General features: G+C 72.3%; 51 protein-coding genes (1 of these 51 running past the window's edge). 13 read left to right on the plus strand and 38 right to left on the minus strand.

Going from position 1 to position 57379, the window contains the following annotated elements:
- The first annotated feature begins 14 nt into the window (after positions 1-14).
- Positions 15-455, plus strand: coding sequence for a type II toxin-antitoxin system PemK/MazF family toxin (locus ACZ7G3_RS07315; protein WP_470923994.1), 441 nt, complete (start codon positions 15-17; stop codon positions 453-455).
- Between the two features lie 43 nt (positions 456-498).
- On the opposite strand, the gene ACZ7G3_RS07320 is transcribed toward ACZ7G3_RS07315, so the two are convergent.
- The 7 genes from ACZ7G3_RS07320 to clpS form a co-directional block, all read right to left on the minus strand.
- Positions 499-1449, minus strand: coding sequence for a PLP-dependent cysteine synthase family protein (locus ACZ7G3_RS07320; protein WP_470923855.1), 951 nt, complete (start codon positions 1447-1449; stop codon positions 499-501).
- Between the two features lie 6 nt (positions 1450-1455).
- Positions 1456-1743: a MoaD/ThiS family protein gene (locus tag ACZ7G3_RS07325; protein WP_426601238.1), complete on the minus strand. Its 288-nt coding sequence runs from the start codon at positions 1741-1743 to the stop codon at positions 1456-1458.
- A gap of 99 nt (positions 1744-1842) precedes the next feature.
- Positions 1843-1938, minus strand: coding sequence for a putative leader peptide (locus ACZ7G3_RS07330; protein ID WP_310873142.1), 96 nt, complete (start codon positions 1936-1938; stop codon positions 1843-1845).
- 79 nt (positions 1939-2017) lie between these two features.
- Positions 2018-2440 carry a M67 family metallopeptidase gene (locus tag ACZ7G3_RS07335; RefSeq protein ID WP_470923857.1) on the minus strand — a complete coding sequence of 141 codons (423 nt, stop codon included), beginning with the start codon at positions 2438-2440 and terminating at the stop codon, positions 2018-2020.
- Between the two features lie 144 nt (positions 2441-2584).
- Positions 2585-4012, minus strand: coding sequence for an amino acid permease (locus tag ACZ7G3_RS07340; protein WP_470923859.1), 1428 nt, complete (start codon positions 4010-4012; stop codon positions 2585-2587).
- Between the two features lie 382 nt (positions 4013-4394).
- A complete protein-coding gene (locus ACZ7G3_RS07345) occupies positions 4395-5003 on the minus strand; it encodes a DUF2017 domain-containing protein (protein ID WP_426601241.1) in 609 nt (202 codons plus the stop codon).
- Positions 5004-5044: 41 nt separating this feature from the next.
- A complete protein-coding gene (gene clpS, locus ACZ7G3_RS07350; protein WP_073723603.1) occupies positions 5045-5362 on the minus strand; it encodes an ATP-dependent Clp protease adapter ClpS in 318 nt (105 codons plus the stop codon).
- Between the two features lie 178 nt (positions 5363-5540).
- On the opposite strand from clpS, the gene ACZ7G3_RS07355 reads away from it, so the two are divergent.
- Entirely contained in the window at positions 5541-6896 is a 1356-nt protein-coding gene (locus ACZ7G3_RS07355; RefSeq protein ID WP_426601242.1) for a nicotinate phosphoribosyltransferase, read from the plus strand.
- A gap of 137 nt (positions 6897-7033) precedes the next feature.
- Positions 7034-7621, plus strand: coding sequence for a nicotinamidase (locus ACZ7G3_RS07360; protein WP_426601243.1), 588 nt, complete (start codon positions 7034-7036; stop codon positions 7619-7621).
- Positions 7622-7694: 73 nt separating this feature from the next.
- Here the strand turns inward: ACZ7G3_RS07360 and ACZ7G3_RS07365 are convergent, their stop codons facing one another.
- A complete protein-coding gene (locus ACZ7G3_RS07365) occupies positions 7695-8036 on the minus strand; it encodes a hypothetical protein (RefSeq protein ID WP_470923862.1) in 342 nt (113 codons plus the stop codon).
- 133 nt (positions 8037-8169) lie between these two features.
- Positions 8170-10521, minus strand: coding sequence for an immune inhibitor A domain-containing protein (locus ACZ7G3_RS07370; protein WP_470923864.1), 2352 nt, complete (start codon positions 10519-10521; stop codon positions 8170-8172).
- A gap of 457 nt (positions 10522-10978) precedes the next feature.
- On the opposite strand from ACZ7G3_RS07370, the gene ACZ7G3_RS07375 reads away from it, so the two are divergent.
- Positions 10979-11263, plus strand: a complete 285-nt coding sequence (locus ACZ7G3_RS07375) for a hypothetical protein (protein ID WP_426601246.1) — start codon at positions 10979-10981, stop codon at positions 11261-11263.
- Positions 11264-11279: 16 nt separating this feature from the next.
- Here ACZ7G3_RS07375 and ACZ7G3_RS07380 read toward each other — a convergent pair whose 3' ends face one another.
- Both ACZ7G3_RS07380 and ACZ7G3_RS07385 read right to left on the minus strand, forming a co-directional pair.
- A complete protein-coding gene (locus ACZ7G3_RS07380; RefSeq protein ID WP_470923866.1) occupies positions 11280-12050 on the minus strand; it encodes an RDD family protein in 771 nt (256 codons plus the stop codon).
- A 312-nt stretch (positions 12051-12362) separates the two neighbouring features.
- Positions 12363-14090 (minus strand): RDD family protein, encoded by a 1728-nt coding sequence (locus ACZ7G3_RS07385; RefSeq protein WP_470923868.1) that lies wholly within the window; start codon positions 14088-14090, stop codon positions 12363-12365.
- 253 nt (positions 14091-14343) lie between these two features.
- Here ACZ7G3_RS07385 and ACZ7G3_RS07390 point away from each other — a divergent pair, with 253 nt between their 5' ends.
- Positions 14344-14763, plus strand: coding sequence for an SsgA family sporulation/cell division regulator (locus tag ACZ7G3_RS07390; RefSeq protein ID WP_470923870.1), 420 nt, complete (start codon positions 14344-14346; stop codon positions 14761-14763).
- 48 nt (positions 14764-14811) lie between these two features.
- Here ACZ7G3_RS07390 and ACZ7G3_RS07395 read toward each other — a convergent pair whose 3' ends face one another.
- The gene (locus ACZ7G3_RS07395) at positions 14812-16320 is read right to left on the minus strand and encodes an FAD-binding oxidoreductase (protein WP_470923871.1); all 1509 of its coding nucleotides are present in this window, start codon (positions 16318-16320) and stop codon (positions 14812-14814) included.
- Positions 16321-16418: 98 nt separating this feature from the next.
- Here ACZ7G3_RS07395 and ACZ7G3_RS07400 point away from each other — a divergent pair, with 98 nt between their 5' ends.
- Positions 16419-17813, plus strand: coding sequence for a tetratricopeptide repeat protein (locus tag ACZ7G3_RS07400; RefSeq protein WP_470923873.1), 1395 nt, complete (start codon positions 16419-16421; stop codon positions 17811-17813).
- A 23-nt stretch (positions 17814-17836) separates the two neighbouring features.
- Here ACZ7G3_RS07400 and hppD read toward each other — a convergent pair whose 3' ends face one another.
- Positions 17837-18982, minus strand: coding sequence for a 4-hydroxyphenylpyruvate dioxygenase (gene hppD, locus ACZ7G3_RS07405; protein WP_470923875.1), 1146 nt, complete (start codon positions 18980-18982; stop codon positions 17837-17839).
- Between the two features lie 124 nt (positions 18983-19106).
- Here hppD and ACZ7G3_RS07410 point away from each other — a divergent pair, with 124 nt between their 5' ends.
- The 5 genes from ACZ7G3_RS07410 to ACZ7G3_RS07430 all read left to right on the plus strand — a co-directional run bounded on the left by ACZ7G3_RS07410 (position 19107) and on the right by ACZ7G3_RS07430 (position 23473).
- Positions 19107-19589 carry an Lrp/AsnC family transcriptional regulator gene (locus ACZ7G3_RS07410; protein ID WP_426602361.1) on the plus strand — a complete coding sequence of 161 codons (483 nt, stop codon included), beginning with the start codon at positions 19107-19109 and terminating at the stop codon, positions 19587-19589.
- A 27-nt stretch (positions 19590-19616) separates the two neighbouring features.
- Entirely contained in the window at positions 19617-20264 is a 648-nt protein-coding gene (locus tag ACZ7G3_RS07415) for an ABC transporter permease (RefSeq protein ID WP_470923877.1), read from the plus strand.
- Positions 20265-20319: 55 nt separating this feature from the next.
- Positions 20320-21570: a betaine/proline/choline family ABC transporter ATP-binding protein gene (locus ACZ7G3_RS07420; RefSeq protein WP_426602359.1), complete on the plus strand. Its 1251-nt coding sequence runs from the start codon at positions 20320-20322 to the stop codon at positions 21568-21570.
- A 131-nt stretch (positions 21571-21701) separates the two neighbouring features.
- Entirely contained in the window at positions 21702-22505 is an 804-nt protein-coding gene (locus ACZ7G3_RS07425) for an ABC transporter permease (RefSeq protein WP_470923996.1), read from the plus strand.
- Complete coding sequence (locus tag ACZ7G3_RS07430) at positions 22502-23473, plus strand: glycine betaine ABC transporter substrate-binding protein (protein ID WP_470923879.1); 972 nt, start codon at positions 22502-22504, stop codon at positions 23471-23473. The genes ACZ7G3_RS07425 and ACZ7G3_RS07430 overlap by 4 nt, the downstream gene beginning before the upstream one ends.
- A 12-nt stretch (positions 23474-23485) precedes the next feature.
- On the opposite strand, the gene ACZ7G3_RS07435 is transcribed toward ACZ7G3_RS07430, so the two are convergent.
- The 3 genes from ACZ7G3_RS07435 to ACZ7G3_RS07445 all read right to left on the minus strand — a co-directional run bounded on the left by ACZ7G3_RS07435 (position 23486) and on the right by ACZ7G3_RS07445 (position 27201).
- Positions 23486-24265: a S16 family serine protease gene (locus ACZ7G3_RS07435; protein ID WP_426602357.1), complete on the minus strand. Its 780-nt coding sequence runs from the start codon at positions 24263-24265 to the stop codon at positions 23486-23488.
- Between the two features lie 174 nt (positions 24266-24439).
- Positions 24440-25105: an IclR family transcriptional regulator gene (locus tag ACZ7G3_RS07440; RefSeq protein WP_426602356.1), complete on the minus strand. Its 666-nt coding sequence runs from the start codon at positions 25103-25105 to the stop codon at positions 24440-24442.
- A 302-nt stretch (positions 25106-25407) separates the two neighbouring features.
- On the minus strand, positions 25408-27201 hold the full coding sequence (locus ACZ7G3_RS07445) for a DEAD/DEAH box helicase (protein WP_470923882.1): 1794 nt from the start codon (positions 27199-27201) through the stop codon (positions 25408-25410).
- Positions 27202-27635: 434 nt separating this feature from the next.
- On the opposite strand from ACZ7G3_RS07445, the gene ACZ7G3_RS07450 reads away from it, so the two are divergent.
- Positions 27636-27902, plus strand: coding sequence for a hypothetical protein (locus ACZ7G3_RS07450; RefSeq protein WP_426602354.1), 267 nt, complete (start codon positions 27636-27638; stop codon positions 27900-27902).
- Between the two features lie 112 nt (positions 27903-28014).
- On the opposite strand, the gene ACZ7G3_RS07455 is transcribed toward ACZ7G3_RS07450, so the two are convergent.
- The 10 genes from ACZ7G3_RS07455 to ACZ7G3_RS07500 form a co-directional block, all read right to left on the minus strand.
- On the minus strand, positions 28015-29037 hold the full coding sequence (locus ACZ7G3_RS07455) for an SUKH-4 family immunity protein (protein WP_470923884.1): 1023 nt from the start codon (positions 29035-29037) through the stop codon (positions 28015-28017).
- 222 nt (positions 29038-29259) lie between these two features.
- On the minus strand, positions 29260-31575 hold the full coding sequence (locus ACZ7G3_RS07460) for a xanthine dehydrogenase family protein molybdopterin-binding subunit (RefSeq protein ID WP_426602352.1): 2316 nt from the start codon (positions 31573-31575) through the stop codon (positions 29260-29262).
- On the minus strand, positions 31572-33527 hold the full coding sequence (locus tag ACZ7G3_RS07465; RefSeq protein WP_470923886.1) for a (2Fe-2S)-binding protein: 1956 nt from the start codon (positions 33525-33527) through the stop codon (positions 31572-31574). The genes ACZ7G3_RS07460 and ACZ7G3_RS07465 overlap by 4 nt, the downstream gene beginning before the upstream one ends.
- Entirely contained in the window at positions 33524-34417 is an 894-nt protein-coding gene (locus tag ACZ7G3_RS07470; protein ID WP_426516660.1) for an FAD binding domain-containing protein, read from the minus strand. Before ACZ7G3_RS07470 ends, ACZ7G3_RS07465 begins: the two co-directional genes overlap by 4 nt.
- Positions 34418-34680: 263 nt before the next feature.
- Positions 34681-36312 carry a beta-N-acetylhexosaminidase gene (locus ACZ7G3_RS07475; RefSeq protein ID WP_470923888.1) on the minus strand — a complete coding sequence of 544 codons (1632 nt, stop codon included), beginning with the start codon at positions 36310-36312 and terminating at the stop codon, positions 34681-34683.
- Positions 36313-36320: 8 nt separating this feature from the next.
- Positions 36321-37166, minus strand: coding sequence for a carbohydrate ABC transporter permease (locus tag ACZ7G3_RS07480; RefSeq protein WP_426602349.1), 846 nt, complete (start codon positions 37164-37166; stop codon positions 36321-36323).
- Positions 37163-38155: a carbohydrate ABC transporter permease gene (locus tag ACZ7G3_RS07485; protein WP_470923890.1), complete on the minus strand. Its 993-nt coding sequence runs from the start codon at positions 38153-38155 to the stop codon at positions 37163-37165. Before ACZ7G3_RS07485 ends, ACZ7G3_RS07480 begins: the two co-directional genes overlap by 4 nt.
- Complete coding sequence (locus ACZ7G3_RS07490; RefSeq protein WP_470923891.1) at positions 38152-39450, minus strand: extracellular solute-binding protein; 1299 nt, start codon at positions 39448-39450, stop codon at positions 38152-38154. The genes ACZ7G3_RS07485 and ACZ7G3_RS07490 overlap by 4 nt, the downstream gene beginning before the upstream one ends.
- Before the next feature lie 186 nt (positions 39451-39636).
- Positions 39637-39924 (minus strand): DUF3039 domain-containing protein, encoded by a 288-nt coding sequence (locus ACZ7G3_RS07495; RefSeq protein ID WP_398130873.1) that lies wholly within the window; start codon positions 39922-39924, stop codon positions 39637-39639.
- Between the two features lie 30 nt (positions 39925-39954).
- A complete protein-coding gene (locus tag ACZ7G3_RS07500) occupies positions 39955-40527 on the minus strand; it encodes a YqgE/AlgH family protein (RefSeq protein ID WP_426602347.1) in 573 nt (190 codons plus the stop codon).
- A gap of 235 nt (positions 40528-40762) precedes the next feature.
- Between ACZ7G3_RS07500 and murA the strand changes: the two genes are divergently transcribed.
- Positions 40763-42109, plus strand: coding sequence for a UDP-N-acetylglucosamine 1-carboxyvinyltransferase (gene murA, locus ACZ7G3_RS07505; protein WP_470923894.1), 1347 nt, complete (start codon positions 40763-40765; stop codon positions 42107-42109).
- Between the two features lie 78 nt (positions 42110-42187).
- Here murA and ACZ7G3_RS07510 read toward each other — a convergent pair whose 3' ends face one another.
- The 12 genes from ACZ7G3_RS07510 to ACZ7G3_RS07565 form a co-directional block, all read right to left on the minus strand.
- Positions 42188-42469: an HU family DNA-binding protein gene (locus ACZ7G3_RS07510; RefSeq protein ID WP_004987462.1), complete on the minus strand. Its 282-nt coding sequence runs from the start codon at positions 42467-42469 to the stop codon at positions 42188-42190.
- Between the two features lie 351 nt (positions 42470-42820).
- A complete protein-coding gene (locus ACZ7G3_RS07515; protein ID WP_426602345.1) occupies positions 42821-44236 on the minus strand; it encodes an NAD-dependent malic enzyme in 1416 nt (471 codons plus the stop codon).
- 417 nt (positions 44237-44653) lie between these two features.
- Positions 44654-46990, minus strand: a complete 2337-nt coding sequence (locus ACZ7G3_RS07520; RefSeq protein ID WP_470923896.1) for a HelD family protein — start codon at positions 46988-46990, stop codon at positions 44654-44656.
- An 81-nt stretch (positions 46991-47071) separates the two neighbouring features.
- Positions 47072-47851, minus strand: a complete 780-nt coding sequence (locus ACZ7G3_RS07525; RefSeq protein WP_426602343.1) for an anti-sigma factor family protein — start codon at positions 47849-47851, stop codon at positions 47072-47074.
- Positions 47852-47922: 71 nt separating this feature from the next.
- Entirely contained in the window at positions 47923-48447 is a 525-nt protein-coding gene (locus tag ACZ7G3_RS07530) for a sigma-70 family RNA polymerase sigma factor (protein WP_052412023.1), read from the minus strand.
- 184 nt (positions 48448-48631) lie between these two features.
- Positions 48632-49222, minus strand: a complete 591-nt coding sequence (locus ACZ7G3_RS07535) for a CGNR zinc finger domain-containing protein (protein WP_470923898.1) — start codon at positions 49220-49222, stop codon at positions 48632-48634.
- Positions 49223-49395: 173 nt separating this feature from the next.
- Complete coding sequence (locus ACZ7G3_RS07540) at positions 49396-50547, minus strand: uroporphyrinogen-III synthase (protein ID WP_470923900.1); 1152 nt, start codon at positions 50545-50547, stop codon at positions 49396-49398.
- A gap of 104 nt (positions 50548-50651) precedes the next feature.
- Positions 50652-52013, minus strand: a complete 1362-nt coding sequence (locus tag ACZ7G3_RS07545) for a nitrate/nitrite transporter (RefSeq protein WP_470923902.1) — start codon at positions 52011-52013, stop codon at positions 50652-50654.
- A gap of 260 nt (positions 52014-52273) precedes the next feature.
- Positions 52274-52981 carry a hypothetical protein gene (locus ACZ7G3_RS07550; RefSeq protein WP_470923903.1) on the minus strand — a complete coding sequence of 236 codons (708 nt, stop codon included), beginning with the start codon at positions 52979-52981 and terminating at the stop codon, positions 52274-52276.
- 106 nt (positions 52982-53087) lie between these two features.
- Positions 53088-54485: an acyltransferase family protein gene (locus ACZ7G3_RS07555; RefSeq protein ID WP_470923904.1), complete on the minus strand. Its 1398-nt coding sequence runs from the start codon at positions 54483-54485 to the stop codon at positions 53088-53090.
- On the minus strand, positions 54482-56680 hold the full coding sequence (locus ACZ7G3_RS07560; RefSeq protein WP_470923906.1) for a polysaccharide deacetylase family protein: 2199 nt from the start codon (positions 56678-56680) through the stop codon (positions 54482-54484). The genes ACZ7G3_RS07555 and ACZ7G3_RS07560 overlap by 4 nt, the downstream gene beginning before the upstream one ends.
- Positions 56680-57379: the 3' portion of a hypothetical protein gene (locus ACZ7G3_RS07565; RefSeq protein WP_470923908.1), read on the minus strand. Its footprint extends 272 nt past the window's final position; only the last 700 of its 972 coding nucleotides appear in the window; its start codon lies off the right edge, out of view — the gene reads right to left on this strand; its stop codon occupies positions 56680-56682. The genes ACZ7G3_RS07560 and ACZ7G3_RS07565 overlap by 1 nt, the downstream gene beginning before the upstream one ends.

Consider the following 57379-nt stretch of genomic DNA (forward strand, 5'->3'; position numbering starts at 1 on the left):
GTGTGTTCTTCTCCCTGGCTTGGTTCGGATCTCCCTCTCTCTCCCCTTTCTCGCGGGGCTGTTGGGCGGGCCCCCGCCCCCCCCCCCTCATGGCAACCCCCCCCCCCCCCCCCGCCCCCCCCCCGGGGCCGAGGGGGCGGGCGGCGCGGCCGCGGCCGGCGGAGATCTGGTGGGCGAACGTGCCGTACGAGGACCGTGACGGTGCGAAGGACCGGCCGTGTCTGGTGCTTTCGGTGCGCGGGCGGCGGGTGCTGGTCGCGAAGATCACCAGCCGGTACCGGGACGAGCGGGCCGGGGTGGTCACGCTGCCGCCGGGCTCGGTCGGAGACGCGCGGGGGCGGACGAGCTTCCTGGAGACGGACGAGTTGCGGGAGGTTCCCCTGGGGGACTTCCGGCGCCGGGTGGGTGTGGTGGACCCGGCCCTGTGGGACCAGGTCCGTCACCTCGCGTCGTAGGGAACGTCGTGCGGAACGTCGTGGGGAATCCCGGCGAGCCCCGTCAGGCCCAGAGCTGGCCCTGGAGGGTGTCGATGGCTTCCTCGGTGGTGGCTGCCGTGTAGACGCCGGTGGAGAGGTACTTCCAGCCGCCGTCGGCGACGACGAACACGATGTCCGCGCTCTCGCCGGCCTTCACCGCCTTGTTGCCGACGCCGATCGCGGCGTGCAGGGCGGCGCCGGTGGAGACGCCCGCGAAGATGCCCTCCTGCTGGAGGAGCTCGCGGGTGCGGGTGACCGCGTCGGCGGAGCCGACCGAGAAGCGGGTGGTGAGCACGGAGGCGTCGTACAGCTCGGGTACGAAGCCCTCGTCGAGGTTGCGCAGGCCGTAGACCAGGTCGTCGTAGCGCGGTTCGGCGGCGACGATCTTCACGTCCGGCTTGTTCTCGCGCAGGTAGCGGCCGACGCCCATGAGGGTGCCGGTGGTGCCGAGGCCGGCCACGAAGTGGGTGACGGAGGGCAGGTCGGCGAGGATCTCCGGGCCGGTGCCGGCGTAGTGGGCGCCGGCGTTGTCGGGGTTGCCGTACTGGTAGAGCATCACCCAGTCGGGGTGCTCGGCGGAGAGTTCCTTGGCGACCCGTACGGCGGTGTTGGAGCCGCCCGCGGCCGGCGAGGAGATGATCTCCGCGCCCCACATGGCGAGCAGGTCGCGACGCTCCTGCGAGGTGTTCTCGGGCATGACGCAGACGATGCGGTAGCCCTTGAGCTTGGCGGCCATGGCGAGCGAGATGCCGGTGTTGCCGCTGGTCGGTTCGAGGATCGTGCAGCCCTTGGTGAGGCGGCCGTCCTTCTCGGCCTGCTCGATCATGTGGAGCGCGGGGCGGTCCTTGATCGAGCCGGTCGGGTTGCGGTCCTCCAGCTTGGCCCATACGCGGACGTCGTCGGACGGCGAGAGCCGCGGCAGGCGCACCAGGGGGGTGTTGCCCACCGCGGCCAGCGGGGAGTCGTAGCGCATCGCCGATCAGGCCATACCGCCGGCGACGGCCGGCAGGATCGTGATGCTGTCGCCGTCGGTCAGCTTGGTGTCGATGCCGTCGAGGAAGCGGACGTCCTCGTCGTTCAGGTAGACGTTGACGAAGCGGCGGAGCTGGTCCCCGTTCGCCTTGTCGATGAGTCGGTCCTGGATGCCCGTGTGCCGGGTCTCGAGGTCGGCGAAGAGCTGGGCGAGGGTGTCCCCGGTGCCCTCCACGGCCTTCTGGCCGTCGGTGTACTGGCGGAGGATGGTCGGGATGCGGACCTCGATGGCCATGGCTGAGGGCTCCTGTCGGAAGGTGTCGTGGGTTCGGTGGGGCGCGCGGTGGCGCGCGGCAGCCCGCCGCGGCTCACGGCCGTACGGCGGCAGCGGAGATCAACAGATGGCGCTGTTCAGCCTGCACAGGTCGACGTGCAGGCGTGCCACGAGCAGCGTGCCCGGCGCCTTTTCGCTCACGTCGAGAAGAACCATGGGCTCATCGTATCGATTCCCGGTCCGGCTTTCGGAGTGTGATCTCACGTGATGGACTCATTCCGTCCGCCATGCGGTATCAGTAGGCGTTCACGACCTTGACCTCCTCCTCCGTCACCTCTCCGTCCAGGATCCGGAACGACCGGAACTGGAATTCGCCGGCGCTGTCGGTGTCCGCCGTGGAGACCAGGACGTAGTGGGCTCCGGGCTCGTTGGCGTAGGTGATGTCGGTGCGGGAGGGGTGGGCCTCGGTTGCGGTGTGGGAGTGGTAGATGATCACCGGCTCCTCGTCGCGGTCGTCCATCTCCCGGTAGAGCTTGAGCAGGTCCTGCGAGTCGAACTCGTAGAAGGTCGGCGAGCGGGCGGCGTTGAGCATCGGGATGAACCGCTCGGGGCGGCCCTCGCCCACGGGACCGGCCACCACGCCGCACGCCTCGTCGGGGTGGTCCTCGCGCGCGTGGGCGACGATCTGGTCGTACAGGGCCTGTGTGATGGTCAGCATGCGGCCAGCATAAGCAGAAGGACCGGTCCGTACCGGTGGGTGGTACGGACCGGTCCATATGCCGGACGTCTTGAGCGGTGGCGGTCGGGGACACCGCGAGGGTTCCCGGTTGCCGGACGTCCTGGGTGCGCGTGAACGCGCTGGTCAGCCGATCTTTTCGAGCTCCGGCTCGCCGGGCCGGTCGGTGATCTCCGGGTTGCGGGCCTTGAGCACCGCCCAGCCGATGCCGAGGGCGGCGGCCCAGCCGGCCATCACGTACAGGCAGACGCGGGCGTCGGCGTCGTAGGCGATGAGGCAGGTGACGAAGAGGAGGAAGGCGATGGCGATGTAGGAGCAGACCGAGCCGCCCGGGGCGGGGAAGGAGGAGGCGGGCAGGCGGCCCGCGACGACCTTGCGGCGGTAGAGGACGTGGCTGATCAGGATCATCAGCCACGTCCAGATGCCGGCGGCGGTGGCGATGGAGGTGACGTAGCCGAAGGCCTTCTCGGGGACGACGTAGTTCAGTACGACGCCGATGCCCATGAAGACCACCGAGACGCCGATGCCGATGGCCGGGGTCTTGGTCGACGACAGTTTGTTGAAGATCCTCGGGGCCTCGCCGTTGTCCGCGAGGGTGCGCAGCATGCGGCCCGTGGAGTACATACCGGAGTTGCAGGACGACAGGGCGGCGGTGAGGACGACGAAGTTGACGATGCCGGCGCCGGCCGGGATGCCGATGACGGTGAAGGCCTCCACGAAGGGGCTGACGCCCTCGGCGAACTCGGTCCACTTGACCACGGCCAGGATGACGGTGAGGGCGCCGACGTAGAAGAGGGCGATGCGCCAGGGCAGGGTGTTGATCGCCTTGGGGAGGGTCTTCTCCGGGTTCTCCGACTCGCCGGCGGTGACGCCGACCAGTTCGACGGCGAGGTAGGCGAACATGACGCCCTGGAGGGTCATCAGGGAGGAGCCGATGCCCTTGGGGAAGAAGCCGTCGAAGGCCCACAGGTTGGAGACGGCGGCGGTGTCGCCGGCCTGGCTGAAGCCGAGGGTGAGCACGCCGATGCCGATCACGATCATGCCGATGATGGCGGTGACCTTGACCATCGAGAACCAGAACTCGATCTCGCCGAACAGCTTCACCGAGATCAGGTTGGCCACGAACAGCAGGACCAGGAAGACGAGGGCGGACACCCACTGCGGGATGTCGGGGAACCAGTAGTGGATGTAGATGGCGGCGGCGGTGAGTTCCGCCATGCCGGTGACCACCCACATCAGCCAGTACGTCCAGCCGGTGAAGTACCCGAAGAAGGGACCGAGGAACTCGCGCGAGTACTCGGCGAAGGAGCCGGAGACGGGGCGGTAGAGCAGGAGCTCGCCGAGGGCCCGCATGATGAAGAAGATGATCACGCCCGCGAGGGCGTACATGAGGATGATGCTGGGGCCGGCCTTGGCGATGTTCGCCCCGGCGCCGAGGAAGAGGCCGACGCCGATGGCGCCGCCGATCGCGATCATCTGGACCTGGCGGCTGTTGAGTCCGCGCTCGTAGCCCTCTTCGGGGGCCTTCTCCGTGTCGACCTGCGCAGAGGTCATGTGTGATGCGCCTTTCTCCATGCCGACCCGGGCCTCGACTCGGCCTCGGATCGGGTCTCGATCCCCCCGGATGATGGAGCTGAGCGGGCCTCACGTCCCGCTCGGTGCCTGGCCGGCGGTCCGCCGGCTCGGTGGCGCACCCGGTCGAACATTCGGGTGGTGTTCGCCGGGCGGTCGTGAAGATTTACCACGGTGGCGTCACTGATCACAGGGGCGGACTGTGACGTGTCACACGGACAGAAGCAGACAAAGGGCGCCCCTGCGGTGCAAAAAAGGGCGCCGGTTCGACGGGATCGTTATCCGGATTTGAATCTCCGCTGAGCGGTGTCGTCCCCGCGTGCGCGGAACGCGGACGTACCGTCCCGTTCAGGGCATCAGGGCATCAGGGCATCAGGGTCGCGACGAGCGTCTCCTGGAGTCCGCCGAGCCACAGGTAGGCCATCACCATCGGCTTGCGGGGGTCCTCGTCCGGGAGCCGGTAGAGCAGGTCGGTGTCGTGCTCGTCGGCGATCTCCAGCCGGGAGCCGATCGCGAGGCGCAGGTCGTTCAGGGCGCTCAGCCACTGCCGGGACTCCTCGGCCGACAGCTTCAGCACCGCCCCTTCCTCGCCCGCGGCCGCCGAGGAGAGGGCGTCCAGGGTGCGGATCACCGCGAGCGCGTTCTCCCGCTTGCCGGCCCTGAGGTCGTTCTCGGTGTAGCGGCGGAACTCGGCGGAGTGCGCCCGCTGCTCCTCGGCCTCCCTGGCCTGCGGGGTGCCCTCGGGGTCGCCGTAGGCGTCCGGGAACAGGCGCCGCAGCACCGGGTCGGAGGGCGGCTCGCTCGGGCCCTCGGCGAAGAGCTCGGCGAGCGGGTCGTCGGAGGCGTCCTCGGCGGGGCCGGGGCCGATCAGCTCCAGGAGCTGCACGGCCAGGGACCGGATGATGGAGATCTCGACGTCGTCGAGGGCGACGGCCGCGCCGCCGCCGGGGAGCGGTTCGAACTGTCCTGGCATGGAGGTGATTCAGCTACTTCCGTCCTGCGGGCGGGCGTGGGTCATTTCCGGTCCTGCTGGAGGGTGGCCCACAGGCCGTAGCCGTGCATGGCCTGCACATCCCGTTCCATCTCCTCGCGGGAGCCACTGGAGACGACCGCCCGGCCCTTGTGATGGACGTCCATCATGAGCTTGGTGGCCTTGTCCTTCGAGTAGCCGAAGTACGACTGGAAGACGTACGTCACGTAGCTCATGAGGTTGACGGGATCGTTGTGGACGATCGTCACCCAGGGCACGTCGGGCTCGGGTACGGCGAAGACCTCCTCCGCCGACTCGGTCTTCTCGATCTCCATGGGTGCGGCTGCCGTCACATGGCCCATGCTGCCACCACAGGGGGGCACTCGCACAAACGGGCCTGTGGCCGGCACCACGCTCCCACAAATCGTCAGACTGACGAAATGGGGGTACGATCCCGGTCATGCTGCACACGCCGGGGGACAGCCCCCGGGCCCCCGGCCTGCTCGGGGGTGCCCGGAAAGCCATAGCTAGGAGAGTTCGGTGGACGTAGCGGACCTTGGGCTGCCGGTGGACGTTCCCTCGACGGCGCTCTTCACGGACCAGTACGAGCTGACCATGCTCCGAGCCGCCCTGCGGGCGGGTACGGCCGAGCGGCGGAGCGTCTTCGAGGTGTTCACCCGCCGGCTTCCCGACGGGCGCCGTTACGGCGTCGTGGCGGGCACCGGGCGGGTGCTGGACGCGGTGGAGAACTTCCGCTTCGACGCGGGCGTCCTGCGCTTCCTGCGCGAGCGGGGCATCGTCGACGAGCAGACCCTGGACTGGCTCGCCGGGTACCGCTTCAGCGGCGACATCTGGGGCTACCCCGAGGGCGAGGTGTACTTCCCGGGCTCGCCGATCATGCGGGTAGAGGGGACCTTCGGCGAGTGCGTGCTGCTGGAGACGGTGATCCTCTCCATCCTCAACCACGACTCGGCGATCGCCGCCGCCGCCTCCCGGATGTCCTCGGCCGCCGGGGACCGCCCGCTGATCGAGATGGGCGCCCGCCGCACCCACGAGCTGGCCGCGGTGGCCGCCGCCCGCGCCGCCTACGTCGGCGGCTTCGCGACCACCTCCGACCTGGCCGCCGGCTTCCGCTACAACATCCCCACCGTCGGCACCTCCGCCCACGCCTTCACCCTGCTCCACGACAACGAGCGCGACGCCTTCCGGGCCCAGGTGGACGCGCTCGGCCGGGACACCACGCTGCTGGTGGACACCTACGACGTCGCCGAGGCCGTCCGTACGGCCGTGGAGATCGCCGGGCCCGAGCTGGGCGCCGTGCGCATCGACTCCGGCGACCTGCTGCTGGTCGCCCACCGGGTGCGGCAGCAGCTGGACGAGCTCGGCGCCACGGAGACGAAGATAGTCGTCACCTCGGACCTGGACGAGTACGCCATCGCCTCGCTGGCGGCGGCGCCCGTGGACGCGTACGGCGTCGGCACCCAGCTGGTGACCGGGTCCGGGCACCCGACGGCCTCGATGGTCTACAAGCTGGTCGCCCGCGCCGAGTCCGGCGGTTCCACCGGCGAGGGAGCGCCGCTGGTGCCGGTGGCGAAGAAGTCCAGCGGCGGCAAGACCTCGGTCGGCGGACGCAAGTGGGCCGCCCGGCGGCTGGACGCCCACGGCTACGCCGAGGCCGAGGTGGTCGGCACCGGACCGGTGCCCGCCGACCTCGCCGGCCGGCAGCTTCTCGTCGAGCTGGTCAAGGGCGGTGAGGTCGTGGCCCGTGAGCCGCTGGACGCCGCCCGGGACCGGCACGCGGCCGCCCGCGCCAACCTCCCGCTGTCCGCCACCCAGCTCTCCCGAGGGGAACCCGTCATTCCGACGGAGTACGTGCACGGGGGCTCGGGTAGCTAAAGCTGGTGCCCCCGATACGGGGCGCGCCCGCTGTCCCCCGATCCCCGGCATCTCCCCCGTCCCTCCCCCTTCCTCCACATCCCCTCCACACGACCTCTCCCCCGCCCCACAGTCGCCCCAGCCGAAGGACACCGACCATGCGCCGCGCCTTGATCGTCGTAGACGTGCAGAACGACTTCTGCGAGGGAGGCAGCCTCGCGGTGTCCGGCGGTGCCGACGTGGCCGCCGCCATCACCGAGCTGATCGGGCAGGCGCCCGCCGGCTACCGCCACGTCGTGGCCACCCGCGACCACCACGTCGCACCGGGCGGCCACTTCGCCGACAACCCCGACTACGTCCACTCCTGGCCGGCGCACTGCGTCGCCGGCACCGAGGGCGTCGGCTTCCACCCGAACTTCGCCCCCGCCGTGGCCTCCGGCGCGATAGACGCCGTCTTCGACAAGGGGGCGTACGCGGCGGCCTACAGCGGCTTCGAGGGCACCGACGAGAACGGCACGTCCCTCGGCGACTGGCTGCGGACCCGGAAGATCGACGAGGTCGACGTCGTGGGCATCGCCACCGACCACTGCGTACGGGCCACCGCCCTGGACGCCGCGCGCGAGGGCTTCCGTACGCAGGTGCTGCTCGACCTGACCGCCGGGGTGGCCGCGGAGACCACCGAGCGGGCGCTGGAGGAACTGCGGGAGGCGGGAGTGGAGCTGTCCGGGAAGCCGGTCGTCCAGTAGCGGGCGCCGCCGGGCGTCCGCCGCCGCGCGTGCGCTGCCCCGGCGCCCGTCCCGCGCCCTGGGGCGGTTCGCCTCACTTCTGGGCCGTCGGGCGTCTGATCAGGGCCCGGATGGGGTGCCACAGCTCCTGGACCAGGTCCGGACCGCCCAAGGCGCCGGCCACCGGCGCCGTGCGCCATATGAGGCCGTCCGGATGGTGCAGGACCGCCGTGACCTCGTCCGGGGTCGGCGGTGCGGCGTTGCCCCGCAGGTAGACCGCGCGCAGGCCCAGGTTGCGCAGCCTGGTCAGGGCGCGCGCCCGGTTGAGCGCGTGGACGAGGACGCGCACGCTGCCCTCGGGGGCGGCGGGGCTCGGCAGGTTCAGTGCCACCACCACCGTGCCGTTCGGCAGCTTGCAGAAGCCTCCTGCGGCCATGCGGTCATACCCCCGTGTCAGCCGGCGTCGGTGCGGGTGTCAGTAAGAGAACCACAGGACGCACCTAAACACGGATCGGCGGCGACCCGCCAGGGGCCACCGCCGATCATGCCTTGACCTGGGCAGATGCTATTTACCTGCCCGCAGGACCGACCTCGAGCTCGATCGTCGAGCCGTTCTTGGCCTCCTTGAGGATCTCGATCTTCGTGTTGGTGTCAGTGATCCTGACACCGCCGGTCGGGTTCGACTCGTCGTAGTAGTCGTTGGTGCGGTCGTTGAAGACCGGCACTCCCTTGGAGCCGGGGATCCAGGTCGCCACGTCGCCCTTGTGCAGGGTCATGCCGTCCGTGCGGTAGCGGCTGAACGGCGCGTCGTACGTCTGGACGCGGTTGCGCATCAGCGTGCCGTCGGAGTACTTCAGCGCGGTCGGGTGGGAGTCGACCGGGAGGAGCAGGCCGGTGCCCGGGTGCTGGCTGGTGTTGTTGTCCGCCTGGGAGGTGTCCCACTTCCAGATCAGCAGGCCGTTCTGGTACGCGTAGTGCTCCACCCAGTTCGGGCGCGACGTGAAGCCGAAGTTGTACGGGCCGGTCTTCAGCGTCTTGTCGTACGACACGTACTGCCGGTTCTCGGCGATGTAGTACTGCGCGTAGTCCTTGGTGAAGGACGCGCCGACGCGGGTGAAGCCGTCGGCCGTCCAGGCGGCGTCCGCGCTCTCGGCGTTGTCGGAGAAGAGCGTCTCGCCGTCGGCCGTCACCGTGATCGCGTCGGCCGCGAAGCCCTTCTGGGCCACGCCGCCGTCGGTCTGGTAGCGGAAGCGCAGGTCGATCTTCTTCCCGGCGTACGCGTCCAGCGGGTAGGCGAGCTTGCCGTAGGCCTCGACGGTGGCGCTCAGGGCCGGCTTGCCGCTGCCGTCGCGCTCGATCGGCCGGCCGTCGAAGGTGCCGTCCAGGGCGGCCCAGTTGGCGCCGCCGTCGGTGGACACCTCGGCGTAGAGGTAGTCGTAGTTGGCCTCGATGTCGTACCAGCCGTCGAGGGTGAGGGAGGCCGACGTCCTTCCGGTCAGGTCGACGCCGCGGGCGAGCGTGTTCTTCAGGTTGTCACCGCTGCCGCTCCACCACTGGGTCTGGCCCTCGGCGGGGGTGACGATCTCGGTGGTGACCGCCTTCTTCGGCAGCTCGACGACCAGCGCCTGCTTGTGCTTGGTGTTGTACTCGGCGACGCCCAGCTTGTGCCAGGAGTTGACGCCCGCCTTGGCGGTGTCGTAGTTCAGCCAGCCCAGCTGGAGCTTGTCCCAGGCGGTCATGTCGCCGGGGAGGTCGCCGATCTCGTTGCGTCCGGTGCCCAGCCACGAGCCGGACGACATCAGCGTCCAGAAGCCGGTGGAGTTGTCGCCGCCGGCCGTGTCGTAGTGGTCCGGCAGGCCGAGGTCGTGGCCGTACTCGTGGGCGTAGACGCCGAGTCCGCCGTTCTCCGGCTGGATGGTGTAGTCGCCGACCCAGACGCCGGTGGAGCCGATCTGCGCGCCGCCGAGCTTGTTGTCGCCCGGGCCGGTGGCACCGGCGTCGGTGCCGAAGGCGTACCAGCGGTGGGCCCAGATCGCGTCGGTGCCCTGGGCGCCGCCGCCCGCGGACTCGTCCTCGCCGGCGTGCACGATCTGGAAGTGGTCGATGTAGCCGTCGGGCTCGTTGAAGTCGCCGTCGCCGTCGAAGTCGTAGCGGTCCCACTCGTCGAAGCGGGCGACGTCCGCCTTGATCTGGGCGTCGGTGCGGCCGGCCGCCTTCTGCTGCTCGACCCAGGCGGTCAGGCCGTCGCTGACGACGTTCCACACACTCGGGCAGTTGGTGTCGCCGCAGTCGTTGTTGCCGTAGCGGGCCTCGTTGTAGGGGACCTTGACCCAGTCGGAGACCTCGCCCTCGACCGAGTAGCGACCGGAGGACTGCTTCTCGTAGTACGTCTTGACCGAGTTGACGCCCTTGCCGGAACCGAAGTACAGGTCCTGGAAGTGCTGCTGGTCGTAGTCGGCCTTCCAGGCCGTGGAGTTGTCCGTCGTGCGGTCCGGCTTGGCTATCCGGTTGTGCAGCGGGCCCGGGTCGCCGCCGTAGCGGCTGTCCACCTTGTCGCCGAACTCGACCAGGATGGTGAAGATCTTGTCGGTCTTCTCCCGGCCCAGCTCGACGTACTTGGCGTCGCCCTTTTTGCTCTTGAGCTGGACGACGTTGGAGCCGTCCTTCTTCTTCACCGAGGCCTTGCCGGATATGACCTGGTTCAGCGCCTCCTCGCGCTGGGCCTCCTGAGTGTCACTCATGGGGCCCTTGAGGTCATGGGAGTGCATGCCCTTCGCGGGATGCGGGTCGTGGCGGTCCACGGCCTCCGGCCGGGCGGGCGAGTCCGCCTGCGCCACGCCGGCCGCGGAGAGCGTGGCGGTGGCGGCGGCGAGTGCGACGGTGGTCGCCGCCGTTCTGAACGTCCAGGATCTGCTGGTCACTTGAGTTCCTCCCCCGCGTGCACGCGCGCGGATGGGGGGACAAGGACAGGGCAGGTCCGCGCACACGTGATCAACGCGTGTAGTCAAGTGACGACATTTGACTAGAGGTTCACCGGAAAAGACAGCCCTTGACTTGCGCAGGACAAGTGCACTATGCGGAGTCGGCGTTCGCTTTACGGACACCGAACCGTGACCGACATGGCCGTCGTGGCCGCCTCGGACCGTCGGCGTGGCCGTCGTGGCGTCCCCCGACGGGCGCGCGAGACCGTCCACTTCCCGGACGCCATGAATCCGTGCGCCCCCTGTGCATCGGCCCTGTCGGTTAGGTCACGCTTACTGCCGGTTCCACTCGGGCACACAGCGGGTTAGAGTCGCTTGGCGGAATGCCCGGGAGCCGGCGGAATGCCAGGCCGACGACCCGTCACACCCCAGATTGTCTTCCGAGGACACGATGGCCATGCCCCGTCCGACTGCCTCACAGTTCGCCTACGGTTCGTGCACGGTGATCATCTCGACGCTCGCCATGCTGCTGCTGTCACAGACGAGTTCGGGCCCCGGAATCGCCGTCATCGCCGTCGCGGCGCTGGCCCTCGGGCTGTTGGTCGCCATGACGGTGCCCCGGCCCGGGACGCGGAGGGTGACCACCGTGCCGGCGAGCAGGCCGGCCGCTGCCCAGGAACCGGTGCCGGCGGCACGGGTCTCCGCGGGCGCGGGCGAGCCGGCCCGAGGCCGCGCCGCCTGACACCTTTACCGGGACCTCAACGGGCACTGACCACCACCGTCTTGGCAGCCTTGTCGTGCAGGCCCTGCTTGTAGGGCCGGTCGAAGAAGCTCCAGCCACCGGCGATGACCGTCCAGACACAGGCGCAGCAGAAGGCGAACGGGACCCACAGCACCAAGGCGCGGATCAGTGACGTCTGCACCGAGGGTGTGGCGCCGTCGTCCAGGTTGGCCACCCGCAGTCCGAGCCACTTCTTGCCGAGGGTCTGACCCGTCTTGGCGGTCATGTAAGTGTCGTAGGCGATGTAGAGCACCGCGGCGATCAGGGACTGCCAGAAGGAGTTGCCGACCGAGATGTTCTCGCCGTCCACCTGGTACTCCTGGACGTTGAAGGCCCAGCTGAGCAACCAGACCACGATGCCCACGAGGATCATGTCGATGATCCGGGCGAGTGTGCGCTTCGCGCTGTCGGCGAGCGGAGCCATGCCGGCCAGCGGATCGGTGGGGTAGGAACCGCCACCGTACGGATCACCGCCGTAGGGGCCGCCGCCGGGAGGCGGAGCACCGTAGGGACCGCCGCCGCCAGGAGGCGGAGCACCGTAGGGACCGCCGCTCCCGGGAGGCGGGGGCGCGCTGCCGCCGTACGGCGGGGGCTGGCCGGCGCCGCCGTGCGGGGGCGGGTTGTCGTACGGCGATCCCGTCCCGCCCCCGCCGGGGCCGGGGTCCGGCCCGGGGGACGAGGGGCGCTTCCTGAACGGGTCGTCTTCCGGCGGCTGCCCGCCGGAGCCGGGGGGCGGTTCGCTGCTCATGGCCCGAGTCGACCGCGAACCCCCGGGCGGCGCACCCGGCGAGCCGCCGTCCGGAGTACGGGCGCCTCCGGCGGCGGCGCCGGGACGGGCGGCGGCACGGGCCGCGTGACACGGGCTGGAGGGCGCGGGCCGGGGCAGGGTGAGCCGCGGGCCGCAGGCGGCGCGTGTCTGCGGCGGTGACGCGTCGGGGCGGGCGGCCGAGACGGGCGTTCGCCGCCGGGCCCACCACTGCCGCGCCGGCCGAGCGGCAGTGCGGGCCGCCGCACGGCCGGTGCGTGCCATGCGCGGCCGGGGGCGGCGTCGGCCCCCGGGTCAGCCGGCTACGAAGGTGCGGGCCGCCTTGTCGTGCCAGCACTGGTGCCACGGGCGGTCGAACAGGCACCAGGCGACGCCGACCACACCGACGGCCAGGAGGCCGGGGACGCTGTAGACCAGCCAGCGGCGCAGGGCCGCGCCGAAGGACGGGGGCTCGTGGGCCTCGATGTCCCGTACCTCCAGGCCGAGCAGCTTCTTGCCCAGGGTCCGGCCCCACTTGGCGGTGGGCAGCGCCTCGTAGACGACGCCGAAGAGCAGCAGGACGGCGAGCACGATGCCCAGGTACACGGACGTCGTGCCGTCGAGCAGCCACACCGTGACGGTCTCGCCGGAGAGCTTCGCCTCGTCGATCTTGTCGTTGACGTGGTCGATCCCCTTGACACCGAGGGGTACGGCGGCCGCCGCGGTGACGCACGCGAGGACGACGGTGTCGATCAGCCGGGCGGCCAGGCGCTTGCCGAGCCCGGCGGGGCGGGCCGCCGCCTGGCGCCGGGCGGCAGCCTGGAACACGTCCTCGACCGGCGGTTTCCAGGGCGCGACGGGCTGCTCGTCACCACCGGCGCCCGCGAGCCGGTGCACCTGCTGCGCCCAGGAGGACTGCCCTCCACCGGGTCCGGACGCGACCGGGGCGGAGGCGGCGGGCTGCTGGGGCGAGGCGGCCGGCTGCGGCACGGCGGCGGCCTGGTGCGGGAGGGCCGAGCCGACCGGCCCGACCGGACTGCCCTGGCCGGTCGGGCCGGTGGGGCCGGTGGGGCCGGTGGGGCCTCCAGTCTGCTGCGGGCCGGAGAGGGCCGTGGGGGTGGCGGCCGCCGGGGGTTGCGCGGCGGCTCGGCCGGCGGCGGCCTTCCCGGCACCGAAGCCGGGGCCGGAACCGCGGCCGGAGCCGGAGCCGCCCGCGGCGTCGGCGCGCGAGGAGAGCGCGCGGAAGGTCATGGTGCCGTCGTCGCCTGCGCCGTCCGGGGCCGGGGCGCCCTGGCCCCCTGCCGTCGGGCGCCGGAAGACGAAGGTACTGCCCGACCCGGCCTCCTCCGCCCCGCCCGCGGACGCGGCCCCCGCCGAGGCGTCCGCCCGCGCGGCACGGGCGTCCTCGACCCGCGCGGGCCGGCCCTCGGCGGATCCGGCGTCGGCAGGCCGGTCACCGCCCGCGGGACCCGCGGCGCCGGACCGGGCGCCGCTCGGCGCCTGCGCACCGGCACCGGAACCGTTGCCGGCGTCGGCACCGGCGTGCCGCCCCCCGGGGGCCTGTCCGTCCCGAGCGCCGCCGCCGGTCCTCGCACCGGGGATGCCGCCCGCGGCGGCGGGACCGGCCTCGGCCGCCGCTCCCCCGGCCGTTCCCGCACCCCGGGCGTGCGGGACCCTCGGGTCCGTGCCCTGGGCGGGGCCCGGCCAGGCGACGCGCTGGTTCGGGTCACCGGCGAAGCCGGACTGGTGGGAGCGGTCGGCGCCCCAGGCCGTCGCGGGTTCCGGGCGGCTGCCGTGCGGGGACGCGGCGGCGGGCGGGTCCCTGACCGGGTCCTCGTCGAAGAAGTGCGGGCCGGTCTCCTCGACGGAGTGCCGCACGCCGGGCGGAGGCGCGAGCGGCTCGCCGTCCTTGGGGGCGGGCCGGCTCGTGCCCGGCACCCAGGAGGCGCCGTTCCAGTACCGGACATATCCAGGAATGGACGGGTCCGGGTAATACCCTTCGCGGGGCCTGTCGTCGCCGGGGGCCGGGGTTGGGGCGCTCATGTCCGTCGTCCCGTATCTGCTCGGGGGTTGATATGGGGGCTCAACATCTATCAGACGGGCGCAATCCGCACCGCCGGTCCCGCAGGACCCACCCCTTTCCGGGCAACCTCGTGCATGGATCTTCACTCCGGGGACAGAGGTGGGAGAAAAGTTCCGCGAACCCGCGTAACGCTCGCGGCCCCCGCCGCTCTCACTCGTGCGGGCCCGCTCCAGGCGGCCCGTGCGGACCCGTACGAGAGAGGACACCCCGGCCATGCGCCCCCACCCGACCGTCGTGGAACGCGAGCTGGAGCTGCGGCTCATCCTGTCGCCCGAGCGCGGCGTCCCGGTACCGGCCCTGCTCGGCTACCACACCGACGACCCGTACGCCGTCCACATCACCTTCCACCTCGGCTCGGTGCGGCCGGTGCGCTGGACGTTCGCCCGCGACCTGCTGGTGGAGGGGGTGTTCCGGCCGTGCGGGCACGGGGACGTGCGGGTGTGGCCGTCCAAGGCTCAGGGCCGCGGCGTCGTGCTGATCGCGCTGAGCAGCCCCGACGGGGACGCCCTCCTGGAGGCGCCCACGGCACAGGTGTCGGCCTGGCTGGAGCGGACCCTGCGGGCGGTGCCGCCGGGCACCGAGGACGGGCAGTCCGGCATCGACGACGGGCTGGCCGAGCTGCTCGCCCGGTGAGGGGCGGCACGGCACACGGAACACCGCGCCGGAGCGGCTCGCCGCGTCTCAGAAGAGCTTGCCGGGGTTGAGGATGCCCAGCGGGTCGAAGGCCTGCTTGACCGACCGCTGCATCTCCAGGCCCACCGGGCCGATCTCCCGTGCCAGCCACTCCTTCTTCAGGACGCCCACGCCGTGCTCGCCGGTGATGGTGCCGCCGAGTTCCAGGCCGAGGGCCATGATCTCGTCGAAGGACTCGCGGGCGCGCCGGGACTCGTCGGGGTCCGCGGCGTCGAAGCAGACGGTGGGGTGGGTGTTGCCGTCGCCCGCGTGGGCGCAGACGCCGATGGTGAGGCCGTACTTCGCCGCGACGCGTTCGATGCCCTCCAGCATGTCGCCGAGCCGCGAGCGGGGCACGCACACGTCGTCGATCATCGTCGTGCCCTTGACGGCTTCGAGGGCGGTGAGGGACAGGCGGCGGGCCTGGAGGAGGAGTTCGGACTCGGCCGCGTCGTCGGCGGGGACCACCTGCGTGGCACCGGCGGCCTCGCACAGCGCGCCGACGGCGGCGAGGTCGGCGGCCGGGTCGGCGGTGTCGAAGGCGGCCAGCAGCAGCGCCTCGGTGGTCTCCGGCAGACCCATGTGGGCGAGGTCGTTGACCGCCTTGACGGTCGTACGGTCCATCAGTTCGAGGAGGGACGGCACGTGCCCGCCCTCCATGATCCGGCAGATCGCGTCGCAGGCGTCGGACGCGGAGGCGAACTCGGCGGCCAGCACCAGCTGCTCGGGCGGCTTGGGGCGCAGGGCGAGGACGGCCCGCACGACGATGCCGAGGGAGCCCTCGGAGCCGACGAACAGGCGGGTGAGGTCGTACCCGGCGACGCCCTTGGCGGTGCGGCGGCCGGTGGACATCAGGCGGCCGTCGGCGAGGACGACGTCGAGGCCGAGGACGTACTCGGCGGTCACCCCGTACTTGACGCAGCACAGGCCGCCGGAGGCGGTGCCGATGTTGCCGCCGATGGTGCACGTCTCCCAGCTGGAGGGGTCGGGAGGGTAGTACAGGCCGTGTTCGTTCACCGCGCGGGAGAGGGTGGCGTTGACGACGCCCGGTTCGACGACGGCGACGCGGTCGACCGGGTTGATCTCCAGGATGCGGTCCATCCTGGTCAGGGAGAGCACGACGCAGCCGTCGGTGGCGTTGGCCGCGCCGGACAGGCCGGTGCGGGCGCCCTGCGGGACGACGGGGACGCGCAGCTCGGTGGCGGTGCGCATGACGTGCTGGACGTCCTCCACGGTGCGCGGCAGGACGACCACGGCGGGGGCGCCGGCCGGGCAGAAGCTCGCCATGTCGTTGGCGTAGGAGGCGGTGACGTCGGGGTCGGTGAGGACGGCCTCCGCGGGGAGGCCGGCGAGCAGCCGGTCGACGAGCGTGCCGGAGACCACGGCGGCCTGATCCGCCGTCGCCGGGTCTACCGTCGCCGGGTCCACCGTCGCCGGGTCCGTCGCGGCCGGTTCCGCCGTGGCCGGTTCCGCCGTGGCTGCGTCGTCTTCGTCGCGAGGCGCTTCGATACGGCTCATGATCACAGGTTGGCACTCGGGGCCATCGGTGTGAACCCCGTCGACGGCATCCTCCGCAAGCCCGAGTGTGCTTGTCGTATGGGCGCACAGTAGGCGTCATGCAGATCGAACACGGGCGGCGAGCCCGCCGCCGCCGGGTGCTGATCGCCTCCGGCGCCGGGGCGGCCGTACTCGGCGGGGTCCTGGTGCTGCTGCCCCGGGGCGCGGGTGACGCGCCCCCGCCCGCGCCGGGGCCGGCGGCGCTGGCGCGGGGCGCGGTGACCACGGGCGCGCCGGCCGCGCTGGGGGACCTGGCGGTGCTGATCGGCGACCGGGAGAAGCATCTGCGGGCGCATCCGCTGGACGGGTCGTCGTGGGCGGTGCTGGGAGCGGCGTACGTCGAGCGGGGCCGCCGGACGGCGGACACCGCGAACTGGCCGAAGGCCGAGAAGGCGCTGCGCACCTCGCTGAAGGTCGGGGCGGAGCGCAATCCGCAGGCCCTGGAGGGGCTGGCGGCGCTGGCGGTGGCGCGGCGGGACTTCCCGGCGGCGAAGAAGTGGGGGGAGAGCGCGGTGAAGGCGGCGCCGAAGCGGTGGACGGCGCACGCGGTGCTGATCGACGCGTACACGGGGCTCGGCGACCAGGAGGGCGTGGGGCGGGCCCTGGACAAGGTGCTGGAGCTGCGTCCGGACACGCCCGCCGTGGGCGCGCGGGCCGCGGCGGTCTACCGGGACCGGGGCTGGCGGGAGGACGCGGCGGCCCGGATCTCGGACGCGGCGGCGGCCGCCGGGACACCGGCCGAGCGGGCGGCGTATCTGGAGCAGGCGGGGCGGCTGGCTTTCGAGCGCGGGGACCGCCAGGAGGCGCTGCGGTTCTTCCAGGAGGCGCTGCGCACCGACCCCGACCAGCGGGCCGCGCAGGCCGGGCAGGGGCGGGCGCTGGCGGCGCTGGGCCGGACGACGGACGCGCTGTCGGCGTACCAGGCGGCGCTCGTCAAGCGTCCCGGTCCGGAGTACGCCCTGGAGCTGGGCGAGCTGTACGAGTCGCTGGGCCTCGGGCAGGCCGCGCGGGTCCAGTACGACCTGCTGCGGGAGCGGGTGCGGGCGGCCGAGGCGGCCGGGGGCGACGAGCAGCTGGTGCTGGGCCGGTTCGAGGCGGACCACGGGGACCCGGCGTCGGCGGTGCGGAGGCTGCGGACCGAGTGGGGGCGGCAGCCGGGGACCGCGGTGGCCGACGCGCTGGGCTGGGCGCTGCACCGGGCCGGTGAGCACGGGGAGGCGCTGGAGTTCGCGACGATCGCGACGGACGGCGACAAGGGCGGCGGGGTGCGCAGCGCGCTGTACGTGTTCCACCGGGGGGTGATCGAGAAGGAGCTGGGGCGGTACGGGCCCGCGCGGCGGCATCTGCGGGAGGCGCTGATGATCAACCCGTACTTCTCGCCGCTGTGGGCGCCCGAGGCGGAGCGGGCGCTGGCGGAGCTGGGCGAGCCCTCCGTGGAGGACCCGCCCGCCTGAGCTCTGCCTTCGCAGAGCTGATGTCAGAGGTTGCCGCGCTTGGCCTGCTCGCGTTCGATCGCCTCGAACAGGGCCTTGAAGTTGCCCTTGCCGAAGCCCATCGAGCCGTGCCGTTCGATGAGCTCGAAGAAGACGGTCGGGCGGTCCTGGACCGGCTTGGTGAAGATCTGCAGCAGGTAGCCGTCCTCGTCGCGGTCGACGAGGATCTTCAGCTCGCGCAGCGTCTCGACGGGGACGCGCGTCTCGCCCGCCCACTCGCCGAGCGTGTCGTAGTACGAGTCGGGCGTGTCCAGGAACCGGACGCCGTTCGCCTTCATCGTGCGCACGGTCTGGACGATGTCGTTGGTGTTCAGCGCGATGTGCTGGACGCCCGCGCCGCCGTAGAACTCCAGGTACTCGTCGATCTGGGACTTCTTCTTGGCGACGGCGGGCTCGTTGATCGGGAACTTGACCTTGAGGGTGCCGTCGGCGACGACCTTGGACATCAGCGCGCTGTACTCGGTGGCGATGTCGTCGCCCACGAACTCCTTCATGTTCGTGAAGCCCATGACCTTGTTGTAGAAGCCGACCCATTCGTTCATGCGGCCGAGTTCGACGTTGCCGACGCAGTGGTCCACGGCCTGGAAGGTGCGGTGCGCGGGCGGCTCGACCATCGGCTCGGCGGCGGCGTAGCCGGGCAGGTAGGGGCCGTCGTAGCCGGTGCGCTCGACGAGGGTGTGGCGGGTCTCGCCGTACGTGGCGATGGCGGCGAGGACGACGGTGCCGTGCTCGTCCTTGACCTCGTACGGCTCGGCGAGCGAGCGGGCGCCGTGCTCGACGGCGTAGGCGTGGGCGGCGCGCGCGTCCGGGACCTCGATGGCGAGGTCGACGACGCCGTCGCCGTGCTCGGCCACGTGCCGGGTGAGGAACTCGCCCCACTCGGTGGCCGGCTTGATGACGGAGGTGAGGACGAAGCGGGCGGAGCCGTTCTCCAGGACGTAGCTCGCGGTCTCGCGGCTGCCGTTCTCCGGTCCGGAGTAGGCGACCAGCCGCATGCCGAAGGCGGTGGAGTAGTAGTGCGCCGCCTGCTTGGCGTTGCCCACGGCGAAGACGACCGCGTCCATTCCCTTGACCGGGAAGGGGTCGGCCTGCCGGGCGGTGTCGGGAGTGTGGTGTGTGGTCTGCGTCATAGCCGCAGCGTCCCCCGCGTCTGCAAGGTGCGCAATAGTTCGCGCGTTCACTGGGCAACCTGCCCAGTGACACGCCGGTGAGGGCGGGCGATCTGTACAGGATGACCAGCCGAGGGGGACGGGAATGGCGATCGACCGACTGGACGGGCGGATCATCGGGCTGCTGGCGCGGGAACCGCGGATCGGGGTACTGGAGATGTCCCGGCGACTCGGGGTGGCGCGCGGCACCGCGCAGGCGCGCCTCGACCGGCTTCAGTCGAACGGAGTCATCCGCGGATTCGGTCCCGAGGTGGACCCGGCGGCGCTCGGCTACCCGGTGACCGCGTTCGCGACGCTGGAGATCCGGCAGGGCCAAGGGGCCGACGTACGGGCCCACTTGGCGACCGTGCCGGAGGTGCTGGAGCTGCACACCACCACCGGCACGGGGGACATGCTGTGCCGGCTGGTGGCCCGCTCGAACGCCGATCTCCAGCGGGTGATCGACCGGGTCGTCGGTTTTGATGGCATCGTCCGGGCCGCCACGGCGATCGTCATGGAGAACCCCGTTCCGCTGCGGATCATCCCGCTGGTGGAGCAGGCGGCCCGCGACAACGGCAGCAACGACTGAGACCGGCCGACCCGGAGGTGAGCGCACGTGAACTTCTGGGAGTTCCTGGGCAGCCGCCACCAGCAGCTGCTCACCGACGCCTACCAGCACGCCAGCGCGGTGTTCCAGTGCATGGTCGTCGCGACGCTGCTCGGAGTGCTGATCGGCGTCGCCACCTACCGCAGCGAGTGGGCGGGGAACCTGGCGACCCTGACCACGTCGACCATCCTGACCATCCCGTCGCTGGCCATGATCGGCCTGCTCATCCCGGTGGTGGGCCTCGGTGTGCCGCCGACGGTGACCGCGCTGGTCCTGTACGGGCTGCTGCCCATCGTGCGCAACGCGATCGTCGGTCTGCGCGGGGTCGACCCGGCGCTGGTGGACGCGGCCAAGGGCATCGGGATGTCGCGTCCGGCCCGGCTGCTGAAGGTGGAGCTGCCGCTGGCCTGGCCGCCGATCCTCACCGGGATCCGGGTCTCGACGCAGATGCTGATGGGCATCGCCGCGATCGCCGCCTACGCCTCCGGCCCGGGGCTCGGCAACGAGATCTTCCGCGGGATCGCCTCGCTGGGCAGCAAGAACGCGCTCAACCAGGTCCTCGCGGGCACGCTCGGGATCATCGTCCTGGCGCTGCTGTTCGACGCCGCGTACGTCCTGCTCGGACGGCTGACCATTCCCAGGGGGATCCGTGTCTGAGACAGGAGGGTCCATGTCCGGGACAGGGGGATCCAGGCCCGAGGCAGGAGGATCCATGTCCGGGAACAGTCAGGGCGCCACCACCGGGGCGACCATCGAGCTGGACTGCCTCACCAAGCGCTACCCCGGCAACCCGCAGCCGGCCGTCGACAACGTGTCGATGGAGATCGGGGCGGGCGAGACGGTGATCTTCGTCGGCCCCTCGGGGTGCGGGAAGTCCACCACCCTGAAGATGATCAACCGGCTGATCGAGCCCAGCGGAGGACGCATCCGCATCAACGGCGAGGACGTCACCGACATCGACCCGGTGAAGCTGCGCCGCAAGGTCGGCTACGCGATCCAGGCGTCCGGTCTCTTCCCGCACATGACCGTCGCCCAGAACATCGCGCTGGTGCCGAAGATGATCGGCTGGTCGAAGGCGCGGATCCGGTCGCGGGTGGAGGAGATGCTCGACCTGGTGGGGCTGGACGCCGGGGAGTTCCACGGCCGCTATCCGCGCCAGCTGTCCGGCGGCCAGCAGCAGCGGGTGGGCGTGGCGCGGGCGCTGGCGGCCGATCCGCCGGTGCTGCTGATGGACGAGCCGTTCGGCGCGGTGGACCCGATCACCCGGGACCACCTCCAGGACGAGCTGATCCGGCTCCAGCGCGAGCTGCACAAGACGATCGTGTTCGTCACCCACGACTTCGACGAGGCGATCAAACTGGGCGACCGGATCGCCGTACTGCGCGAGCGCTCCCACATCGCGCAGTTCGACACCCCGGAGGCCATCCTCACCAACCCGGCGGACGACTTCGTCTCCGGTTTCGTGGGCGCCGGGGCGGCGCTGAAGCGGCTGAACCTGACCCGCGTGCGGGACGTGGGGGTCACCGACTACCCGACGGTGACCGTGGAGGACCCGCTCCAGCACATCTTCGACCGGCTCCGGGCGGCCGGCACCAACGAGATCCTGCTCCTCGACCGACGCGGGCGGCCGTACAAGTGGCTCAGGCGCGGTGACCTGATGCGGGCCAAGGGTTCGCTGGCGCGGGCCGGGACGCTGGTGCACGACACGGTGACCGGGGACGCGACGCTGCGGGACGCGCTGGAGGCGGTGCTCACCGACAACGCGGGGCGGGTCGCGGTCACCGGGCGGCGCGGCCAGTACGAGGGTGTCGTCGACATGGAGACGCTGATGAACTCCGTGCACGAGCTGCTGGAGGCCGACCGGCTGGACGCGCTGGAGCACCAGCACGACCTGGAGGAGGCCCGGGCCGACCAGACCCATGCCGAGCAGGAGGGCTTCGGAGGGGACGGGACCAAGGCGTGAGCACCTCTTCTTCCGGACCCTCCGGTCCCTCCGGATCCTCCGGCCCCTCCGGCCCCTCCGGCCCCTCCCGGGGCTCGTCCCGCGGCCCGTCGTCCGGCCGGCGGCCCGAGGGCGAGCTCGAGGTCAGGGGGATCGCCTACCGGGACGAGGGCGAGGCGGAGTACGAGCCGCGCCCGCCGTCACCGGCCGCGACGAGGCGGCGGGTCGGCTGGCGGAAGCTGACCTTCCTGCCCGCGGTCCTGGTCGCCCTGCTGCTGGCCACCTGGCTGTGGTTCCGGCAGGCCGACCTGGACGCGCTGAGCGAGAACGCCCTGTCGGACGGCCAGGTCACCAAGGCCCTGTGGCAGCACGTCCAGCTGACCGTGATCTCCACCTTCTTCGTGCTGGTCATCGCCATCCCGCTGGGCGTCCTGCTCACCCGCCGGGCGTTCCGGAAGGCCACGCCGGTGGCGATGGCCTTCGCCAACATGGGGCAGGCGACCCCGGCGATCGGCCTGCTGGCGCTGCTGGTGATCTGGCTGGGCATCGGCCGCCGCGCCGCCCTGATCGGCATCATCATCTACGCCGTCCTGCCCGTGCTCTCCAACACGATCGCGGGCCTGAAGGCGAACGACCCCACGCTGCTGGAGGCGGCCCGCGGCATCGGCATGTCCCCGCTGGGCGTGCTCACCCGGGTGGAACTGCCGCTGGCCGTGCCGCTGATCCTGGCCGGCGTGCGCACGGCCCTCGTGCTGAACGTCGGTACGGCGACCCTGGCGACCTTCGGCGGGGGCGGCGGCCTCGGGGTGCTGATCACCACCGGTATCACCAGCCAGCGCATGCCGGTGCTGGTGCTGGGCTCGGTCCTCACCGTGGCCCTGGCGCTGCTGGTGGACTGGCTGGCCTCGCTCGCCGAACTGCTGCTGCGCCCGCGCGGGCTGGAGGCGGGGACATGAGACGGCGTACGTGTGTGCTGCTGGCCGCCTCGATCCTGGTCGGGGCCGCCGCGGGCTGCGGCCTGACCAGCGGCTCCCCCATGGTCGACGACGTCGGGCCCGGCACCATCGGCAAGGGCCGGCCGCTGGAGGGCGCCGACCTCACCGTCACCTCCAAGGAGTTCACCGAGCAGCTGATCCTCGGCGCGATCATGGGCATCGCCTTCGAGGCGGCCGGCGCGGAGGTGCTCGACCGCACCGGCATCCAGGGCTCCGTCGGCACCCGCGCGGCGGTCGAGAACGGCGACGCCGACGCCACGTACGAGTACACGGGCACCGCCTGGATCACGTACCTGGGCCACACCAGGCCGATTCCCGACCCGCGGCGGCAGTGGGAGGCGGTCCGCGACGCCGACGCGGAGAACGGGCTGACGTGGCTGCCGCCGGCGCCGATGAACAACACCTACGCGCTGGCGATGAACCGGGCCAACCACGGGAAGTACGGCACGAACACGCTGTCGGAGGTCGCCGAGCTGTCGGAGTCCGACCCCGGCGCGGTGACGCTGTGCGTGGAGGGCGAGTTCGCCAACCGCGCGGACGGGCTGCCGGGGCTGGAGAAGGCGTACGGCATGGACGTCCCGGCCGGGAACATCACGCAGATGGACACCGGCATCATCTACACGCAGACCGCGAAGGGCGCCTGCACCTACGGCGAGGTGTTCACCACCGACGGGCGGATCAAGTCCATGAACCTGGTGGTGATGGAGGACGACAAGAAGTTCTTCCCGAACTACAACGCGGCGCCCATGGTCAGGACCGAGACCCTGGAGAAGTGGCCGGCGATCCGGTCCGTCCTGGACCCGGTCACCGAGGCGCTGACCAACGACGTCGCGCAGACCCTGAACGCGAGGGTCGACGTGGACGGCGAGGACCCGCACCACGTGGCGCTGGACTGGATGACCGAGAAGGGCTTCGTGAAGGAGAACTGAGCGGCGCCCGCCTCAGCAGGCCGGGACCTCGCCCCTGCCCGTCCGCAGGGCCTCGAGCGAGTCGACCGCCCCCTTCAGGGTGGTGACCGGGATCAGGCGGAGCCCCTTCGGCAGCTCGGCCTGCGCGTCGGAGCACTCCGCCTTCGGCACCAGGAAGACGGTGGCCCCGTCCCGCCGCGCGGCCTGCGTCTTCAGCGGCACGCCGCCCACGGCGCCGACCTTGCCGCCGGTGGTGATCGTGCCGGTCCCGGCGATGACCTTGCCGCCGGTGAGGTCGCCGGCGCGCAGCTTGTCGACGATGCCGAGGGAGAACAGCAGGCCGGCGCTGGGACCGCCGACGTCCTCGAGGCGCAGCTCGACGTCGACGTCCGACGCGTCGAGCTTCAGGTAGGCCAACGCGGCCGTGGTCGCCGCGTCCTGGGACTCCTTCATCTGCTCCTCGTTGTACTCCTCGATCTCCTGGACATCGTCGCCGCTCGGGTAGACGGCGTCGCGCGGCATGACCGCGCGCTCGGTGCCGAACCAGCTGTCGACCACGTCGCCGAGGCGGACGTCGGCGTCGGGGCCGGTCGCCTCGATCGTCGTCATCCTCAGCTGGCCGCTCGTGTCGTGCGTCGGCGCGCCCTTGATCGTGATCACGGGCGCGCCCTGGTTCTTCCCCAGCACGTCGGCCGTCAGGCCCGGCTGTGCCACGGAGAACGGCAACGGCGCGAACACGGCGACGGCGAGCACTGCCACGACGGGCAGCGCACAGACGGCGAGGGCCTGGGGACGCGTGAGACGAGAGAGCACGGAGTCAATCTAACGCGACGCTTCTGCCGCCCCGGGTGCGGGCACCGTGCGTCGGCGCCGAGGACGGGTCGGGCGCGCCCGTGGGCCGGGCACGCGGGCCGGGCACGCAGACCGTTCCAGGCGGACCGGGCGACCCGGCTGGAACCGGGGTACCACCGCGCGCGACGGGCGCTGCTAGCGCAACGCCTCCGCCACCTCGCGCGCCGCGTCCATCACCCGCGCCCCCACCCGCTCCGGCACCACGTCGGACAGCATCACCACGCCCACGCTGCCCTCCACTCCCGTCACCCCGAGGAGCGGTGCGGCGGCCCCGCAGGCGCCCGCCTCCAGCTCTCCGTGGGTGAGGGTGAACCCGGGTCCGTCCACCGCCTCGCCGGTACCGGCCCCCTGCGTCCGCTGCCGGGCGGAGAGGATCGCCTTGCCCGCGGCCCCCCGCTCCAGTGGATGCCGGAAGCCCGCCCGGTAGGCCACGTGGTAGTCCGTCCAGGTCGGCTCGACGACGGCCACGGCCAGCGCCTCGGCCCCGTCGACCAGCGTCAGATGGGCCGTCGCCCCGATGTCCTCGGCCAGTGAGCGCAGCGCGGGCATCGCCGCCTCGCGCACCAGCGGGTGCACCTGGCGGCCGAGTCCCAGCACGCCGAGCCCGACCCGGGCGCGTCCGCCCAGGTCACGGCGTACGAGTGCGTGCTGCTCCAGCGTGGCGAGCAACCGGTACACAACGGTCCGGTTCACGCCCAGTTTGTGGGATAGCTCGGTGACGGTCAGCCCGTGGTCCGTATCGGCGAGCAGTTTGAGGACGCGCAGTCCCCGGTCGAGCGTCTGAGAGGTCTCCGCGGTCACGACGCCCACTCCTTAGTGGTGAGGTCGGCGGCCCCCTCGCGGTAGGTGCGTCACCGAGTCCCGTCAGTGACGCGCTTCAGAGGCCGCCGATCGGCTGACGGCCCGGCCTTGTGCCCGGGCCCAGTCGCTTCACGGCTGCGCTCCGCGGCGGCGCTGCCACGGGGCGTGTGCGTAGCGGGACAGTAGCGACCAGGTTCGCTCAGCGGAAGGCTCCGTCCAGAATCCGGGCGGTGACCGGTAGGGACTACCTGTGTTTGTCCCGATACGTACAGCACACGCCGGTGCTGCGCGCGCCCCGCCCGTCACTTCATGCGGGTGGCCCACTCCTGCACCTTGGCGATGCGCTGGCGCAGCTGTCCGGCGGTGGCCTCGGCGCTGGGCGGGCCGCCGCACACCCGGCGCAGTTCGGTGTGGATCACGCCGTGCGGTTTGCCGCTCTGGTGGACGTAGGCGCCGACCATGGTGTTGAGCTGCTTGCGCAGCTCCATCAGCTCCTTGTGCGAGACGACCGGGCGCCGCTCGGCGGGCAGTTCGATCAGGTCGGCCTCTTCGTCGGGCTTCTTGCGGCTGTGCGCGATCTGCCGGGCCTGCCGCTTCTGGAGCAGCAGCTGCACCTGGTCGGGTTCGAGGAGCCCGGGGATGCCGAGGTAGTCCTGCTCCTCCTCGCTGCCGGGGTGGGCCTGCATGCCGAACTCGGCGCCGTTGTACATGACCCGGTCGAAGACGGCGTCGGACTCCAGCGCCTCGAAGGGCAGCATGTCCTCGCCGGTGTCCTCGTCCTGCTCCCGGTTCGCCTCGTCCATCTCCTTCTCGGACTCGGCGTACGGGTCCTCCTCGCCCTCCTTCTTGGGCTTGTCGAGGACGTGGTCGCGCTCGCGCTCCATCTCGTTGGCGAAGGTGAGCAGGTCGGGCACGGTCGGCAGGAAGACGGAGGCGGTCTCGCCGCGCCGCCTGGACCGCACGAAACGGCCGACGGCCTGGGCGAAGAAGAGGGGGGTGGAGATGGTGGTGGCGTAGACGCCGACCGCGAGGCGGGGCACGTCGACGCCCTCGGACACCATGCGGACGGCGACCATCCACCGGTCGGTGTTCGCGCTGAAGTCGTCGATGTTCTTCGACGCGCCGGTGTCGTCGGACAGGACGACGGTGGCCTTGCTGCCGGTGATCTCGCGGATCAGCTTGGCGTAGGCGCGGGCGGAGTCCTGGTCGGCGGCGATGACGAGGGCGCCGGCGTCCGGGATGGCCTTCCTGACCTCGGTGAGCCGCTGGTCGGCGGCGCGCAGCACGGCGGGCATCCACTCGCCGCGCGGGTCCAGCGCGGTGCGCCAGGCCTGGCTGACGGCGTCCTTGGTCATGGGTTCGCCGAGCCGGGCGGCGATCTCGTCGCCCGCCTTGGTGCGCCAGCGCATGTTGCCGCTGTAGCTCATGAAGATGACCGGGCGCACGACGCCGTCGGCGAGCGCGGAGCCGTACCCGTAGGTGTAGTCGGCGGCGGAGCGCCGGATGCCGTCGTTGCCCTCCTCGTACGTCACGAAGGGGATCGGGTTGGTGTCCGACCGGAACGGCGTACCGGTCAGCGCGAGGCGGCGGGTGGCCGGCTCGAACGCCTCCAGGCAGGCCTCGCCCCAGGACTTGGAGTCACCGGCGTGGTGGATCTCGTCGAGGATGACGAGGGTCTTGCGCTGCTCGACGCGGTTGCGGTGCAGCATGGGGCGCACGCCGACGCCGGCGTAGGTGATGGCGATGCCGTGGTACTCGCGGCTGAGCGGGCCGGCGCTGTACTCGGGGTCGAGTCTGATGCCTATCCGGGCCGCGGCCTCCGCCCACTGCTTCTTCAGGTGCTCGGTCGGCGCGACGACGGTCACCTGCTGCACGACGTGGTGGTGCAGCAGCCAGGACGCCAGCGTCAGGGCGAAGGTGGTCTTCCCGGCTCCGGGGGTGGCGACCGCCAGGAAGTCCCGGGGCTGCTCCTGGAGGTACTTCTCCATCGCCCCTTCCTGCCAGGCCCGCAGCTTGCTGGCGGTGCCCCACGGGGCACGGCCGGGGAAGGCCGGGGACAGGTGGTGCGAGGTGCTGGAGCTGGCGGTGGTAGTCACGGTCTCCGAAGGGGGTAGAGCGGTCGGCCACGTATGACAACCGGGCCACCCTACCGGCGCCCGGACGCGATCGACGCGCCCACCGGGGCGGGTCACCCCCGGGTGGGACCGACGTCACAATCGCTCGTTCCCGTAGACGAGAGCCTCGTCGCGGGCGGGGGACTCCCTCGCCGCCGCGGCCTCTGCCGGACACCCGACAGGCGTCCTGACCGGACACGCCGGCCCGGGATCGAGCCGGCGCCGGCACCACCCGCTCGGAGCAATACCACCCCGAGTGACGCTTCGTTCACCACTCGGTGACGAGCACGGACCGGGCGCCTTGCGGACATCGGCTTCCGCACGGACAGGGAGTCCCGTGAACGCGTACGGGCGGCCGGCTGTGCGGCCCTCCATCGAGGCACCGACACGGAAAACCCCCGGAAGGCAAGACAACCATGAAGTTCAGGAACGCCATCGCCTGCACGTTCGCCGCCCTGGCCGTCGCCGGCGGTACCGCCGGGACCGCTCAGGCGGCCGACGACGACACGGCGAAGTTCGACAACAGTGAGCAGGTCGTCAGCTGCGACGTCATCGAGGTCCTCGACCAGCCGAACCTCGGGCCCGCGGACAACAACATCGACTGCTCCGAGAACGACGAGGAGGAGACCACGTTGGCGCACATGGTGGGCGAGGTGCTCCTCCCCCAGCATCAGCAGCGCTGATCACGCGGCTCGCCCGAGCACGCGGCTCGTCCGTCCTTTCCGCCGGGGTCGTCTGCCCGCCCGTTCCCGGCTGTGAGCTCCGCCGCGCCGGACGGCCCCCGGGCAGCGTCCGCTACGCGCACAGCCCGCCGCCCGCGCGGCCCTCGAACATGCCCGGCCAGGAGCACCGGTCGTCGTCCGTCGGTGTCGCGCGCACGACCGGGTCGCGGGTGAGGGTGTCCACGGCGGCCCAGGTGCGGATCATGGTGTCGGCCAGCCGCCCGTAGGCGTCGGTCAGCTCGTGTTCCACGTCTCGTGCCTTCTCGCGCTGGAGCAGCCACAGCGTGAACGCGAGCGTGGAGACGTCGGTGTTGAGCGGGCGCGGGACGGACTCGCCCTCGCTCCAGGACAGGACCGCGCCCGTGGCGCCGTCGACGACGAGGCCGGCGCCCCCGGCCAGGCGGCCGAGGCGTACCAGGCGGTCCGCTCCGCGCGGCAGGGGCGCGGAGCGGGGGGCGTCGTCGGCCCGGTACTCCTCCAGCGTCGGCAGCGGCACGTCCGTGTCCGGGGAGAACCACGGGCCGCCCTCCGGCAGGCCCGCCCCCCGCAGGAAGCGGCGGGTCGGCTCGTGCGTGAGCGCGGCCGGGAAGTCGATCTCCTCGAAACGGACGATCGCCGCCGCGCCGAACGCCTCGTCCAGGAAGCGGGGCGGCAGGTCCAGCGTCAGCCCGGACCGCCCGCCCGGACCCGCGCCCGGGGCCAGCGGACGGATGAGGGCCGCCGTCCTCCGCGGCGGGGCCGGTTCGGCGCCCGCGTCCCCCTCCTCGAAGACCGCGAGCAGCCGGCGGGACGCCTCCGCCGCGGCCTGCGGCCCGTGACGGTCCACGTAGGAGGCGAACTGACCGCGCAGGTCCGCCAGCTCGTCCACGGCCGCGGCGCAGCCGGCCAGTGCTCGCAGCGAGGGTGAAAGGGGCGCGCGGTCCCTCGGGGCCGGGCCGTCGCAGCGGACGTACGGCGTCGGGATGTCGCCCGCCGCGTCGCCCGGCAGGACCCGGCCGGCAGCCGTGCCGCCGTGTCCCGGCAGCTCCCCCGTCCGCAGCCGGTCGCGCGGCCCCCCGCCAGGCCGGCCGCCGGGGGCGCCCATCGCGTCGGCCACGCTCAGCAGGCCGTCCCGGTGCGGCGCAGGCCGGCACCCCGCTCGCGGCGGGCAGTCCGGGCCCCGTCGGCCGGCGGGGCGACAGCCCGTGCGTGACGTACGGGTCGAGCTGAACCTCGGCCAGTGTGATCATCATTCCCCCGTGCGTGCCGTCCGTCCCACCACCGACGACACTACGGCCCACCACTGACAACGCCGCGGCCCGCGAAGGCGCTCACGGGCTCAGACGTTCACCACCGCGGCCTGCGGCCGGATCGGCAGCCTGTTCACCGGGCGTCCCGTGGCCGCGCGCACGGCGGAGGCGACGGCCGCCGGGGAGGCCACCACCGGCGCCGCGCTGACCGCCTTCGCGCCGAAGGGGGCGACCACGTCGCGTTCCTCGACGAGTTTCACGATCCGGATGTCCGGGGCGTCGAGCGCGGTCGGGAGGGCGTAGCCGGTCAGGTCGGGGTGGCGGATGAGGCCGCGCGGGGTGCGCAGGTTCTCCGTCAGCGCGATGCCGACGCCCTGGGTCACGCCCGCCTCGATCCGGGCGGTCAGCTGGGCCGGGTTCAGCACCCGGCCCACGTCCTGCGCGACGGCCAGTTCCACGACCCGCACCGAGCCGATCTCGACGTCGACGTCCACCACCGCGCGGATCGCGCAGAAGGCCATGCCGACGAAGGCGTCGCCCTGGCCGGCCTCGTCCAGCGGCTCGGTCGGGTGCGGGCGGCACTGGGCGGTGGCCCACAGCTCCTTGCCGTCCAGCGCCTCGGCGACCGTGGTCGACAGCACGCCGTCGTACGAGGTGATCTTGCCGTCGGCGATCTGGAGCAGCTCGGTCGACATCCCGAACTGGTGCGCCAGGGGCTGGAGGAGCTGGGTGCGGACCATCTTGGCCGCCCGTTCCACCGCGCCGCCCGACACCCACGTGTGGCGGCCCCGGCAGCCCGCGCCGGCCGGGGGCTGGTCGGTGTCGACGGGCGCCACCTGCACCTCGTCGACGCCGAGGGTGTCCTGGACGATCTGCCGGGCCAGCGTGGTGAAGCCCTGTCCGGTCTCGACGGCCGCGCACAGCACCGTCGCCACACCGTCCTGGACCTTCACGGTGGCCGTGGAGACCTCGTCGGCGCCCTCCGCGCCCAGCATGTGCACCATGCCGATGCCGTAGCCCACGCCCCGGCGCACCGCGCCCGGTTCACCCGCGCCCTCGGGGCCGCCGGGCAGCAGCCACTCGTCCTCGGGCGTGTCCTTGGGCAACGTGGGCAGCGGGAAGTCCCGTACGGCCTGGAGGAGTTCGGCGACCGGGGCCGGGCAGGTGACCGTCTGGCCGGTGGGGAGCACGTCACCGGTGGCCAGTACGTTGCGCAGCCGCACCTCGGCCGGGTCGAGGCCGAGCTTCTTGGCGACCTTGTCCATCTGCGCCTCGTACGCGGCGCACACCTGCATGGCGCCCTCACCGCGCACATGGCCGGAGGGCGGGTTGTTGGTGCGCACGGCCCAGCCCTCGATGAAGGCGTTGGGGACGACGTACGGGCCGCAGGCGAAGGCGACCGCGGCGGCCAGGGCGTCCGAGGAGGTGTCGGCGTAGGCGCCCGCGTCGAGCAGGATCTGCGCCTCGACCTTCACCACCCTGCCCTCGGCGTCCGCGTGGTGGCGGTAGCGCAGGAGGGTGGGGTGGCGGTGGACGTGGCCGAGGAAGGACTCCTCGCGCGTGGCGGTCAGCTTCACCGGGCAGCCGGTCTTCAGCGCCAGCAGGCCGAGCGGCAGCTGGAAGCCCTGGTCCTCGCGGTCGGCGGTGGCGCCGGGCACCCCGGTGACGACGATTTTCACCTGTTCGGGTGCCAGGCCGTAGCACTCGGCGGCCGTGTCGCGGTCGGCGTGCGGGTCGGTGGAAGCCAGGTACAGCTCCACGCCGCCGTCCGGGCGCGGCACCGCGAGGCCCGCCTCGGCCCCTATGGGCGCCGGGTCCTGGCGGCCGATGCGGTACAGGCCCTCGACGACGACCTCGCCGGCCGCGTCCGGGTCGCCGTGCCGCAGCGGGATGTGGCGGATCAGGTTGCCGTCGGGGTGCAGCGGCTCGGCCTCGAAGGCCTGCTCCGGGTCGGTGACCGGGGCGAGCACCTCGTACTCGACGATGACGGCGGCGGCGGCCATCCGCGCGGTGTCCGGGTGGTCGGCGGCGACGGCCGCGATGGGTTCGCCGTGGTGGCGTACGACCTCGGAGGCGAACACCGGGCGGTCGGCCCGGCCGCCGCGTCCGTGCAGCGGGGTGCCGGGCACGTCCTCGTGGGTGACGACCGCCCGTACGCCGGGCATCTCGCGCGCGTGGGTGGTGTCGATGGACACGATGCGCGCGTGCGGGTGCGGTGAGCGCAGGACGGCCGCCCACAGCAGGCCCTCGGCCCACAGGTCGGCGGCGTACGGGAAGGTGCCCTCGGTCTTCGCGCGGGCGTCGGCGGGCGGCAGGGACGCGCCGAGGCCGTGCGGGATCGGCTCGGGGGCCGGGGCCGCCTCGGCGGTTCCCGCGGCCTCCGCAGTCGCGGCGTCGTTGCTCACGCGTGGCCTCCGTCCTGGCCGTGGGGGCCGTGGCCGTGGGGCTGGTCGCCGTAGGGCGGCTGCTGGTCGTGCGGGCCCCCGGAGTGCGGTCCCGGGGTGTCCGGATTCCCGGACGGTGTCCCGGGCGGCCCCTGGGACTCGAACGCCGACGGGTTGACGCCGCCCGCTCCCGGACCCGCCTGGTGCGGGATACGGGGCTCGTCGGTGTCCGTGCCGTTCGCGTCGGCGGCGGCGTGCGCCTCGCGCTCGGCGACGACCTCCTTGACCGCGTCCAGGACGCCCCGGTAGCCGGAGCAGCGGCACAGGTTGCCGCACAGGGCCTGCCGGGCCTCCAGCTCGGTCGGCGCCGGGTTGCCCTCCAGGAGGTTGTGCACGGTCATCGCCATGCCGGGCACGCAGAAGCCGCACTGCACCGCGCCGCGCCGGGCGAGCGCCCGCTGCACGTCCGACGGCCGTCCGTCGGCGGCGAGGCCCTCGACCGTACGCACCTCGCTGCCGGCACTGGTCACGGCCGGGACCAGGCAGGAGGCGACGAGCCGTCCGTCGACCTGCACGTTGCAGGCGCCGCACTCGCCCTGCGAGCAGCCGTCCTTGGCGCCCGCGAGGCCGAGCCGCTCCCGCAGCACGTACAGCAGGGACTCGCCGATCCAGGCGTCGGTGACGGGCCGGTCGGCGCCGTTGACGCGCAGGACGTACGAGGCGAGGGGGTGCTCCTCGTGCGGTCCGGCCGGGGCCTGGTCCTGGGGGGCGGCCGGGGCGGCCTCGGAGGCAGCCGCTTCAGGGTCGGGGTCGAGGTCGGGGGCCGCGTCCGGTTCCAGGTCCGGGTCCGGGTCCGGGTTCGGGTCCGGGTTCGGTTGCGGGTCCGGGTTCGGTTCCAGGTCTGCGGTGCGGGGTTCCGTCTCCGGGGCCCGCTCGGGCTCCCGCCCGGGCTCCTCCCGCGCGGCGACGGGCTCCGGACCCGCCACGGGCTCCTCAGCGGCCTCCGGGGCGGATTCCGTCTCCACGTCTCCGGTGGCGCCCGCGGGCGGCTCCCCGGGGCCCTCGACGGCCTCCTCGGCCCCCTCGGGCTCATCGGCCGCCGTCCCGTCGGCCTCCGGGGCCGGGAGGCCGGTCTCCTCGACGGATTCCGTGGGCGCCTCCGCGTGCGGAGCGGCGGCCGGCCGGGGCGCCTCGGGCGCGGCCGGGTGCTCGGCCGGGCGTGCCGCGCCGGCCGGCGCGGTCTCCGCCGGGCGGTCGCCCCAGGGCTGCCCGGCCTGCTGGGTCGCCCAGGGCGCGGGGGCGCCGCCGGGCAGGGTGGCCGGTGCGGTGCCGCCCCACTGCTCGGCCAGGGACGACTGGGTGAACTCTCCCGACTCGTCGGGAAGGTCGCCGTCGGCGACGGGAATGGACCACTGACCGGTCACGTCCTGCCCGGGCAGGTCCCTGCCGGACGCGGCGTCGGGCTCGGGCGCGGCGGCCGCCGCCTCGGAGAAGTCCCACTGGGCGGTGGCCCCGGGCCGGTACGCGAACCGGTCGCCCTGTCCGGCGTCCGTGTCGTACGGCGCGTCCGTGCCGTACGGCGCGCCCGTGTCGTACGGCGTGCTCCCTCCGTACGGGTCCGGCTGCGGGTACTCGGCGTACCCGTGGTGGGCGGCGGACTCCGGCCCCGTGTCCGGGACCTGCCACTGCGCGCCGTCCACGGGTGCGGACGGCATCGCCCAGGAGCCGGTGGCCGCCGGGTCGGTGCCGGCGGTCGTGGCGGGCGCGACCGTGATCTGCGGCGGCACGTAGCCGTGCCCGGGCGCGGCGAGCGGGCTGTCGGTGGAGGCCAGGAGCGCGTCGACACCGCCCTCGGGGAGTGTGAAGAAGGCGGTGGCGCCGTCGTCGTAGTCGCCCTGGGGCAGCGGGTCCCAGCGTCCGCCGCTCGGGGGCGTGCCCTCTCCGTGCTGGTCGCCGTGCTGGTCGTCGGTCACGACAGCGCCCTCCCCAGTGCTCGTCGGGCCAGCGCGGCGACGGTGCGCCGCAGGTGCAGTACGGCCGGCGGGAGCTGCGGTACGGAACCGTCCTCGGCCGGGGCCGCGTCGGGGATGCAGGCGGCGGCGACGTACTCGCCGAAGGCGCTCAGGGCCTCCGGGACGATCGCGCGGCCGTTGTCCCAGTCGATGAGGGAGGCCACCCACTGCTCGGCCTCCAGGGGGCGCAGCGGCATCGGCGCGATGGCGCCGACCGCGCACCGCACCCCGCGCCGGGCGGGGTCGAGGACCAGCGCCACGGAGGCCATCGCGCGGCCCGGGCCGGTCCGGCCGGTCGCCTTCAGGAAGACCTGCGGCGCGTGCAGCAGCGGCACGCGCACGTAGCCGATGAGTTCGCCCGCGCGGAGCATCTCCATGCCGGCCAGCAGGTGCGAGACCGGCATCTCCCGGCGGGCCCCGTCCGCGCCGGCGATGATCAGCGTCGCCTCCAGCGCGGCCAGCACCGGCAGCGCGTCGCCGGTGGGGGAGGCCGAGGCGATGTTGCCGCCCAGCGTGCCCGCGTTGCGGATCTGCGGCGGTCCGGCGGCGCGCGCGGCGGCGGCGAGCGCCGGGATGAGCGCGGCGAAGTCGGGGCGGCCCATGCGGGCGTGGGTGAGTCCCGCGCCGAGCAGCGCGTGACCGTCCTGGTACTGCCAGCCGCGGATCTCGCTGATCCGGCCGAGGCCCACCAGCGCGGCGGGCCTGAGCTGCCCGGAGTTGACGGCGGTCATCAGGTCGGTGCCGCCCGCGACCGGAACGGCGGCGGGCACGGCGGCCAGCGCCGCCACGGCCTCGTCCAGTGTCGTGGGCAGCGTGACGGCCTGCGCCGCCTGCGGTGCGTGCGTGGTCAAACCGACTGCCCCTTCCCGCTGTCCCACCTGGTCCCGCCCATGTGGCCGTACGGTACGACCTCACAGGGCGGACGTGGCAACTCTGGCACATCTTCGCAGGACCCGGACGCGGGGGTCCGGTAGGAGGCATTCGCCCATGTCGTCCGCGGGACGGTCCGTTTCGTGCGGGATCGCCGTCAATCGTCCGACAGCCGGAGGTGCGCACGACGAACGGGAGTTGCCACTCTTCAGCGAGGTTTCGGGGCGTTCCTTCCCTGTTCGCCTTACTTGTCCGGTGGCGGGCCGTCGATCGGCCGGCCGAGCACTCCGGGCCGCCGCTGCCAGGGCAGCGGGCCGCCGGGCGGCCGGTAGGCGACGCCCAGGGCGTCAAGTCTGCGGTAATGGGCGGTCATCCGCCGCTCGAACCCGGCGAAGTCCCGGTCCGCCGGGGCGGGCAGCGCGCTCCAGGCCACCTCGGCGAACGCGGCGAGCCTCGGGAACGTCTGGTAGTCCACGCGCCCCTGGTCCTCCATCACCTCGGTCCACACGTTCGCCTGGGTTCCGATCACGTGTCCGGACTCGTCCGGCGTCAGCTCCGCCGGAACCGGCTCGAACCGGTAGACGTCCTCCAGGGTGCGCACGAAGCCGATCGGCACCGGTTCGTCCTCGCCCGCGTGCTGCCGGTGGTCCAGGTACACCTGCTGCTCGGGGCACATGACGACGTCGTGTCCCGCGCGCGCGGCGGCGACCCCGCCCGCGTACCCGCGCCAGGAGGACACGGCGGCGCCCTCGGCGAGTCCGCCCTCCAGGATCTCGTCCCAGCCGATGAGCCGCCGTCCGCGTGCGGCGAGCCAGGTGTCGAAGTGCTGGACGAACCAGGACTGGAGTTCGTCCTCGTCGGCGAGGCCGAGTTCCCCGATGCGTGCCTGCGCGGTGGCCGAGCGCCGCCACTGCTCCTTGGGGCATTCGTCGCCGCCGATGTGGATGAACTCCGAGGGGAACAGCCCGAGCACTTCCTCGAACACCCCCTCGTAGAAACGCAGGGTGGTGTCGGTGGGGGCGAGTACGTTCTCGGAGATGCCCCAGGTGTCCCAGACGGAGAGGGCGGTGGTGTCGACGACATCCGTGTTGCCGAGTTCCGGATACGCGGCGATGGCGGCCTGCGAATGTCCGGGAACGTCGATTTCGGGGACGACGGTGATGTGCCGTTCGGCCGCGTAGGCGACGATCTCCCGGATGTCGTCCTGGGTGTAGTAGCCGCCGTGGGGTTTGTCCTCCCAGAGCGGCGAGGCCCGGTGGCCGAATTTGGTGCGCGCCCGCCAGGAGCCGGTCTCGGTGAGCTTCGGGTGGCGTTCGATCTCGATGCGCCAGCCCTGGTCGTCGGTCAGGTGGAAGTGCAGGACGTTGAGTTTGTGGGCGGCCATCAGGTCCAGGTAACGCAGGACGCCTTCCTTCGGCATGAAGTGCCGGGCGACGTCCAGCATCAGGCCCCGCCAGGGGAACCGGGGCGCGTCCTCGACGCGGACCGTCGGCAGCCGCCACCGGCGGCCGGGCAGCGGCGCGCGCCGGAAGGCGTCCGGTCCGAGCAGTTGCCGGAGCGTCTGGGCGCCCCAGGAGAGGCCGGCCGGGCCGCCGCCCGCGAGGTGCACGCCGGCCGGTGTGACGTCGAGGCGGTAGCCCTCGGCTGCCGTCTTCCCGTCGAGGGACAGGCGGACGGTGTTCTCCTCGCCCTGCCCCGGCGCGAGCGGCAGGCCGGTGGCCGCGCCCAGCGTGGCGCGCAGCCAGCGTTCGGTGTCCTGCGTGCCGTCGCCCGCCACCACCTTGGTGTCCGGTCCCAGTTCGAAGAAGCCGCCGCCGTGGAGCGCCACCTGCCGGGGCCGGGGAATCACGTCCGTGTCGTCGGTCACGTCTGTCATGTCAGTCCTCAGTCCTTCACCGCTCCGCCGAGGCCGGAGACGAGTCGTCGTTGCACGAGTACGAAGAAGACCAGCACCGGAATCGTCATCACCGTGGAAGCGGCCATCACTCCGCCCCAGTCCGGGTCGTCCGGCTTGTAGAAGACCAGCAGCGCCATCGGCAGCGTCGACTGGGAGGTGTCGCTGATGATGAACGACTTCGCGAACAGGAAGTCGTTCCAGGTCGAGATGAAGGAGAAGACGCTGGTGGCCACCAGCCCCGGGAAGACCAGCGGGAAAAGGATCTGCCACAGAAAGCGCGCCCGGCTCGCCCCGTCGATGTAGGCGGCCTCCTCCAGGGCCTCGGGCACCGCTTTCACGAAGCCCCGCAGCATCCAGATCGCGAACGGCAGCGAGAAGGCGATGTGGGGCAGGATCAGCGAACCCAGCGTGTTCAGCTGGCCGAAGTCCCGCATGAGGAAGAACAGCGGAATCGTGAGCGCCTCCACGGGCACCATCTGGGCCACCAGGAACATGATCAGCAGGGTGGTCCGGAAACGGAACCGGAAACGCGTCACCGCGGTCGCCGCGAGGAACGCGATGAGCGCCGAGGCGATCACGACGGTGCCCGCCACCAGCAGGCTGTTGAGGAAGTAGCGTCCGAATTCCTGCTGCCCGAAGACCCGCCGGAAGGAGTCCAGGGAGGGCGCCAGGGTCCACGGCCGCGGCTCACTCGACTCGATCTCCCCTGCCGGTCTGAAGGCGCTCAGCACCATCCAGTACAGCGGGAAGGCCACCACGACCGCGATCAGCAGCGCCGACACCTCGGCCGCCAGCCGCCACGGACGGCGCACCCGCGCGCGCGGAAGATTCACAGCTCCTCCCCCTGGCGGCGCAGCAGCCGCAGGTAGACCAGCGTCACGGCGAGCAGGATCAGCAGCATCACGACGCCGATCGCGGAGCCGAGGCTGTACTGCGAGGACGCGAACGCCTTCTGGTAGGCGTAGACGTTGAGGACGAGGTTCTGGCCGGCGATGCCGCCGCCGTTCGTCATGACGTAGATCTGGGTGAAGACCTTGAAGTCCCAGATGACCGACTGGATGGTGACGACCACCAGGATCGGCCGGAGCATCGGGGCGAGCACCGACCGCCAGATGCGCCACTGGGAGGCGCCGTCGAGCGCGGCGGCCTCCAGCACCTCCGCCGGGACGGCGCGGATGCCGGCGTAGACGGTGACCATGACGAACGGGAAGGAGCACCAGACCACTTCGAGCAGGACGAGGGCGAAGGCGCTGTAGCGCCCGTACGTCCAGGAGTGGTCGCCGAGCCCCAGCATCCGGTTGACGGGCCCGAAGTCCGGGTCGAACAGCAGCAGCCACACCGTCGACCCGGTGACCGCGGGGGTCGCCCACGCCCCGAGGGCGGCGAGCATCAGCGCGAGCCGCGGCACGGCACGCACCCGGGTGAGCAGCACGGCGAGCGCGCACCCGACGGCCAGCGTCGACACGACGCAGGCCGCCGCGAACACGACGGTGGCCAGCAGCACCCGCCAGAACTCGCCGTCTCCGAACAGCTCGGCGTAGTTCCCGAACCCCTTGAAGGTGGTCGGTTCCCCACCGGACACCTGGGCCTGCGTGTACTCCAGGAAGGAGATCAGCCCGAGCTGGTAGACGGGGTAGACGAGCAGCCCGCCGAGGACCACGAGCGCGGGGGCGAGATACAACCAAGGAACACGGGAGGAGCGTCCAAAGGGGCGCGGGGCCGTCTTGGATGTGCGGCTACCGCCGCCTGGGCGCGACAGGCCACTACGGACCCGCGGCCGCGAACGCACCGCACCCCCCGGGCTACTGGGCACCCCCGTCACCCGGCGGAGCCGAACGCGTCGTCCATCTTCCGGGCCGCGTCCCCGGCGGCGGCGCCCACGTCCTTCTTGCCGCTGACCACCTCCTGGAACAGGGTCGGCAGCACCTGCGACGAGTCGATCGCCGCCCAGGCGGCCGAGGCCGGCACGAACTTCGTGCCCGCGGCGAGGGTGTCGACGAACGGCTTCACGAACGGCTCCTCGGCCGCGACCCGCTGCCGTACGTCCGTGAAGGTGGGCAGGAAGCCCATCGCGTCGAACAGCTCGCCCTGCGCCCGCTTCGACGCGAGCCGCTTCATCAGGTCGACGGCGAGGGTGCGGTGCGAGGTGCTCTTCAGGACGCCGATGTTGTTGCCGCCCGCGAAGGCCGGGGCGATCGAGCCGGGCTCGGCTCCGGGCAGCGGCACGACCGCGTACTTGCCCTTCGCCTTCCCGGCCTCCACGGCCTGGCGGCTGAAGTCCCCGCCGATCGCCATGGCCGCCTTGCCGGAGGCGAAGGCGGTGACGGTGTCGTTGCCGCCCATGCCGGCGCACTTGGCGGCGGGGCAGTTGTCGTCGCCGAAGAGGGACGTGTACGCCTCGATGCCCTTCTGGGCGGCGGCGCTGTCGATCGCCGAGGCGTACGAGCCGCCCTTGCCGGTGGCGAGTTCGCCGCCGTTCGCCCAGATGAAGGGCATCGCGCCGTAGGTGTAGGCGCCGCCGACCGCGATGCCGTACAGGCCGGGCTTCGCGTCGCGGATCTGCTTCGCGGTGGACGCCAGTTCGTCCAGCGACTCGGGGGGCTTCAGGCCGAGTTCGTCGAAGACGTCGGTCCGGTAGTACAGGGCGCGGACTCCGACGAAGTAGGGGGCGCCGTAGATCTTGCCGTCCACGGTGACGGACTGCCGGGCGGTGGGGTCGGTGTCCTCGGCCTCGTCCCAGGCCCCGAACTCCTCGGTGACGTCCAGGAGTCCGCCGTCCTTGACGTAGCCGGCGGTGTCGGTGTTGCCGTACTCGATGACGTCGGGGGCGCTGGCGGGGTCGTTGAAGGCGGCCTTGATGCGCTGGGCGCGGGTCTCGACGGGGATGTACTCGACGTCGACCTCCGTGTCGTCGTGCGCCTTCTCGAAGCCGGCCAGGACGGCGTCGACGACCTTCTCCTTCGGCTTGGTGTTGACCTCCTGGAAGAGCCAGACGCGCAGCGTGCCGCTCTTCTCGTCCTCGCCGGAGGAGGAGTTGTCGGACGTCTGGGGGGCGCAGGCGGTCGCGGTGACGACGGCGGCGGCCAGCAGTACGGCCAGGCGGGGGGCGAGCTTCATGGAGTGTTCCTCCGGGCGTGCGTTGCAGCATATGCAATGACGGTTTCGCTCTGCACAACAAGCAGGAGGGTAGGGAGTACATGAACATGTCCACAAGAGGTCTCGACCGGTTCGTGACGCACGAAGGCCCCCGGAGCGCGCGCGGGCACGCTCCAGGGGCCTTGGGGACCTCGGTCGGGAGAGCTGCTACTTCTTCTTGTCGCCGCCCTTGCCCTCGTCACCGCCGCCGCTCATGGACTCGTAGATCTCCTTGCACATGGGGCAGACCGGGTACTTCTTCGGGTCGCGGCCCGGCACCCAGACCTTGCCGCACAGCGCCACGACGGGGGTGCCGTCGAGGGCGCTCGCCATGATCTTGTCCTTCTGGACGTAATGGGCGAAGCGCTCGTGGTCACCGTCACCGTGGGAGGTCTGCGGCGTCGGCTCTACGAGGGTCCCCGTACCAGTCCCGCGCTCGGGCTCGAGAGTGCTCATAACCGCCAAGGGTACTGAAGCTCACACGCTTCAGTTGAGAGACGGGTCGTCCGGATACGTCGCCACCATCGCCAGTTCGCCCCGCTGGCGGCGCAGCACCTCGCGCCAGAGTCTGTCGGGGACCGGGCAGGACACGTCGCCGGGCTCGGACTCGACCACGTACCAGGCGCCCTCCGACAGCTCGTCCTCCAGCTGGCCGGGGCCCCAGCCTGCGTACCCGGCGAAGATCCGCAGCGCCCCCAGGGCGGGGGCCAGCAGCTCCGGCGGCGCCTCCAGGTCGACCAGGCCGATCGCGCCGTGCACCCGGCGCCAGCCCAGCGGCGCCGCCTCTCCGGCCGCCCCGCCGGGGACGACGGCGACGCCCAGGGCCGAGTCGAGCGACACCGGGCCGCCCTGGAAGACGACGCCGGGTTCGCCGGTCAGGTCGGCCCAGCCCTCCAGGATGTCGCCCACGCCGACCGGCGTCGGGCGGTTGAGGACGACACCGAGGGAGCCCTCCTCGTCGTGGTCGAGAAGGAGCACCACCGCGCGCTCGAAGTTCGGGTCCGCCAGTGCGGGTGTTGCCACGAGCAGCCGCCCTGTGAGCGAGGACACCTCGGTCATGCCAGACATGATCCCGCATGTTCCCCTCCCGTGGGGAGGCAATCGGGGGCACGGGGGTGAACGCGGACGCCGCGCGCGCCCCGTCGCGGTGACCGCACGTGCCCACCGGGGAACGGTTCGTGTTGTGACACACCTATGACGTTGTCCGACCGCGCACGGGCTTACTCCAGGGGGGTGCGAGGCGATTACCCTTTCCCTTCTGGCCCCTGCCCAACCCCCACGGAACGCGAGATTCATGACCGTCAACGGCGCTGATGACGTACTGCTTGTCCACGGCGGAACCCCGCTGGAGGGCGAGCTCCGGGTCCGCGGTGCGAAGAACCTCGTGCCGAAGGCCATGGTGGCCGCCCTGCTGGGCAGTGCGCCGAGCCGGCTGCGCAATGTGCCGGACATCCGCGACGTGCGGGTCGTACGCGGACTGCTGCAACTGCACGGGGTGACCGTCCGTCCGGGCGAGGAGCCCGGCGAGCTGGTGCTCGACCCGACCCACGTGGAGAGCGCGAACGTCGCCGACATCGACGCCCACGCGGGCTCGTCGCGCATCCCGATCCTGTTCTGCGGCCCGCTGCTGCACCGCCTCGGACACGCCTTCATCCCGGGTCTGGGCGGCTGCGACATCGGCGGCCGGCCCATCGACTTCCACTTCGACGTGCTGCGGCAGTTCGGCGCGAAGATCGAGAAGCGGGCGGACGGCCAGTACCTGGAGGCCCCGCAGCGGCTGCGCGGCACGAAGATCAACCTGCCGTACCCGTCCGTGGGCGCGACCGAGCAGGTGCTGCTGACGGCCGTACTGGCCGAGGGCGTCACGGAGCTGTCCAACGCGGCCGTGGAGCCGGAGATCGAGGACCTGATCTGCGTCCTGCAGAAAATGGGCGCGATCATCGCGATGGACACCGACCGCACGATCCGCATCACCGGTGTGGACGAGCTCGGCGGCTACACCCACCGTGCCCTCTCGGACCGCCTGGAGGCCGCCTCCTGGGCGTCGGCGGCGCTGGCGACCGAGGGCAACGTCTACGTCCGCGGCGCCCAGCAGCGCTCGATGATGACGTTCCTGAACACCTTCCGGAAGGTGGGCGGCGCCTTCGAGATCGACGACGAGGGCATCCGCTTCTGGCACCCGGGCGGCCAGCTGAAGTCCATCGCCCTGGAGACGGACGTGCACCCCGGCTTCCAGACGGACTGGCAGCAGCCCCTGGTGGTCGCCCTGACGCAGGCCACGGGCCTGTCCATCGTCCACGAGACGGTCTACGAGTCCCGTCTCGGCTTCACCTCCGCGCTCAACCAGATGGGCGCGCACATCCAGCTCTACCGCGAGTGCCTCGGCGGCTCCCACTGCCGCTTCGGCCAGCGCAACTTCCTGCACTCGGCCGTCGTGTCCGGCCCGACCAGGCTGGAGGGCGCCGACCTGGTCATCCCCGATCTGCGCGGCGGGTTCTCGTACCTCATCGCCGCCCTCGCGGCCCAGGGCACCTCCCGGGTGCACGGCATCGACCTGATCAACCGGGGCTACGAGAACTTCATGGAGAAGCTCGTGGAGCTGGGCGCGAAGGTCGAGCTGCCGGGCAAGGCGCTCGGCTGACGGCACGGACCCGCGCCGACGGCGCGCGGACATGAAAGGGGCGGCCACCCGCAGGTGGCCGCCCCTTTCACATCAGGGTCACTTGCCCTTCGCGGCTTCCTTCAGCTTGGAGCCCGCGGAGACCTTGACGCTGTAGCCGGCCGGAATCTGGATCGGCTCGCCGGTCTGCGGGTTGCGGGCGGTGCGAGCGGCACGGTGGGTGCGCTCGAAGGTCAGGAAGCCGGGGACGGTGACCTTCTCGTCGCCCTTGGAGACGATGTCGCCGACAACCTCGGCGAACGCGGCCAGCACGGCGTCGGCGTCCTTGCGGGTCACCTCGGCGCGGTCGGCCAGCGCGGCCACCAGCTCACTGCGGTTCATGTTGTTACTCCCGTGTTCTTCTTGCCGTTGAGGCGTGCCACGCGGCGGAGCCGCATGTTGGGCACAGCGATGCCGATGCTGCCAGGGCCCTCGGACATTCCCCGGACCCGGGTCGGTCGTCAGACCCTCGCGCCCAGGGAGGCATCCTGCCTCCACCTGCGGCGGTAAAGCCAATCCGGCACCCCCAGGAGTCGTGAGAACACCCTTGGGAGTCACACGATGAGAGGGCCTGAGCCTTGCGCAACCCTAGAGGGCGATTCAAGGCCCCACGCCCCACGACGCGCCGGAGGGGCGGCCCGCCGTGGTGATCCTCACCACCACGTCACAGGCCGCACACACTCCGTCCGGCTGCTACGCCACCACTCCGGCGGCCTTGGCCGCGTCCCGCACGGCACCCGCGACGGCACCGGCGACCTTGTCGTTGAAGACGCTGGGGATGATGTAGTTCGGGTTGATCTCGTCCTCCGTCACCACGGCCGCGAGGGCCTGCGCGGCGGCCAGCATCATCTCGGTGTTGACCGTCCGGGACTGGGCGTCCAGCAGACCGCGGAACACACCGGGGAAGACCAGCACGTTGTTGATCTGGTTCGGGAAGTCGGAGCGGCCGGTGGCGACGACCGCCGCGGTCTGGCGGGCGACGGCCGGGTCGACCTCGGGGTCGGGGTTCGCGAGCGCGAACACGATCGCGCCGTCCGCCATGGCGGCCACGTCCTCGCCGTCCAGGACGTTGGGGGCCGAGACGCCGATGAAGACGTCGGCGCCGTGCACGGCCTCCTTCAGGGTGCCGGTGAGGCCCTCGGGGTTGGTGTTGTCGGCGATCCAGCGCAGCGCCGACTCCGGCGCGGCGTCGACGAGGTCGGCGCGGCCGGCGTGCACGACGCCGTGGATGTCGGCGACGACGGCGTTCTTGACGCCGGCGGCGAGCAGCAGCTTCAGGATGGCCGTACCGGCCGCGCCGGCACCGGACATGACGACCCGTACGTTCTCGATGGGCTTGTCGACGACGCGCAGGGCGTTGGTCAGGGCGGCGAGGACGACGATGGCGGTGCCGTGCTGGTCGTCGTGGAAGACGGGGATGTCGAGGGCCTCGCGCAGCCGGGCCTCGATCTCGAAGCAGCGGGGCGCGGAGATGTCCTCGAGGTTGATGCCGGCGAAGCCCGGGGCGATGGCCTTGACGATCTCGACGATCGCGTCGGTGTCCTGGGTATCGAGGCAGAGCGGCCAGGCGTCGATGCCGGCGAAGCGCTTGAACAGGGCCGCCTTGCCCTCCATGACCGGCAGCGCGGCCTTCGGGCCGATGTTGCCGAGGCCCAGCACCGCCGAGCCGTCCGTCACGACCGCAACGGAGTTGCGCTTGATGGTGAGGCGGCGGGCGTCCTCGGGGTTCTCGGCGATCGCCATGCAGACGCGGGCCACACCGGGCGTGTAGACCATGGACAGGTCGTCACGGTTGCGGATGGGGTGCTTCGACGCCATCTCGATCTTGCCGCCGAGGTGCATGAGGAAGGTACGGTCGGAGACCTTGCCCAGGCTGACGCCCTCGATGCCGCGCAGCTGCTCGACGATCTCCTCCGCGTGGGAGGTCGAGCCGGCCGCGATCGTGACGTCGATACGGAGCTTGTCGTGGCCGGAGGCCGTGACGTCGAGGCCGGTGACCGAGCCGCCGGCGGACTCCACCGCGGTGGTGAGCTGCGAGACCGCTGTCCCGCCCGCGGGCACCTCCAGTCGGACCGTCATCGAGTAGGAGACGCTGGGCGCCGTTGCCATGGCCGACTTCCTCTGCTTTCACCGTGTAACTGCGTTGTGCCGTCCGATCGTCGCACCTACCACTGAGTACGTGGTAGCCACCCCGGGATTGCGAACTTTGTGTTCGCGCGCCGTCCACCATCGGTGAGGACACTTTCGGAAAACTACTTCCACCATACGAGAAGTAGCGGGTCGACGGAAGAGGGAAACCGGCCCGGGAAAGAAGCCCGGGGGACGGGAATCGTCTTGCGGGGATCGTTTGTTACCTTGGACGTGGCACCGGCCCGATCCAAGCCCCCGGGCCCAACCTTCGTCGCTACGAGCGACCACTTGCCGCGAGGCGAGCATGGCGGGTCGGTGCCACCTAAACGAAAGACGAGAGGCCCGCGCCGTCCGACGGCGCGGGCCTCCCGCATGTCCGGGGTCCGTCCCGGCGCCTCAGTCGCGCAGCAGGTCCGGCACCCCGGCCGCGTCCGGCTCGTCCCGCTCGCAGGAGACGACCGTCAGCTGCTGGGTGGCCCGGGTCAGGGCGACGTACAGCACGCGCAGGCCGGCGGGCGACTCGTCGGCGATCTCGGCCGGGGAGACGACGACCGTGGCGTCGTACTCCAGGCCCTTGGCCTCCAGGCTGCCCAGCGCCACCACGCGGTCGCCGAGCCCGGCCAGCCAGCGCCGGGCCTCCTCGCGGCGGTTCATGGCGACCACGACGCCGACGGTGCCGTCGACGAGGCCGAGCAGCCGGGCCGCCTCCGCCCGCACCGACTCCGCGAGACCGTCCGCCGCCACCGCGAAGCGCGGCTCCACGCCCGTCGACCGCACCGCCGTCGGGGACGGGGAGCCGGGCATGGCGAGGGCGAGCACCTTGGCCGCCAGCTCGGCGATCTCCGCCGGGTTGCGGTAGTTGACGGTCAGCTCGAAGCGGCGGCGCGGACGGGTGCCCAGGGCCTCGTCGCGGGCCGCCGCCGCCTCGTCGGGGTCGGACCAGGAGGACTGCGCCGGGTCGCCGACGACCGTCCACGTGGCGTGCCGGCCGCGGCGGCCCACCATCCGCCACTGCATGGGGGTGAGGTCCTGGGCCTCGTCGACGATGACGTGCGCGTACTCGGTGCGTTCCTGGGCGAGGCGCTCGGCGCGCTCCCACTGGGTCTCCTCGCGCTGCGGCATCAGCTCGTCCAGGCCGGTGAGCTGGTCCAGCGGGTCCAGCTCGCGCCGCTTGCGGGGGCGGGCCGGGGTGCCGACGATCGCCTGGAGCTCGTCGAGCAGGGCGATGTCGTGCACGGAGTGACCCTCACGCCGCAGCGAGCGGGCCACCTTGCGGACCTCGCCCGGGTTGAGCACGCGGCGCGCCCAGCGGCCCAGCCTCCGCTCGTCCGCCATGGCCGCCAGCACGGCCCCGGGGGTCAGCTCCGGCCACCAGGCGTCGAGGAAGCCGGTGAAGGAGTCCTCGGAGCTGACGTCCTCGTCGAAGGAGGAGCGCAGCTCGGCGGCCAGCTCGGGGTCGCTGTGCCGGGTACCGGCGCCCGACTTGGCCCACAGGGCGTCCAGGAGCAGCCGGCGGGCGCGGGGGCGCAGCAGGTTGACCGGTGCGGTGCCGCCGAGGACGGTGCGGCGGATGCCGGCCAGCTCCTCGGCCTCCAGTTCGAGCCGCCGGCCGAAGGCGACGACCCTGAGCAGGGACGGCGAGTCGCTCGGCTCCAGTGCCCCGCGCGCGGCCCGGCGCAGCACCCTGAGCATGCGGGAGGAGCCCTTGGCGCGGGCGGTGGCCGGGGAGTCGTACAGCGTGGCCTCGGCGCCGTCGACCAGGGAGCCGATCGCGCGGATGGCGACCTGCCCCTCCTCGCCGAGGGAGGGCAGCACGCCCTCGGTGTACGCCACCAGCAGAGGGGTCGGCGAGACGATCAGGATGCCGCCCGCGTACCGGCGCCGGTCCTGGTAGAGCAGGTACGCCGCCCGGTGCAGGGCGACGGCGGTCTTGCCGGTGCCGGGGCCGCCCTCGACGTACGTCACGGAGGCGGCGGGGGCGCGGATGACGAGGTCCTGCTCGGCCTGGATGGAGGCGACGATGTCCCGCATGGAGTGCGTACGGGCCTGGCCGAGGGCGGCCATCAGGGCGCCGTCGCCGACGACGGCCAGCTCCTCGCCGTCCAGGCGGGCCGTGATCTCGGGCCGCATCAGGTCGTCCTCGACACCGAGGACGCGCCGCCCCTTGGAGCGGATCACCCGGCGGCGCACGACCCGGCCCGGGTCGACCGGCGTGGACCGGTAGAAGGGGGCCGCGGCGGGCGCCCGCCAGTCGATGACCAGCGGGGCGTAGTCCTCGTCCAGGACGCCGATGCGGCCGATGTGCAGGGTCTCGGCGATGTCGGCGGTGTTGTCGGGCCCGAGGGCGCCCTCGGCGGGCTCGACCGCCGTGTACGCGCCGTCCGGGCCCTTCTTTCCGTCCTTGCCGAGGAGCAGGTCGATCCGGCCGAAGAGGAAGTCCTCGAACTCGTTGTTCAGGCGGTTGAGGTGGATGCCGGCCCGGAAGACCTGCGCGTCGCGCTCGGCCAGCGCGCCGGGCGTGCCGACGTGGCCGCGCTGCGCGGCGTCGTGCATGAGGAACTCGGCCTCGTCGATCTTCTCCTCGAGGCGGCGGTACACCCGGTCCAGGTGTGCCTGTTCCACGCTGATCTCTCGGTCCCGTACGGAGTCCTCCCGTACGGAGTCGGGTACGGCTTCCCCCGCGGCGCCGTGAACCGAGTCGACCGCTGAGTCCTGCTGAGCCTGTGCGGCCACCGGGCCCCCTTCTGACGTGCTGGGCAGCCGTCAAAGGTACGCGAAGGGGGCGCCGGAAGCTACGCCGGTACCGCGGCGGGCCTACGCGTCCACCTCCACCAGACGCTCCCCGTCGAAGGTCATGACCTCGAAGTGGTCGATCTCGTTGGGGTCGAAGGCGGCGCCGCCCTGCACGTAGAGGGGTTTTCCGCCCTTGTCGCCGGCGGCGTCCGGAATGCCGTAGCCCCAGTCCGGGACGGACCAGGAGGTGACCGTCTCGCGTTCGCCGTTCTTGCCGACGGCGATCAGGGAGCACTTCTCGGGGCCCTTGAGGTTCTTGAGTTCCAGGACCGTGCCCGTGCCCCAGGGTTTCTTCTCCAGGGCCACGGTCGCGCTGACCCGGGTGGACGGGTCGGTCGCCGTGACGCGGTCGGGCAGGGCGGCGAAGGCGGACTCGGCGGTGCCCGCGGCCGGCCGCACCGCCTCGGTGCCGCGGCCACCGCCGTCACCGCCGCCTGCGTCGGTGGTCGCCACGGCGGCGAAGGGCCCGCCGATGATCAGCGCGGCCGCGGTGCCCACCAGGTAGAAGTTGCGGCGGCGTTTGCGCGCGCGGCGTTCGGCGACCTCGTCGACGAGCTTCTCCGCCAGCCGCGGGCTCGGCCGCGCCGTCAGCGACTCGGCGACCGCGGGCGTCCCGGCGCCCGGCAGGCCGGCGAGCGCGGCCATCATCGGCTCCATCCCGGCCAGCTCGTCGAGTTGCCGGGCGCACCATTCGCAGCCGGCGAGGTGCGCCTCGAAGGCGGTCGCCTCCGCGTCGTCCAGGATGCCGAGGGCGTAGGCGCCGACGGTCTCGTGCTCGTCCGGCGCCGGTGATCCCTGCATGGGGGCAGAACTACCCGTATCGCCCGGGCCGAATCCCCCGCCGAAACCCTGAACTCCCCCGTACCCGCTCATCACGCCGTCACCCCCCGCTCCTCCAGAGCCAGCTTCATCGAACGCAGGGCGTAGAACACCCGGGAGCGCACGGTGCCGCTGGGTATGCCGAGTGTCTGCGCCGCCTCATTGACGGTACGCCCCTTGAAGTACGTCTCGACGAGGACCTCCCGGTGGGCCGGGGTCAGGTCGTCGAGCGCGTCCGACAGCGTCATCAGCCACAGCGCCTTGTCGATCTCGTCCTCCGCGGGGATGACCTCCAGCGGCGACGGATCGACCTCCTGCGGCCGGGCCTGCCGGCTGCGGTGGCCGTCGATGACGATGCGCCGGGCGACCGTCACCAGCCAGGGGCGTACCGATCCGGTCGCACGGTTGAGCTGACCGGCGTTCTTCCAGGCACGGATGAGCGTCTCCTGGACGACGTCCTCGGCGCGCTGCCGGTCCCCCGCCACCAGACGCAGCACGTACGCCAGCAAGGGGCCCGCGTGCTCCCGGTACAGGGCGCGCATCAGCTCCTCGTCGGGCTCCGAGGACGACTGGGGCATGCGATGTCGGGCCCTCGCACCACGTTCACCGGCCACGACGGAATCCTTGCGCACGCCCACCTCCGATGTCCGGGGGTTCCCCCAGTCGGTCGCTCGCCCATTCGGTACGGACGTGAAGTCCGGGGCGTTCAAAGCGAGGTGACGGTTTCTCGGGGGCGGCGTGACGAACGGGGCGCGGAACGACTTATCGGGCGAGGGCGGCGCGGCGGCGGTGCCGGGCGACGCGCTCCCGGTTGCCGCAGAGCTCGCTGGAGCACCAGCGCCGGCGGCGTCCGCGGGAGGTGTCCACGTACACGATCGGGCAGTTGTCGCCCGCGCACTGCCTGAGGCCGGCCCGTGCGACGGGGTCGGTGAGCAGTTCCACCACGTCCCGGGCGAGGGCCCCGAGCAGCGCCGCGCACTCCGGCGGGCCGGTCAACTCCCGCACCAGCGCGCCGTCCTCGCCGCGGACCGCGCGCGGGGCCGGGGGTGCGGCGAGGGCGAGTCCGTTGACGCGGGCGAGGGCGAGGGCGTACGGGTGGGCGCCGGGCGCGGCCCTGGAACGGATCAGACGGGCGGTCTGGAGGCGCAGTTCGCGGAAGCCGGCCAGCCAGGACGCGTCGGCGTGGGCCAGCGGGGTGCCGGGCGGGACGAGCCCGGAGCCGGTGATCCAGGCACGCAGCACCTCGACGGAGGCGAGCCGCTCCACGGGGTGGGTGGTGGCGATGAGGTCCAGGCAGATCCGCCCGGTGTCGAACCGCAGCTCGTACGGGTCGGTGGCCGTACCCAGTGCCATGTTCCTGTCACCGCCTAGGGTCGCCCGGCGGAACGGGCCGGGAAGGGGAGCGGGCGGACCGCTCCCTCTACAGTGCCTGCCCGCCCCCGCGCCCGGAACCCCTCGTACCGCCTCCGGCCGGAGGCCCGCGTGTGCGCCCGCGCGCCCGGGCAGCGGATTTCCGGCGCCGCGGGTCAGCCGTCCGTGTACTTGGCGTCCGTGGCCGGGTCCAGGGCCAGGCGGTAGCCGCGTTTCACCACCGTCTGGATCAGCTTCGGCGCGCCGAGGGACGTACGCAGGCGGGCCATCGCCGTCTCGACGGCGTGTTCGTCGCGGCCGGTGCCCGGCAGGGCGCGCAGCAGCTCCGCGCGGGGGACGACCCAGCCCGGCCGCCGGGACAGGGCCCGCAGCAGGGACATCCCGGCGGGCGGCACCGCCCTGAGCTCCCCGTCGACGAGGACCGCGTGCCCGCGGATCTCCAGCCGGTGCCCGGCGACCGGCAGGGCGCGGGCGCGGGCCGGGAGTTCCCGGCACAGCAGCTGGACGAGGGGGCCGAGCCGGAAGCGCTCGGGCTGGACCGTGTCGACGCCGTGCGCCTGGAGCGGCACCGCGGTGACCGGGCCGACGACGGCCGCCAGCACGTCGTGCCCGAGGGCGGCGAGCAGCTCGGGCAGCATGCCGCGCTCCTCGGCGCGGGAGAGCAGGGACGCGGCGGCGGGCGCGCTGGTGAACGTCACGGCGTCCACGCCGCGCGAGACGGCCGCGTCCAGCAGCCGGTCCACGGGCCCGAGGTCCTCCGGCGGCAGCCACCGGTAGACGGGCACGCCCACCACCTCCGCGCCGCCCGCCCGCAGCGCCTCCACGAACCCGGGCAGCGGCTCACCGTGCAGCTGTACGGCGATCCGGCGGCCGTCGACGCCCTGCTCCAGCAGCCGGTCCAGCACCTCGGCCATCGACTCGGAGGCCGGCGACCACTCCTCCGTCAGCCCGGCGGCCCGGACCGCGCCCTTGACCTTGGGTCCGCGCGCGAGGAGCTCCACCGCGCGCAGCCGCGCCAGCAGGGCGTCGCCGAGTCCCCACCCGTCGGCGGCCTCGACCCACCCCCGGAAACCGATGGCGGTGGTGGCCACGACGACGTCCGGCGCCTGGTCGATCAGCTGCTTGGTCGCGGCCAGCAGCTCGCTGTCGTCGGCGAGCGGCACGATCCTGAGCGCCGGCGCGTGCAGGACGGCGGCACCGCGCCGCTGGAGCAGCGCGCCCAGCTCGTCGGCCCGGCGGGCGGCGGTCACGCCCACGGTGAATCCGGCGAGGGGTCCGTGGTCGGGTCGCCGCTGTTCGTCGTCCATCACTGTCGCCCCGATCGTCCCGGTCGTCGTACTTCCTGCACGGCGACCGAGCCTGTCAACGGTGCGTGACAGGCTCGGTTCCGCTTCATGTCACCAGTGTTACGTCATACCTCGGCGTAATTGGGACGCGCCTTCGTCCGCGCCGGGCCCGCCGGGCCGTCCGGCGTCCCCGCGGCCGGACGGCGAAGGTATACCGCCCATGTGACGGCGAAGCAGACGGCGTAGAAGGCGAGGAAGGCGACGAAGGCGCCGGTGCCCGAGCCGACGGAGAGGAAGGACTGCCGGAAGGCGAGGTTGATGGCGACGCCGCCGAGCGCGCCGACCGCGCCGATCAGCCCCATGGAGGCACCGGAGAGCCGCCGCCCGTACGCCACGGCCTCCTCCCCCGTCAGCCCCTCGGCGAGCGCCTTGCGCTGGAAGATGCCGGGGATCATCTTGAACGTCGAGCCGTTGCCGAGCCCGCTGAGCACGAACAGCACCACGAACACGGCGACGAACAGCCCGAGGGACTTCGCCATGCTGGCCGCGACGAGTACGGCGGTGGCGGCGGCCATCGCGACGAAGTTCCACAGCGTGATCCGCGCGCCGCCGTACCGGTCGGCGAGCCTGCCGCCCAGCGGCCGGATGAGGGAGCCGAGCAGTGGTCCGATGAAGGTCAGGTACGCCGCCTGCAGCGGGCTCCGCCCGAACTGGGTCTGCAGCACCTGACCGAAGGCGAAGCTGTACCCGATGAACGACCCGAACGTGCCGATGTAGAGCACGGCCATGATCCAGGTGTGGGCGTCCCGGGCGGCGTCCTTGGCGGCCCCGGTGTCGTTCTTCACGGAGGCGAGGTTGTCCATGAAGCGGGCGGCGAGGACGGCGGCGAGAAGGATCAGCGGGATGTAGACGCCGAGCAGCACCCGCGGCCCGCCGCCCGCCCCGATGATCGCGAGCGCGGCCAGCTGGATGACCGGCACGCCGATGTTCCCGCCCCCGGCGTTGAGGCCGAGCGCCCAGCCCTTCTTCCGGAGTGGGAAGAAGGCGTTGATGTTGGTCATGGAGGAGGCGAAGTTGCCGCCGCCGATGCCGGCCAGCAGCCCGACGAGGAGGAAGGTCGAGAAGGACGTCCCCGGTTCCATGACCAGGAAGGCCGCCGTGGTCGGCACGAGCAGCAGCCCGGCGGAGACGATCGTCCAGTTCCGCCCGCCGAAGACCGCGACGGCGAAGGTGTACGGCACCCGCACGACGGCCCCGACGAGCGTCACCACGGACGTCAGCAGGAACTTGTCGGCCGGCGTCAGCCCGTACTCCGGCCCCATGAAGAGCACCAGCACGGACCACAGCGTCCAGACCGAGAACCCGATGTGCTCGGAGAGGACGGAGAAGAACAGGTTCCGCCGGGCGACCCGCTCCCCCGTCTCCTTCCAGAAGGTCTCGTCCTCCGGATCCCAGTGCTGGATCCAGCGGCCGCCAGGGACAGTCATGACGCCTCCACGGTGCTCCACGGCTCGGTTGCACCGACGGTAGGGAGGACGCGTTTCGGGCCGGTGGGGCTGTGGATGACCGGAAGGGAACGTTGCTCTCACCCGGCCCCGGGGCGGGGTGAGAGGTCGTCGCCGTCGGCGCTGCGGGGGCTGGGACTGGGGCCGGGGCTGCCGGTGGGGTCCTGTCGGGGGTGGGGACGGGGACGGGCTGCCCGTGGCCGCCGGACGCGGCGTATCCGCCGGGCGCCGGACAGCCGTACTCACCGCGGGGCGCCGTCCTGCTTCCCTGGACTCTCCACGGTGAAGGGTCCGGTGGCGGGGGCGACACAGGGGGAGAGCTCCGTTTCCGCACCCGCCGCCAAGCCCTCCTCGCAGAGTCGGCCGCCGTTCTCGCGCAGGTCGAGGCGGAAGCGGGTGACCTTGCCGTCCTGCGCGAGGCCGTGGATGCGTTCGTCGATGTAGCCGAGGTCGTTCAGGGTCTTCCTGACCTTGGCGGGGGTGGGCTCCGGCACGGCCTGCAGCGCCTGGACGATGCGCTGTTCGTGCTGGACGCTCGCGCACCAGTCGCGGTCGTCCAGCTCCGCCTCGGGGCCTGCGGGAGCACCGGGCTCGATCGGGCCGGCCGGAGGTGTCCCGCCGGGAGCGAGGCTCTCCTCCCTCTCCCCCGCCGAGCCCGTCGGCCTCTTGTCGGCCGGGCCCGGCCCGGCCTCGGCCCCGGTTTCGGTCCGGCCGGTCGAGGAACAAGGCTGCGCGACCTTGCCGAGCATCGCCATGAACCCGGCCGGCCCGGGGCTCGACGTCGCGGCGTACTTCTCGGTGGCGGCGCCGGCGCCCGGCTTGGTCCGCGCCTCGCCCTCACTCGGCCTCTCGCTCCCGCAGCCGGCGAGCACCAGTACAGCGAGGGCGGTTGCCGTGAGGGCGCGCCGGGGGCGGGCAAGCGTGCTGAGGGAGGCGGAGGTCCGTGTCATGGACGCAGTCTCCGGCCGGTGCCGCGCGAGCCGCATGAGTGCGCGTACTCACTCGCGCACTCAGGGCTCACGGACCGTGCCCGCGGGGTGTTCCCCCTCCCGCTTGTCAGCCGCGGTGTGCCGCGCCGGCTGTGCCCCGCCTCCCGGTGGAGCGCTTCGTGCCGTTCGGCCACAGGCGTGGCCTGCGCTTCGCCGCCAGGTCCTCGACCCAGCCCACCGCGAGGACCATCAGGCCGATGAGCGGCCAGACGAGGGCCAGCATCCAGATCGTGTACGCGTCGGTGAGGGCGTTCATCGCGCGCTCGTTCTGCATGAACGGGAGCCGGTAGGCCAGGTCGATGATCGGGACCGTCGCCATGATCAGCAGGTTGTGCCACAGGTAGATGGTGACCGCGCGGTTGTTGGAGAGGGTGATCAGCTTGTCCCACTTCGCCAGCCGGCCGGGGAGTTCCTGCCACGACGGGGAGTACTGGAGCAGGATCACGACGAACCCGAACGACCAGGTGGCCTGGGCCAGCGGGATGTCGTTGAGGTCCCAGCCGTCGGGGCCCAGGTGGTTCGAGGCCCACCACAGGCCGAAGGCCATCACCAGGGACGCGCAGGAGACGGAGATGTACCGCGGGATCTGCTTCAGCAGGCCCTCGTGGTGGGCGAAGCCCAGGACCCAGCAGCCGCCGTAGACCGCGAAGTCGGTGATCGCGAGGCCCGTCTCGCCGGGGATCTTCACCAGGTCCGTGCCGACGACAGCCGTCAGGGCGAGCGGTGCGAGCAGCGTCGGCCAGGGGGCCTTGCGGAACAGCCAGAGCAGCAGCGGGGAGGCGATGACGAACCACAGGTAGGCGCGCAGGTACCAGAGCGGCCCCGCGGCCTGCACCGCCCAGGTGTCCTCCAGCAGGCCGGACGGGGAGCCGACGTGCCAGGGGTAGGGCGGGGCGCCGATCGGGACGATGTAGTTGAACAGCTCGATCAGGCCCCAGGCGCCGCCCTCCGGGTCCTCCGTGGGGTTCCAGCCGTTCACGAACATCATCGTCAGCACGACCGCGGCGAACGCCCACATCGGCGGCAGGAGACGGCGCACGCGCCCGCGGATCACGCCCATCGCCGGGCGCTTGAGCGAACGCGCCATCAGGGAGCCCGCCAGCGCGAACATCACGCCCATCGACGGGAACAGCACCGTCAGCCAGGCCCAGCCGAAGATGTGGTACACCACGACTCGGACCAGGGCGATGGAGCGCAGCAGGTCGAGGTAGCGGTCGCGGCCGGGCTTCTTGGCGGCCGGGGCGGCGGCCCCGGCCGCGGAGTCGGCCCAGGGCTCGGCTCCGGTCCCGGGCTCGGCTCCGGTCCCGGGCGCGGCTCCGGTCCCGGGCGCGGGTTCCGTCGTGCGCTGCTGCGGGACGGTGTACGGCATCCCCGCGGCGCCGTTCGGGTTCCCCGCGTACGGGGAGCCGTACGGGCCGGCCGGCTCCGGGTTCGTACCCGTACCGGTCGTGTATCCGTGGGTCATGCCACGGGCCTCCGATCATCGCTGCTCTGCGAACGCTGCTGCGGCACGGAGCCGGCGGGCGCCCCGACCACGCCGGTGCGCCGGAGCTTCTGCCAGCGCAGGCGGCCGCCGGTGAGCGCGGTGATCCAGGACTGGAGCAGCACCACGTACATGAGCTGGCGGTAGAGGATCTGCTGCAGCGGCAGCGAGATCAGGTGGGTCATGCGTTCGCGGTCGAGGCGGAAGGCGAAGGCCGCGCAGACCGCCTGGATGGCGAGGACGCCCAGCCACGCCATGATCGTCTTCTGGGTGGGGCCGAAGACGAGGCCGTAGAGCAGGAAGACGTCGATCAACGGGGCCAGCAGCGGGGCCACGATCATGAACAGGGAGACGAAGGGCAGGCCGACGCGGCCGAAGCGGCCCGAGGGGCCCTTGTCGATCACCGCGCGGCGGTGCTTCCAGATGGCCTGCATGGTGCCGTAGGACCAGCGGTAGCGCTGGGACCACAGCTGCTGGACGGTCTCCGGCGCCTCGGTCCAGGCGCGGGCGTTCTCGGCGTAGACCACGCGCCAGCCGGCACGGTGCAGCGCCATGGTGACGTCGGTGTCCTCGGCGAGGGTGTCGTCGCTCATGCCGCCGATCGGGGCCAGGGCCGAGCGCCGGAAGGCGCCCACGGCACCGGGGATGGTCGGCATGCAGCCGAGGATGTCGTACATCCGGCGGTCCAGGTTGAAGCCCATCACGTACTCGATGTGCTGCCAGGCGCCGATCAGGCTGTCCTTGTTGCCGACCTTCGCGTTGCCGGCCACGGCGCCGACCTTCGGGTCGCCGAAGGGCTGGACGAGTTCGCGGACGGTGGAGGGTTCGAAGACGGTGTCGCCGTCCATCATCACGACGATGTCGTGACTGGCGTTGGCGAGGCCCCGGTTGAGCGCGGCCGGCTTGCCCGCGTTGAGCTGGCGGATCACCCGGACGCCCGGCAGGCCCATGGCCTCGACGATCCGGGCGGTGCCGTCGGTGGAACCGTCGTCGATGACGATGACCTCGACCGGGTGGTCGCTGGACATCAGGGAGAGGACGGTGTTCTCGATGCACTTGGCCTCGTTGTACGCCGGGACCAGCACCGTCACCGGTTCGGTCACCGGCGGGCCCCAGCTGAAGCCCTTGCGGCGGACCCGGCGGGCGTGGAAGCCGGAGAGGAGCAGCATCAGCACGAAACGGCCGATGACCAGCGTGCCGATGACCGCCAGACCCACCACCAGGCCGTCGGTGATCTTCTCCGAGGCCTGGACGAGGAAGATCCAGGCCTTGCCCTTCCAGAGTTCGGCACCGGTCACCGGGGTCATCGCGCTGGGCGCGTCCAGGGCCTCGGTGAGGTTGTCGAACTCGTAGCCCTTCTTCTGCAGGTCGGGCAGGAACCTGTCCAGCGCCGCGACGGTCTGGCTGCGGTCACCGCCCGAGTCGTGCATCAGGACGATGGCGCCCTTGCCGTCCTTGGGCGTGGCACGGCGGATGATCTCGTCGACGCCGGGCCGCTGCCAGTCCTCGCTGTCGGTGTTGTTGACGACGGTGATGTAGCCGCGGCTGCCGATGTACTCGGTGACGGGCCAGGACTTGTTGTCCATGGCGTCGGCGAAGGAGGAGTACGGCGGGCGGAAGAGCGAGGTGCGGATCCCGGCCGCGCCGGTGATCGCCAGCTGGTTCTGCGACAGCTCCCAGTCGATGCGCTTCTTGGACTGGAAGGAGAGGTCGGGGTGGTTGAACGTGTGCAGGCCGACCTCGTGGCCCTCGTCGACCATGCGCTTGACGAGGTCGGGGTAGCGGGAGGCCATGGTGCCGGTGACGAAGAAGACCCCGTGCGCGTCGTGCTTCTTCAGCACGTCCAGCACCCTCGGCGTCCAGGTCGGGTCCGGGCCGTCGTCGAACGTGAGGACCAGGCGGTGGTCGGGCACGCTCAGGCTCTCGGTGCGGCCGCCGCGGGCGTCGATGACCGGGCCGCCCTCGAGGATCTTCTCCGGCACCTGGTCGGTGGCGGCGGGCGGCTGGACGCGGTGGTCGGCGAGGATCTCGCTGTGCACGTATCCGCGCAGCATGAGCATCGCCGCCAGGGCGACCAGGACGAGCAGCGGAAGCAGCAGGCGCAGGGGCAGGCGGCGGCGCCGGGAGCCCTCACGGGCGCTGCGCGCGGCCCCTTGACGGCGGGTGCGGGATGCCATCAGAGGGTGTTCTCCGGGGACAGGGAAGCGGACGTGGGGGTGTGGTCCGGACCGGCGACGGTGACGACGCGCCGGTCGGCGGGTCCGGCGGCGGAGAGGGGACCACTCGCGCCGTTGACGGTCGTACCGTCGTCGCCGGGGCCGGTGCCCGTGGTGGGGTCCGGGGGCTGGGTCGGGTCGACCGGGGTCTCGCCGCCGTCCGTCGGCGTCGACGGGTCCGCGGTGCCGGGGGGCGGCACCTGCGTCGACTGCGTCGGGTCCGGGTCGGGGTCCGGGGCGGTCGTGCCGCCGCCCGGCGTCGTGTCGCCCTCGGTCGCCGAGGGCTCGGGGCCGGCGCTGGTGCCGGGCTCCAGCGCGGTGCCGGACGCGCCGGGCGCGGGGCCGTCGGCACCCGGTGCCGGCGTCGTGCCGGCACCGGCAGAAGCGTCGGTCCGCGGGGCGGCGCTGCCCGTGCCGGAGGGCTGCGCCGACTGCGAGGGCAGCGGGGTGGTGTCGACCTGGCCGGCCGGCTTGTCCTTCTGCTGGCCCTCCACGGGCAGCCACGGCGCGTTGGAGTTGCCGGACAGCAGCGTGGAGACGATGACGACGGCGTAGATCGCGCAGGCGACGCCGACGGCGATGCCGAGACGGCGGTACAGGCGGCTGCGGCGTCCCGACGCGTCGACGAAGACCGGCCCGTCGGAGCTCTCCGGGCCGCCC

This window comes from Streptomyces sp. NPDC037271, from assembly GCF_055603605.1.

Coding starts and splice junctions, on each gene's coding strand:
- ACZ7G3_RS07385 (WP_470923868.1), bottom strand. CDS start 14,090: ATGAGCGCCCCAACCCCGGCCCCCGGCGACGACAGGCCCCGCGAAGGG.
- ACZ7G3_RS07540 (WP_470923900.1), bottom strand. CDS start 50,547: ATGGACGACGAACAGCGGCGACCCGACCACGGACCCCTCGCCGGATTC.
- ACZ7G3_RS07410 (WP_426602361.1), top strand. CDS start 19,107: ATGGCGATCGACCGACTGGACGGGCGGATCATCGGGCTGCTGGCGCGG.
- ACZ7G3_RS07330 (WP_310873142.1), bottom strand. CDS start 1,938: ATGGTTCTTCTCGACGTGAGCGAAAAGGCGCCGGGCACGCTGCTCGTG.
- ACZ7G3_RS07360 (WP_426601243.1), top strand. CDS start 7,034: ATGCGCCGCGCCTTGATCGTCGTAGACGTGCAGAACGACTTCTGCGAG.
- ACZ7G3_RS07525 (WP_426602343.1), bottom strand. CDS start 47,851: ATGCAGGGATCACCGGCGCCGGACGAGCACGAGACCGTCGGCGCCTAC.
- ACZ7G3_RS07530 (WP_052412023.1), bottom strand. CDS start 48,447: ATGCCCCAGTCGTCCTCGGAGCCCGACGAGGAGCTGATGCGCGCCCTG.
- ACZ7G3_RS07345 (WP_426601241.1), bottom strand. CDS start 5,003: ATGCCAGGACAGTTCGAACCGCTCCCCGGCGGCGGCGCGGCCGTCGCC.
- ACZ7G3_RS07490 (WP_470923891.1), bottom strand. CDS start 39,450: ATGAAGCTCGCCCCCCGCCTGGCCGTACTGCTGGCCGCCGCCGTCGTC.
- ACZ7G3_RS07555 (WP_470923904.1), bottom strand. CDS start 54,485: ATGACCCACGGATACACGACCGGTACGGGTACGAACCCGGAGCCGGCC.
- ACZ7G3_RS07390 (WP_470923870.1), top strand. CDS start 14,344: ATGCGCCCCCACCCGACCGTCGTGGAACGCGAGCTGGAGCTGCGGCTC.
- ACZ7G3_RS07395 (WP_470923871.1), bottom strand. CDS start 16,320: ATGAGCCGTATCGAAGCGCCTCGCGACGAAGACGACGCAGCCACGGCG.
- clpS (WP_073723603.1), bottom strand. CDS start 5,362: ATGGGCCATGTGACGGCAGCCGCACCCATGGAGATCGAGAAGACCGAG.
- ACZ7G3_RS07335 (WP_470923857.1), bottom strand. CDS start 2,440: ATGCTGACCATCACACAGGCCCTGTACGACCAGATCGTCGCCCACGCG.
- ACZ7G3_RS07430 (WP_470923879.1), top strand. CDS start 22,502: ATGAGACGGCGTACGTGTGTGCTGCTGGCCGCCTCGATCCTGGTCGGG.
- ACZ7G3_RS07535 (WP_470923898.1), bottom strand. CDS start 49,222: ATGGCACTGGGTACGGCCACCGACCCGTACGAGCTGCGGTTCGACACC.
- ACZ7G3_RS07495 (WP_398130873.1), bottom strand. CDS start 39,924: ATGAGCACTCTCGAGCCCGAGCGCGGGACTGGTACGGGGACCCTCGTA.
- ACZ7G3_RS07450 (WP_426602354.1), top strand. CDS start 27,636: ATGAAGTTCAGGAACGCCATCGCCTGCACGTTCGCCGCCCTGGCCGTC.
- ACZ7G3_RS07420 (WP_426602359.1), top strand. CDS start 20,320: ATGTCCGGGAACAGTCAGGGCGCCACCACCGGGGCGACCATCGAGCTG.
- ACZ7G3_RS07515 (WP_426602345.1), bottom strand. CDS start 44,236: ATGGCAACGGCGCCCAGCGTCTCCTACTCGATGACGGTCCGACTGGAG.
- hppD (WP_470923875.1), bottom strand. CDS start 18,982: ATGACGCAGACCACACACCACACTCCCGACACCGCCCGGCAGGCCGAC.
- ACZ7G3_RS07375 (WP_426601246.1), top strand. CDS start 10,979: ATGCCCCGTCCGACTGCCTCACAGTTCGCCTACGGTTCGTGCACGGTG.
- ACZ7G3_RS07325 (WP_426601238.1), bottom strand. CDS start 1,743: ATGGCCATCGAGGTCCGCATCCCGACCATCCTCCGCCAGTACACCGAC.
- ACZ7G3_RS07320 (WP_470923855.1), bottom strand. CDS start 1,449: ATGCGCTACGACTCCCCGCTGGCCGCGGTGGGCAACACCCCCCTGGTG.
- ACZ7G3_RS07560 (WP_470923906.1), bottom strand. CDS start 56,680: ATGGCATCCCGCACCCGCCGTCAAGGGGCCGCGCGCAGCGCCCGTGAG.
- ACZ7G3_RS07400 (WP_470923873.1), top strand. CDS start 16,419: ATGCAGATCGAACACGGGCGGCGAGCCCGCCGCCGCCGGGTGCTGATC.
- ACZ7G3_RS07380 (WP_470923866.1), bottom strand. CDS start 12,050: ATGAGCAGCGAACCGCCCCCCGGCTCCGGCGGGCAGCCGCCGGAAGAC.
- ACZ7G3_RS07340 (WP_470923859.1), bottom strand. CDS start 4,012: ATGACCTCTGCGCAGGTCGACACGGAGAAGGCCCCCGAAGAGGGCTAC.
- ACZ7G3_RS07550 (WP_470923903.1), bottom strand. CDS start 52,981: ATGACACGGACCTCCGCCTCCCTCAGCACGCTTGCCCGCCCCCGGCGC.
- murA (WP_470923894.1), top strand. CDS start 40,763: ATGACCGTCAACGGCGCTGATGACGTACTGCTTGTCCACGGCGGAACC.
- ACZ7G3_RS07500 (WP_426602347.1), bottom strand. CDS start 40,527: ATGACCGAGGTGTCCTCGCTCACAGGGCGGCTGCTCGTGGCAACACCC.
- ACZ7G3_RS07475 (WP_470923888.1), bottom strand. CDS start 36,312: ATGACAGACGTGACCGACGACACGGACGTGATTCCCCGGCCCCGGCAG.
- ACZ7G3_RS07365 (WP_470923862.1), bottom strand. CDS start 8,036: ATGGCCGCAGGAGGCTTCTGCAAGCTGCCGAACGGCACGGTGGTGGTG.
- ACZ7G3_RS07545 (WP_470923902.1), bottom strand. CDS start 52,013: ATGACTGTCCCTGGCGGCCGCTGGATCCAGCACTGGGATCCGGAGGAC.
- ACZ7G3_RS07510 (WP_004987462.1), bottom strand. CDS start 42,469: ATGAACCGCAGTGAGCTGGTGGCCGCGCTGGCCGACCGCGCCGAGGTG.